Source organism: Pedobacter mendelii (genome assembly GCF_014635725.1).
In the GTDB taxonomy this organism is placed as follows: Bacteria; Bacteroidota; Bacteroidia; order Sphingobacteriales; family Sphingobacteriaceae; genus Pedobacter; species Pedobacter mendelii.
On record NZ_BMDJ01000012.1, the window covers coordinates 1 to 57,671 of the forward strand.

Genomic DNA, 57,671 nt, shown 5'->3' on the forward strand with positions numbered 1-57,671 from the left:
TCAAGGGGGTCAATTTGGATTGGCGCAAAGGGGTCTTTTTCCTTTGGCGAACCTTATCAAATTAACTCGGCTAAGGGGAACTTTTTAGATTGGCGAAGAGGGGTCAATTTGAAGCGGTTTATCCACTAAGGGCTAACAAAATATATATCTTTTTCATAACACATAAAAAAAGCCTTAAACTTATCTTATAGCATTTTTTATCTACTGCCCATAGCAAAATCTCGCAATTTTTCGCAATAGATGGTAGGCTAATAGTTGCTCTTCTGGATTCACGACGGTTTGATCCTTTAGTTATTTAAGGTGTTGATATTAAAATGTTAACGGTTGAGGCATTTTGACAACAGCAACGCTATGAACTAATTGAATAAGCTGTTGTGCATTTATGATAAATTAATTTTGAATTTCTTTAAACTTCGGGTGAAAACAAAGAAATTAAGGTATTGTATCATTGGATGCAGTAATTATAGATAGGATTCTCAGGCCTAGGCCTTGAAAGTATTTTGCCAAATTGATGTTGATTTAAAATTGACCTTTAAGCTATGGAATATTGGTTTTAATCCTCTTTCTAATTTTAGATTATAAAATATTTCTGCCCTAATATTGATTAAAATTTATTATTAGGTGACTATAGGTTATCGCAATAATGAAACAAACCCACGATTTAACTACATTATTGATTGATTCAGCTACACTGAAAATTTTGTATCAGGCCATATTTGTGTTATCAGTTTAAACAAATAAAATTAAAAAAAATGGACACAAAAAAAGTATGGTTTGTTACAGGAGCTTCCAGAGGGTTAGGGCTTACTTTAGTGAAAAAACTTTTAGCAAATGGTTACCGTGTAGCAGCGACATCCCGCAACCAACAATCATTAGTGCAAGAAGTAGGTAAAACATCTGATTTATTCCTTCCGCTTAAAATGGATTTAACAAACAATGAAAATGTAAAGGCAACAATTGATAAGTGTATACAGCATTTCGGCAAAATTGATGTTGTTGTGAATAATGCAGGCTTCGGATTAATTGGTACTTTGGAAGAATTGAGCGATAGTGAAGTAAGAGATAACTTTGAAGTAAATGTCTTTGGCTCACTCAATGTCATAAGAAATGCTGCTACATACTTACGTCAGCAGAAATCTGGATATATTTTCAACATCGCATCTATTGGTGGATATTCAGCAGGTTTTGCCGGTTTTGGAATATACTGTTCAACTAAATTTGCTGTGGCTGGATTCACAGAAGGACTAGCAGAGGAAATGAAAGAGTTCGGAGTTAATGTTTCTGTAGTTTATCCTGGATATTTCAGGACAAATTTCCTTTCAAGTGGATCAGTTAAAACTGCAGCTAAGCCAATAGCTTATTATAAAAGTGCAAGAGCTTCTGAGCAAGCACATCTTAAAGATATTGACGGTAACCAGCCAAATGATCCTGAGCGTGCTGCGGAAATTTTAATGGAGGTTAGTGAACTCTATGCCCCTCCTGTACATCTTTTTTTGGGAAAAGACGCCTATGCAGTAGCCAATCAAAAAATAGAACTTATACAACAAACCATGGCTGAATATAAGAATTTAGGTACTTCAACTGATATTAAATAAATAATTATAGAAAATGGAAATACAAAATCAATTAACAGTTCTCATCACAGGAGCTGGATCTGGAATGGGTTTGCATACAGCACAAACATTAGTACTAGCAGGCCATAAGGTTTATGCGGGAATACGTGATCCGAAGGGAAGAAATATCCATAAATCTACCAAACTACATGAATATGTAGAAAATTATGGTAAACATGTAGATATAGTAGACCTTGATATTCACCTCCAAGACTCTTGTGAAAAAGCTGCGCAAAAAATAATTGAAAATGAAGGGACAATAGATGTTGTTATTCATAATGCTGCCCATTTGTTTATAGGGTATTCTGAAGCTTTTACACCAGAGCAGATTGCGAGTTCAGTGAATACAAATGTTCTTGGTGCCCACAGACTTAACCGAGCCGTTTTGCCCTATATGAGAAAGCAAGCAGGTGGATTAATTTTATATGTGGGAAGTGGAATTACCAATGTTACCGCTCCATTTATGACTCCTTATGTTATTGGAAAAGCAGCTTTGGATGCTTTAGCAGAAAACACCGCTTATGAAATAAGTCAGTTTGGAGTAGAAACAACGATCTTGATGCCAGGGGTTTTCATGGATGGTACATCCCACTTTGAGACAGCAGAATTTCCAAAAGATCAATCTGTATTGAATGAGTATAATAGGTTGAAGGAAGATTATGAAAATTATGATGAAGGGTTAAAAAAATTGTTCAGATTCGGAGATGCGCCTATTCAAGGAGTTGCAGATAAAATCGTTGAGATTTTAGCAATGCCCAAAGGAATGCGTCCTTTAAGAGATACGATCGATTATTCAGACTGGTTGGCAGAACCAGGAAATGCCGTGAGAGAAACCTTAACAGAAAGAGCTTTCAAAATTATGGGTTATAGCCATCTTTTGACAGTTAAATAGCATCTATCTATTCGGGGTTGAAAATTATCAACTCCGAATATTCTGGTATTAATGAGAAAAATATGAGACTATTTATTATAACATCCATGATATTAATTGTCTGCTTTTGCCATCTTAATCAGATTAAGATAGACGAAGATATTGTAAAAAATGATGCGTTATGGATAGTACCAACAATGAGTCAATTACAAGAAAATAAAAGAAAAATGATCATGAAATTAACTATCGAAGAATCAAAAGAATATATCGGCATGTGGGTAACTAAAGACGGTTATATACGTCACGAATTATTGCCAAATAACAGATATGACGAAGCAAGAGGAAGTAAGATGAGTGCTTATCAAGGTAAATACAATGTAAGAGCAAACCACATTAATTATAAAGACGACACGGGATTCAATGCAGACGGTGAATTTAAGGACGGCATTTTGTATCATGCAGGTATGATATTATATAAAGAAAAGAATTAATTTAGTAACTATGAAACATACTTTTCGTTTTAATTCGATAGCAGAATTTCACGACTTTTGCAATCTTCCACATCCAGAACATCCTTTAATTAGCTTAATAGATTATAGTGAAGTTTCTTATCCTATTGATGATACTGAAATGAAGTGGATACAAGAATTTTATTCTGTTGGTTTAAAGCGGAATGTAAACGCCAAATTTAATTACGGACAACAGCAGTATGATTTTGACTCTGGCGTATTAACATTTGTATCTCCGCTTCAATTTTTGAGACTGGAAATAGACCCAGATGTAGTAGTAGAGCCTACTGGCTGGCTTTTATTGGTTCATCCTGATTTTTTATGGAATTCAGCTTTGGCTAAAAAAATAAAATCTTATGATTTTTTTCAATATTCTGCAAATGAGGCGCTATTTCTATCTGATCGAGAAGAACAAATTATTGTAAATATTCTTCAAAATATACAAAAAGAATATCAATCCAATATCGATAAATTTAGTCAGGAGATTATTATTGCCCAATTGGAGATGTTGCTTATTTATTCAGAAAGATTTTATGAACGTCAGTTTATTACCCGAAAAAAATCTAATTATGAATTGTTTGAACGTTTTGAAAAAATACTTTCAGACTATTTTTATGCTGGAAAATTATTGGAAAATGGAATTCCAACAGTATCTGGTATTGCCGAAAATCTAAATATCTCCCCTAACTATTTAGGAACACTTTTAAGGAGGCACACACAGCAGAATACCCAACAGCACATTCAACACAAAATAGTTGATTTTGCTAAAGAAAAGCTTAGTACAACGCAGCTATCCGTCAGTGAGATCGCCTACCTGTTAGGGTTTGAGCATCCGCAGTCGTTTGGTAAATTATTTAAACAGAAGACAGGTCAAACGCCTGTACAATTCAGGCAGTTGTTTAACTGACCTAGCACGTCAAATCATGAAATAGGATTTTATGTAGTTGGGTTCTCATTTTAAATTCAACAGTTTCGATTATCATTAAAAGAGAAAATATTAATCAGTTTATTGGATAGAACAAAATCATCTTTCTTATAAAACGCTCTCAACTATATCCTAAAACGCATTTAAATAATCGAACTCAAATTTTAAGCGTTTTAATCCATTGAATAGCGAAGTTAACCGGTTCTGGTGATTCTGCAGACGCTGTATTGTGCCCCAATTCAGGAAACAATTTGAATTCATAATACTTATTTTTTGCTTGAAGCACCCGAAGGCGTTCTATTGATAAACTTACAGGTGCCTGGATATCTTTAGCACCGAAAAGCCAAAGGCCGGGAATAGAAAGCTTAGAGAGGGCATCACGAGGATCGGTAGCCTTAAACGGATAGCGATCAGGATCATTATTAATGTGTTCCCGTACCTCAGCTTCAGTATGCATTTCCCAAAATTTAGCATTCCCCGCGGTATAAAATTGAAATCGTAACTGTTCGAGCGTATTCACCATTGGGCCGCTAAACAAAACTATAAAGTTAACTTTAGCATTTTTCTTCGCAGCCAACGGAATTACCCAGCCGGCCTGACTAAAACCCAATAAACCCAAAGGAACATGTTTGGTGGGCAAATGCACCGATAAGGCATTAAGTGCGGCGCTGGCATCTGAAGCCAATAGGTCGAGGTTAGCCGCATCAATATTATTGGTGCCAACTTCTGGTCCGGCATACACCCCTCCCGATTTTCCTACGCCACGTTTATCGTAAGTAAATACTGTGATGCCATTGCTCGCCAAAAGCGATGCCACGCCCACCATCCTGTTTTCCTGACCTGAGCCATGCACCAAAACAACAATTGCGTTGGAATGCCCCGGTTTAAAGAGGGTGCCTTCCAGCTCGGCTCCGGCACTCTTAAATTTAATATTTTCGGTGGTGAAGCGCTGCTGAGCGGTAAAATCGGGTGCATTTTGTGCATACAGCACGGTGCTGAAGCAACAGCATAAAATAAGTAAACAAGATTTCATTTTTTTTGATTTAAAGGATCTTAGCATGCCAGTTATAATTGTTTAATGGTAGGGCAAGATACTTTTACGGGAAAGGGTAAAAGGATAAATGTGATGGAATGATGGATAAATGTGATTAAAGCCGGGTTATGTGATGTATTTGCCAGCTGCTGGCTCGTTTTTCTTTTTTTTGCCAGAGAAATGAATAGCTGCCGGGCAACCACATTAAAAACGGGCAATTGCATTTCGTTAGGGATTATTGTTTATGAAATAGGCTGTTCAGTTTTTGGTGACCAGACTATTTAATGGCTGGCCACTTTCAACCTGCCTTTTATTACCCCGGGGCTACATTTAGCTAGCCCGAAGCTAGCTTTTACACCCTAAAAGCTACATCTTTCTACCTTTGAGCTACCTTTTGGTACCTTAAGGCTACATCTTTATACCTTTAAGCACCATCTTTCTAGTCCTGAGCTTATTCTTTCTACCTCAGAGCTACCTTTTAGTACCTCATAGGTACTAAAAGGTAGCTCTGAGGTACTTTTAAATAGCAATGGAGGCCGATTTTGTAAATTCGGTCTCCATGCCTAATCAATAGAAAACAATCTGAAATTTTAGAATTTTAAGGAATCCTTTCCTTTAAACTTTCGATTTTATTAAGGCGTAATGGGCTGTTTGGCACGTCCTGGAAAACGCTTTTTCAAATCATCATGCATTACCTGTGTGCCTGGGATATTTGAACGACTTGCGCCTTTTATGGAATGATAAATTACTAAAGACGCTTCGTAGGCTTCGCCACCGGCAACCATACTCATGTCTTCTAAGGCCCTCGAAATGGTATTTAACTGTTGAAAAAGGGCATAAACCTCGGCGGCTAATTTGTAATCTTTCCTGGCTTCGTTTAAGTCGATGTAATTCGGAACCAGCGCAGGGTTTTGTGTGGCATACTCTAATGTTTTGTTCACAAATGCCAGTGTTTTATCGCCCATCTTTAAGGTCGACATCCGCTCTTCTGCCGTTAAATTAATTTTAGAAATGGGCAGTAAAACGGTTTTTAACTTTTCAATTGCTGCTGAAATGGAAGCAGATTCTTCCGGGCTAATCTCAATAGAGATTTGGTTGCTTAAACTCATAATTTTGGTTTTTAATTGAAATATTTAGGTTAATTATCTTTTATATTTTTTATCAAAAAAACAAAACCATAGAACCTTTGCCGATAAGGGCAATGGATAAGGCTTTACGCTTTATTTTTTTTCAGCAAAATTTGGGATGATTAACCATAATAACCAAAGGGAAGGGCTGGCTAGGGCATGGTTTTTTATAGGGATAACTGGGGCTTAAATATATAAAAAATGATTGTAATTTAAATTTTTATAAGAAAGATTTTAAGCGGTGTGTCTTTTGCTATTCTGCTAATAACATCAGGTAGGTTTCTGTAAAAGTAAATCGCTGCGGACGCTAATAGCAAGAACAAGCCTCACCAGGTATGTTCATTCCAGATTCGCCGGGGTTATTTAATTACTATCATCATTTCATATTCTTATAATCTTTCGACAAATGAGAAATTTAAAACTTAGGTGCATTTGACATGATGGCATACAGGTCTATTTATGTTTTTGATAATTGAATGTGGCTAATTTCCTTATCCAGTCTGTGTATTTCACTAAAAGTGGTTCTTCATCACTTTTAGTGAAAGTATATTAAATAATTACACTTTGTATACTAAGCCGACTTTCTCCAGCAAATTATAGACCTGCGCTTTCTGATATTCCAGTCCGTAATCCATTTTGATCCATTGTACTAGTAAAGGTCCCGTCCATTTCTCTGATTTAAAACCATATTTTTCGGGTCTCTCTTTTAGTACCAATGTTTTGATCCTTGGCAGCTATTCATTTGATAACGCACTACGCCTTCCACGCCTTTTGCATTTGTATGCTGCTTATTTTGGACCTATTCCTGCCAAAATCATTTTGAAATTAAACGCTTCAAAGATGAAGTAAGAAATGAAATTATTTTAAATAAAAAAGATACCCAAACTGTGATGAAGGATTAAGCAGGAAAATTCAAACAATTTTTTCTAAGGGATTCACCTTCAAACTCAATACGGTATGAGTAAAAAACTATCCGGTCGAGAATAGCGATTACAATAAACGCAACTATTCACTTCCCAATAAATAAATATTAAATTGTAATAGTATTGCACCGCAATTTAGTTTGGCGGTAATGAAATCAAAAAACTACAGATATTTATTTGTAAGCTTACAGAGTCTCCCTAATAACATTAACTAATAAAATATTTTTTATGATTTATAACTGTATCTTGGCAAGCTAATAAGTAATAATTTAAACAATGAAAAACAAAATTAATCTCTCTTTTGCTTTTCTTCTTGTGCTGCTGTCGGGTTGTGCAAAAGAAATAGTAAAGCAGAACCCCAACTACTAGATCAAATCATTATCGATGGAGATTCCATAAAGAAAGATTAGGACAATGGTTTTTGCGGAGTACAGAATTGGGCAAACATAAATTAGTTAATGGGTAGTGGATTTGGGAATCTTTAGAGCATGTTGATAAATCAGAAGAGCTTAGAGGAACTGTGATCGGCGGCACCCTTGAAATCAAATTGCAAGCCTATGCCTCAAAAGGGAAATTGGTAGCGGGGATTTATCTGGATTATTATCTTAATATGTATGTCGTATGCAAATATGTACCTATTGGTCCTTTACAAACTCAGGATTTTACGAATGTGGCATTTTGGACTGTTGATAATTAGTTTAAATTGAAAATCTATGAAAACTGCGTTTATCTATTTTGTCTTCATCGTAGGGATATGCCCATTATTCTTTTCTTTAATTGCCCCCAGAAAAGAGAGTATAATAGTTGTCGATATTAAGAGCAAAATTGAATTGGTGCGTATGCCCGATGGAGAATTAATGAATTTTGATACACAGTACCAACTTTTGTTCCTTGACAGCTTAAATATTGTTAAGGAAGTTGTTACCAGAAATACACTACAAAATAAAATACAAGGAAGAGCTGATTTGCAAGGAGATACTGCGCTTAAAACGGACACTCTTTACAAATACTTCCTTTTTAAAAGATTTAAAAAGTCTGGAATTTTAATTGATTCGTTACGCACAAAAACTAGCCAAATATTTTCAGTAGACTCGTTAATAAAATTAAAAGGCTGGGACAGGGCGGAGACTTATAATGTGGACAACCTCAAGTTGAATGAAGTCGTGAAAAATAATCATTTGGGCTGGACCGTCTCAGAAAAATACAGTAATCCAAGTAAGAATTTAAAAGATGAAAATGAGCCTGATTCGGTTTACCTATTTTTTGACAGAACATTAAATAATGTACCTTTCTCATTTTCACACAAGATTGATAAAGATAAGAAGGCTAAACTTTCAAAAATTATATTGGTCTTTAATCCCAAGAAGACTGAGGGATTTGATAGAACTATCCCTAGAAGAGAATTTTCTTTTGAAATTGTTAAAGTCCAACTAAAAGATCGTAGACAGGTTATTGATCTGTTCGAAATTCTTAGAGGAAGTAAACTGAAATAATGCTATTGTTGCGAAAAAATTGTCTCGCCTATCTTTAATTTAATTAAATATAGGATGAGACAATTTGAAATACGCAGAATCTCCTGCAAAGAAGGCTAGATTAATCCTAGTTTTTCTTTCAGTTATTATTCCTGTATTTTTCTTAAGCAATTAACATTTTACCAATAAAATCTTAAGGTGTTTGATAGTAATAGCATTGATTAACAGCATCTGGTGGTGATGAATTATTAATGTTGATAAGTACGGGATTTCTTTCAATTCTTGTAACCAATTGATAAACATACTTTTAGAAATGGGTGGTTTCCGCCTGTTAATCAGAGAAGTGGCTGGTTCGAACTTAGTATAATGTGTATGATAATCAATTAGTTATACCCAATCATTCCGAGGGAGGCTTTTTATTTGCGCAAAATTTTCACGTTTGAAGTTTTACTTATTTTCTTTCAGGCAAATGGCTTTAATTTAGAAAGTCACAAGAGTTATTTAGATTTTAACTTTTAATTGTTGCAAAGAAATTAATAAGCAATTTGCACGGATTTTATTGACGGTTATACCTGCAAAAGCACTAACGTTCCTAAATTAGAATATGAATGATACAGTTGATTATAGACCATACTTTTTAGAACAAAGCATCAGGGGATACATTTATTATTGCCTTCTCAAAGTTTCTTTAAAAAGAATGGCGAGAAAGTTTTCTCGGCTTAATGAACTCGGTAAAAATAAAGTTGATGCATTTCGTTAATCATATAAGTTATTCCACATCTGAAATATATTTAATCAGATTGCCACTACGCATTATCGTTAATTTTGCTGAAAACGATTCATCAATTTCAATAAAATTTCGTAATATTCGTCCACCTTCATTTTCAAAAGGTTGCATTTCTATCACTTTGCCATCCCTTTTCAGCCATAACTTTAACCTCAAGGCTATTTCATCATTTATAAAGATGGCTAAGTTATTATCATTAATTAGTTCAATTCTTAGGTTGGAAATGCCATCGAAACGCTCAGCAAAAGTGACTAATGATTTAGTAGAATCATAGTTCTCTGTGAGTGAATGACCAATTACCTCAAAAATTTTTTCTGTGTATATAGAATCGATATTAACTTTAACCTTACCGTAATTGCCCTTCATGGATATGATAATTATCGCTGGATCTTGCTCGTTCCTATGAATAAATATTTCGTTATCGATCGAGCAGTATAGTTCGGGGAAAGCATTTTTAATAATTTCACAGAGCTGCTCGCCTGAAAGATTTCTGGAATTTATAAATGTTTTCATAAGTATATGAAATTATCTAGTAATATACCTTAAAAAAACTGCTTAAATAGCATCAATTCAATTAATTTTTAAAGCATTCGAATTTAATGAAGATATAGTTTGGGATGAATTCCCCCCCCCCAAAAAAATCGTTACACACAAAATTTAATTTTAGATACCGTTCACATTGTTTAAGGTGGAAATCGGTGCATATCTCCAAACATCAAAAGCAGCACACTTGAAAAATAAAGCTACTTCTTGTGCGTATTTTAAATTTATGGGTTCTTTGATAAAATACATTAATGCTGATATAATGATTCTGCACGTTAATGAGAATAGCGTAGATGAAATATTTAGAAAGCAAATCAGGCTTTTCTATATTATTAATGTACGAAATTTTGCCTGAATTAACTTTAAAACCCTCGAAAAATTATTTTAAATCAAATTTTTGAATTTAACGGTGATCGGATAGCTCTATTGACAGTTAAGAGAAATTTTGAAAAATCTAGTGGCTTCAGTAAAAAACTATCACCTTCGACACTAAAAGCAGCTAGTGCATGTTCAGAATATCCGGTTACGAAGAATATAAAATTTACATGAGCCCTAAGAGCCACAGCTACATCTAATCCAGATATTTCCATTTTAATGTCAAGAAAAAGAAAATCTATTTTTTCTTGCTTTTTAATCTCATGAACAGCAACCAATGGGTTCAGGTAACTTTCAGTGAGTTTCAACTTTGGTATCATTGCGATATAATCACTCAATATCTCAATTGAAATGGGATCATTATCTACAATTGCACACCTATATTTTTTTTCTGACAATTTCATCTTTTACAACACTAGAACAATAAAAATAGTTTGAGTTAAAACATCTAGGAGTGTCTTAAAGCCAATGAATGGAGATAAGATAGAAATGAATTTACTAAATAAATCGTTTCTATTTTATCTCCCCCTTGGAAACTTAACGGGTAAATTGACCAGAAAACAATGATGGATATCCCAGCACGTCTTCGATGTTATATCAGAAAAGCTTAAATCAATACTTTGGGATTGACTTAATAATTCTTTGCAGAAACTGTGTCACGATAGGATATCAGCAAAGAAATAAGAATGCATCAAAAGCGAATATTTACTAAATTGAATCTGCCATGTATTAATCAGTAAAAAGGAATTAATAACTTAATAAGATTACATTTGATAGAAATCCATTAGGTATTTCAAATACGGAAAGTCATGGCTAAAATTAATGAAAAACAGTACATTATAGCCATTGGTGCGTCTGCCGGTGGGTTGGAAGCAATTTCGGCTTTTTTTGATTATACGCCGCTTGATGCGGTATCTTACATCATCATACAGCATCTGTCGTCAGATTTTAAAAGCCACATGGCCAACATATTAGCGCCCCATAGTAAGTTGCGGGTAATAGAGGCCGTCGAAAATGTGACGATAAAACCCAATACAGTTTATCTTATTCCAAGTTCTAAATTTATGACCGTGGAAGATGGACGACTATTATTATCGGATAAAGCAGATCAGTCCCGGCCTTATATGACCATTGATTATTTTTTTGCCTCCCTTGCTAAGGAGCGTGGGGATAAGGCGATAGGCATAATTCTCTCCGGAACCGGCAATGATGGCTCGAAAGGTATTTTAAATATTAAGGAAGCTGGAGGTATAGTTCTCGTTCAAGATCCAGATACGGCGAGCTTTAATGGAATGCCAATGGCTGCGCTAGCTACGGGTTGCTCAGATTTGATTCTATCTCCACAGGCTATGCCACAGGTGATAGAAGATTACGTAAAAGACGGAATGCTCGAATTGCTTGCTGATGGAAGGCCAGATGTTATCAGTGAGGCTGAACTCTCAAAGATATTTGATTTGATCAAAGGAAATTTGCCGCTTGATTTTTCAGACTACAAAAGGCCCACTATTATCAGAAGAATCAAAAGGAGGATGGTTGAACATAACTTTAGCAAGATTGATCTATACCTTGATTTTCTAAAAAGCCACGCTAATGAGGTAAAGATACTAGCCAATGATTTTCTAATTAGTGTAACCGCCTTTTTCCGGGATCCGGAAGCATTTAAGATGATTGAGGAAAAGATAATTCCCGATATGATAAACAGCAACAATACAAATGTGCTAAAAATATGGGTGGCTGGATGCGCTACCGGGGAAGAGGCATATACCCTTGCAATGTTGACAAAAGAATACTCGGTTGAGCACTCCAGCGATATTGAAATTAAGATATTCGCAACGGATATTAATAAAGCTGCTCTGGATACTGCATCTAAGGGTATTTATGATGTCACTATTGAGCAAACTGTTTCAAAGAAAAGACTAGAACGATTTTTCACATGGGATGGTAAGAACTACAGAATAAAATCGGATATCAGAAAAATGCTAATCTTTGCGCAGCACGATCTTGTTAAAAACCCTCCATATTGTAATATAGATCTGATCAGCTGCCGGAACCTGCTCATTTATTTGAATGTCAGCTTACAAAAAAAGGTATTAGGCATGATGCACTTCGGGTTAAAAAAAGGTGGATACTTATTTCTAGGGCCGAGTGAAAATGCAGCAATCCTAAGAGAAGACTTTGATGAGATTAGTGCAAAATGGAATGTTCTGCAAAGCAATAAGGCCGGGCGGGCGGTTAAGTTCGATACCTTTTCATCTCATGTCATTGAGGGCGCGAAAACAACAACAATTGAGGTAAGTAAAAAAAGTGTTGTTCCAATTTCCAAATCAGCACTTGCTGATCAGATAAACAACGCTGTCTTTAAGGCATCAGGTTTTAACGGTGTTTGCACGGATGAAGATCTAACGGTCATTCAATCCTTTGGAGATACAACACCCTACCTCAAGAGCATAAATTTTAACCACAATCTTAACCAGCTGTTGCCCGAAACGATTTCTATTGCATTTAGAGCCGCTGCCCATAAGGCTTTAAAAATGGATGAAAAAGTGGTATTGAACAAAATCATTATCCCAAGCAAGGGCAGGTTTAAAGCTAAAACTGTCAATATTTTTATAACTCCATTTTTTATTGAAAAGTCTGAGGCAAGGTTACTTATAGTTGAGTTTAGCGAAAAGATATCAAAAATGGAAGAAAAAAATATCATCAATGTAGATGATATCAATGAGGTAACAAAGGAACACGTGATCAGTCTGGAACATGAAAACGCGGAATTAAAACAAAATCTCTCTGTTGCACATGAAAGCATAGCTTCTTCAAACGAAAATATGCAGTCATATAATGAAGAGTTGCAGTCTGCGAATGAAGAAATGCAGTCTGCGAATGAAGAAATGCAAAGTACGAACGAAGAGCTTCAATCTGTAAACGAGGAGCTCCAAACGATCAATAAAGACCATCATATGACCATTGATGAGCTAACGGATCTGAATGATGATTTAAACAACTATTTTCGAAGTAATACTAATGGACAGTTATTCGTTGACCAGGACCTGTTGCTCAAAAGATATTCCCCAGGCGCGGTAAAGCATATCAATATCCGCGAGGGCGATATCGGACGCCCGTTGAGCAATATAACCACGAACATAAAGCTTGAGACATTGATCCAAGATATCAAGGATGTTATAAATGATGAAAAGCCAGTTACCAGGGAAGTGGAATCCAGAGATGGAAAAATTTATCAGGTGATGACGATGCCCTATCTTAAAAGAAACAGCAAGAAGGCCAATGGCGCAATCGTGAGTTTTTACGATATAACCGCATTAAAGATACTAGTCGATGAGCTGGACAAGAGCAATCAGAGTTTCCGAAGGATAAATGAAGACCTAAACAATTTCGTATATGGTGCTTCGCATGACCTCAATGCGCCCATATTGAATATTGAAACGCTAATGGGGATGCTGAATAAGAAAATTGGTATTGATAACCCTGATGTAGTTAAGCTTTCGGGAATGATGAACCATTCATTAAACAATTTTAAAGAAGTAATCAAAGAGTTAGGTAAGGTTGGCACGCTTGAATCTGAGTCGATGGATGAGACTGGGAAAGAAGATTTTATCAGTATATTTAAGGGTATTGAGGATGCAATCTCTGAGCGGATCAAAAAAGCCGAGGCGACCATTACAACGGATTTTCAGGAAGATAGTATCCGGTTTCCAAAAAAGAATTTGCGAAGTATATTGCTTAACCTGATTACTAATGCCATAAAATTTAGCTTCCCGAACCGAAAGCCAATTATACATATTGAAACAAAAAAAGTTGACGGTTTTATTTTGTTGATAGTAACAGATAATGGAATTGGCATCAAACGAGAGCGGCTAAACTTTGTTTTTAAAATGTACCATAGAATAAATGAAGATATAGAAGGTCAGGGTATTGGCCTGTTTTTGTTACAAAAAATCATAAACGCATCAGGCGGCAAGATAGAGGTTGAAAGCGAGGTAGATAAGGGAAGCACCTTTAAGATATATTTTAAAGCTTAAAACAGATGGATAAAGTGAAACGGATACTAATTTTTGATGATGACCAGAGCATATCAGACATCATGAAACTCGTGATGGAGGAAAAGGGTTGGGAGGTTCTAAGTCTTAGTCAATGCAATGACGCGGTTTTTCAAATTAGGGCTTATCAGCCAAAAATCATTATGATGGACAATAACATACCGGACTATGGTGGGGTCTTTGCCGCTAAGGATATTAAACAGCAGATTGACCTTAGGCATATCCCCCTTATCTATTTTACTGGGCATTATGACATTAAAATGCTTTCAGAAGAGGCTGGTGCTGATGCCTATCTTTCCAAGCCCTTTGACCTGGATCAACTCGATGAGTTGATAGAGTCTTTAAGTCCCCAAGACAGAAAAGGGATCTAATTTAAGCTTGGTTTCTTAAATTTAATGAAAAGATAGTTGGACAAACCAATCTAATTGACCTCTTTCCGCCGAATTAATAACAATCAGACAATCAAAAATTTACAATAATTTATGGGGGTCAATCTCCTTTGGTTTATCCAATTTGCTGGCTTTGTGGTCAGCATCGCACTGACCAGTTTGTTCATTTTATCGAATTCTGTTTTCATATCCAGCTCGTCTGCAATCTGTTTTGCTTTATCCCGAAAGCTGTTAAGACCTTCCTCTCCCTTATTGCTTGTTTTGCTCATCAACACATTAACCCCTAAGTTTCATAATTAGTATTTATATAAACAATTTGCCCTATCTGATGTTAAAATATTAAGTAATTTTAAGAATCGTTAGAATATTAGGTTCATTTATCGCTCAGCTATCAATAGCACACCTATTATTATGCATAAAAAACTTACCCAATTACAGTCCAAGGCCATCTGCCAAAATGATATTTCCTCTTCCTGGCTTTGCCTATCTGATTTAACAATTGTATATGCTGGACAGTATGCTTTGATATCATTGTTTATCTTCAGCAGGGAATTATTGAACAACCATTACAATGGTGCAATATTCCTGAGCGTTTTATGTTTATGGGTGCTACGGATGGCCGATTTCCCCTATAGAATTTCTGAACTTGGAGGTGTACGCCTGATCGTGCAGATGGGAAAACACACTAAAATTTTAACAAAAAAAAATAAAAAAATATGGATATTGACTTAAATAAAGCTTACAACCTCATTAGTTCTAAACTAACCTTGTGGCTCAGGGAATTCATCAGATTGTTACCAAACATTGCCCTTGCCGCCTTCATATTAGTGGTTGGCTTTTTTATAGCAAAATACATCAGAAAATTTATTCATAAAATGATTAAGCGAGTAATTCATAATGAAACGCTCGACAGTCTCTTTAGCTCACTTATCTATATCTTTCTTTTAGGTATCATCATCTTTATCGCCTTGAGTGTTCTTCAACTGGATAAGGCAGTAACTTCAATTTTGGCAGGCGCAGGGATCTTAGGATTAGCCCTGGCATTCGCTTTTCAGGATATAGCGGCAAATTTCATGTCTGGTATTTTCTTGTCTATCAGGAAACCATTAAAGCTTGGAGATGTGGTTAAAATTAAGGAATACATGGGTACTGTCGAAGAAATTAACTTAAGGGATACTGTGATAAAAACATATCAGGGGCAAATGGTTATCATGCCCAATAAGGATGTTTTCCAGAATCCTATAGAAAATTACACTTTACTTGGTAAGAGACGCGTTGACCTGGTTGTTGGCGTATCTTATGGAGACGATTTGGATAAGGTTAAGTTAATTACATTGGAAGCAGTTAAGGATATCCCCGGATTAGCTGAAGATGAATCCATAACAATGTTCTATACCGATTTTGCAGACAGTTCGATCAATTATGTTATTCGCTTATGGATAAATATATCTGAAAAAGTTAATTTTCTTGAAGTTAAAAGTCAGGCTATTATGAAAATAAAAAAGGCATATGATGCGAATGATATCATGATACCGTTCCCAATCCGAACGATGGATTTTGGTATAAAAGGAGGGATACCCTTTTCTGAGGCTTATAGTTCGCAGGTAAAAAAACCCATAATCCCTGATGAAAAGACATTAGATTAGAAAGTTCTTGCTCAAATAGTGTTTTGTAGTTTTTTCAATATCAAACTTCTGTTTGTTGCGTACTTGTTGCCGGATATGCTATCGGCTTTTTTATCATTGCCGCCTCTGGTCTTTCACGTTTACCTATAATTAAACCTATGTTATTTGTTAATTCTTAATCTGGATGTGAAACCAATTCGCCTGGATGCCCAAAAAGTATATGCTATGAGTAGCAGGAGTAATAAAAGCAGTGTAAGTATAACGGCTGTATAAAAGAGGAGCAATAAATGGAATGACTTTACCCTCCTGCGCAGGTTATCATTCTCTTTTTTTTGATGATGCTAATGGTTTGTTTCATACCCTTAATTTTGAATCATATAGCCAAAACCATTCCTGTAAAGTTATAATTATGTAAGGTTTTGATAATCAATTTATTGTTTGTGTTTTTTTTAGCAACTGAAAATTTTTTATTATGGAGTGGTTATTTTCAAGATGACTGTATTCATTATGTTGGACTTATATTGAACTTACGGTTGATAATCTAAGAAAGGATAAAAAGATGAAGCAATCCCAATGCCATTAAGTTAAGGGATTTGAAAGATACTCACAGTTAAAGAACCGGGATAATTCCGGTTCTTTAAGCCTTCGAAAACTAAAAACTGTGGGATGAATGCAAACTTAGAAATCATTTCAGATTTAAAGACCTTTATTACATTGTCGGCTACACAGCCGGATTTAAAAGGGCAAAAGGTTGCTACCATTATGCAGGATTTCTATATCACATTCTTTCCGTCTAACCTACAGGAAATCATAGCCAAACAATGCGAAAATCAACTGATCAGTATTAATAAAAATAGAAAGCATAATTATAAAATCAATCGTAATATCGCCTTTGGAATGATGAAAAACAGAATTGTAGAAGTGTTCATGGTCTGCAATCCTGAAAAGATTTTACAGCACTTGGAAGATTTATTTATACAACATATTGAACCTGTCAGGCTCGGACGGAAATATGCTCATCAGCGAGTAACTGTCAAAGCAAGAAGCAAATACCAAGCGCTAACTAATTATAAAAGGGCTTTATAGTGGTTAGAATTGACGCTAAACAACTGTTGGTTAAAGATTATTTTATGATAAAACTTTAATCTATCGAGATCCTTGCGCCCGGTTCAAATGCAAGCCTCCGTCTATTATTTGAGTTGTGCCCGTAATGTAACTGGCATCATCCGAAGCAAAAAAAACAGCGGCTTTTGCAACATCTAATGGCGTTCCTGATATTTTTGCAGGAATACGTTGCTCTAAATCCTTGCGATAGTCGGTATCGTCAACTGCCTTTTGGTTCATTCTGGTAAGAATCATGCCCGGAGCTATGTTATTGACCGTTATTTGCTTATCGGCGAGCTCCATTGCTAATGAACGACTAAGTCCTCGAACGCCTGATTTAGAGGCACAATAATCTGTTTTTCCGGGACTTACAACATCTTCATGAATGGATGTGATATTAATAATGCGCCCATGGCCGCCCTGTTGAAGCCTATGTAAAACAAACTTTTTACAGCAAAGAAAAGTGCCGAATAGATTTATTCTCACAGTATTCTCAAATTCTTCAAAACTAAGTTGATGAATATATTTGTCGACACTTCTAACACCGGCACTATTCACCAATATATCTATATTCGGAAAATGCTCAAGGGCTGTATTGTACAAACTCTCAACAGATTCAGGATTACTTACATCGGATTGAACAATAATGCCCTTGCGTCCGGTTTGTTTGACCTTGGCTAAGGTAGCTTGAGCTGCCGCTTCGTCATTCAAATAAGTAATAATAATGTCGGCACCGTTAAGGGCAAATTCAGCAGCAATACTCTGTCCTATTCCAGATTCGCCTCCAGTAACCAAAGCGGTTTTATTAATAAGTGTTGTCATATAACGAATATAAGTTTACGCGACTAATATAACGTTATCAATAATAACGGCACTCAACAAGTAGCAGTTTCGGCAATAAACGGCTACTTGAAAATGTTATTTAGCTTAACTTAATGACATTGGAGGCAATCCCCCTTTGCATATTCATGGGCTAGGAGCGGCTAAGCTCTCAGGCTACTTATCAGTTAAGTTATATCTTCCAAGCTGATTAAAATGAATAACAGGATAGCCAAGTTTTCCAGTGCAAGTACCTGTTTTATTACTTGGTTTGGGAAGATTAATCAGGGTTAAATAGTATTTTTGTAGCTTTAATAATTGAAGAAAAATCCTTTAAATGAATAGCCTTCCAAAAAGCCCGATAGAAAAAATAATAGCCCCAGTTAGTCGTTTTGTTCATCTGGAATATACTAGTGGAATCGTTTTACTCATTAGCGTGGTCATAGCGATTATATGGGCAAATTCAGATTTTGGGGAATCTTATCATCATTTATGGGAAATGCATTTTAAAGTTGGTATCGGTGAGCATCTGCTTGATAAACCTTTGCACACCTGGATCAATGATGGGCTGATGGCACTCTTTTTTTTCGTCATTGGTCTAGAGCTCAAACGCGAATTTATGGAAGGCGAGCTTTCGACTTTTTCAAAGGCCCTGCTGCCTATGACTGCGGCACTCGGTGGAATGCTTGTTCCTGCAGGAATCTATTACTTCATTAACCAGGGTACGGGCGCTGAACACGGCTGGGGTATTCCGATGGCTACTGATATTGCATTTGCATTAGCCCTGCTATCAATGGCAGGCAAACACATTCCGGGCAGCATCAAGGTTTTCCTATCGGCACTGGCTGTAGCTGATGACCTGGGTGCAGTACTGGTAATTGCCTTTTTTTATACCGGGCAGGTAAACTTTGTCGCTCTTGGCATTGCCGGACTATTTTTGCTGATTCTAATCGTTGGTAATGCAATGGGAATAAGAAACAGCGCATTTTACCTCATTGTAGGTATTGCCGTGTGGATTGGGTTTATGCTTTCTGGTGTTCACGCCACCCTCGCTGGGGTACTGGTGGCCTTTACCATACCGGCAAGGACACGTATAGATGAAGAGGTCTATTCCAATTCCCTTCGTAAGTTGACTGATGATTTCGATCGTGAGATACCAAGCAACAGTACCCTTACCACGCCAGACCAGCACCTGACCATACAAAAAGTGAAACATTTAAGCCTCGCGGCGGAAACTCCCCTTCAAAAGATTGAGCATGCCCTGCATCCCTATGTGGCCTTTCTCATCATGCCACTATTTGCACTAGCCAACTCCGGGATCATCATTGGTGCTGATTTTTTCTCTGCTATTGTAAATCCAGTTTCAATAGGAGTAGCAGCAGGTTTGGTTGTGGGCAAATTTACAGGCATATTGCTGTTTTGTTTTGTGATGGTCAAACTGGGTATTGCCAAATTGCCTGATGGTGGAACCTGGATGCATATGACAGGGGTCGCATTGCTTGCAGGGATAGGCTTTACCATGTCCCTCTTTATTAGCGGACTTGCTTTTTCTAATCCTGAATATGTGGAACAGGCCAAGTATGGGATATTAATTGCCTCTGTAATAGCAGGCATATTTGGAATACTGGTGCTAAGAGGAACCGGCTCAAATCAAATTAACTCAAAGAAATAACGGTATGAGAGATAAAGAATCAGGACTAAGCAGTTATATTAGATTATTTTTTCAGCACAGGTTTAACCTGCACCTGGACAAGGCCAACGAGGAAGAGGTTGTGGCGGCCATCAAAACCAATACGATCTTTGTTGGGTCAAGTCTCTGGACCCTGATATTTGCCATATTCATTGCCTCCATTGGACTAAACGTAAACTCTACCGCGGTAATAATCGGTGCCATGCTTATCTCCCCCTTGATGGGGCCAATCATTGGCGTTGGGCTGGGTATAGGAACCAACGATCTGGCTTTGGTAAGGAAGGGCGGACGAAACCTATTGATTGCCGCAATAATCAGTATTGCCACCTCCACTTTGTATTTTTATATTACGCCCCTGCATGATGCCCAGAGTGAACTTCTGGCAAGGACAACTCCCTCAATATGGGATGTGTTTATCGCATTTTTCGGCGGCCTGGCAGGCGCAATAGCGGTGACGAGAAAAGAGAAAAGCAATGTAATTCCAGGGGTTGCCATTGCTACCGCACTAATGCCCCCATTGTGTACTGCTGGCTTTGGACTTGCCGCGGGTAACCTATTGTTTTTTGCCGGCGCAATGTATCTATTTTTTATCAACAGCCTGTTCATTTGTATTTCCACCTATCTGATCGTTCGTTTCCTGAAATTTAACAAAAAACATTTTGAGGACAAAAATACAGAGAAAAGGGTGTCAAAGTATATCCTCATTACCGTATTGCTAACCATTCTACCCAGCATTTATCTCGCTTACGGCATTGTGCAGAAAAGTATCTTTGAGAACAGTGCACAGCGCTTTGTTCGTGAGGAATTTAATTTTAGCAATACTCAGGTTGTTAATAAAAGTTTCAGGTACTCCAGGAAATCCAAAGAGATAGACTTACTTCTGATCGGTGCAGAGCTGACGAAAACGGCCATTGATAGCATACAATCCAAATTGTCTGCATACAAACTGCAGGGTACCCGACTGATCATTCGCCAGGGACTGGATGCCCGGGCAAATGTAGATTTCTCGCAAATCAAGGCCAGTATCATGGAGGATGTTTTTAACCGGGATTCCCTGGCAATAAAAAAAATAGCTGGGACTAAGAATGAAAGCGGATTTCCTGAAATCCGCGAAGAAATCAAGAGCCTGTTTCCGGCCATAAAGAGCTATAGTGTCGCCAAGACTATTTTTATGAATACCGATACCCTTAAAAAGGATACCGTTCTTCAGTTTACCGCTATCCTCAATAGTAAAATGCCGTCATCGGAGAAAAGCAGAATGGAAAAATGGCTTAGGGCAAGGCTAAGCGCTGATAAGCTTAAAATCGTTTTGGAATAGTGGGAAAACCAGAACAGATTGTCCCCTCTTACCAGAAATAAATATGCTATAAAGTTTTGCTTTTCATTGTATTAGCAATTTGGTTGGTAGGCATCAAATGCATTTAGAGCATGTTTAACTTATATTGTGAAAATGTTTATCGTTTATTTTTTGAGCGGAATAAGGCAAATGTTGCAGAGATAACCAGCATATCTCGAAATATTTAACGATTTTGCAGCCGAAAAGTAGCATATACAAATTATTAGATAAATTTTAAACAGGCTCTTATCCTTTAAAATTATAATATGAATAATATAAGATTGATTCTAGTGGTGTTTTTAGGATTACAAATTAGTAACCTGTCTGCGCAAGACTTTAGGCCAAAATTTCATTTTTCGCCTAAAGCACATTGGATGAACGATCCTAATGGAATGATTTACCACAATGGTGTTTATCATTTATTCTATCAGTATTATCCAAACAGCACAAAGTGGGGGCCAATGCATTGGGGTCATGCTACAAGCAAGGATTTATTTCAATGGCAGGAAAAATCAATAGCGCTTTATCCTGATAGTTTGGGAATGATTTTCTCTGGAAGTGCAGTGCTCGATGAAAATAATACCGCCGGCTTTGGAAAAAATGCAATGGTAGCAATTTTCACACATCATAACTCAGAAATTGAAAAAGCTAAAACGGGCTTACATGAATACCAAAGCATTGCCTATAGTACTGATGAAGGTGAAAGCTGGAAAAAATATAAAGGAAATCCAGTGCTGCCAAACCCTGGAATTACAGATTTTAGAGATCCTAAAGTAATGTGGTTTGAAAAAGGAAAGAAGTGGGTTATGACCCTTGCCACTAAAGATAGGGTTACCTTTTATTCTTCGCCTGATTTGAAAGATTGGAAAAAAGAAAGTGACTTTGGGAACAATCTTGGCGCTCATGGTGGTGTTTGGGAATGTCCTGATCTTTTTCCTTTAACTTACAATGGCGAAACCAAGTGGATACTTATGGTTAGTATAAATCCGGGTGGTCCAAATGGAGGCTCAGCAACTCAATATTTTACCGGAAGTTTTGATGGAACAACTTTTTTGCCAGATTCTAAAAAAGAAAAATGGGTTGATTACGGAACCGATAACTATGCGGGTGTAACGTGGTCTAATACCGGCAAGCGAAAAATTTTTATCGGCTGGATGAACAACTGGCAATATGCAGATCTGGTTCCTACAAAGGAGTGGAGGGGAGCGACTACATTGCCTCGCGAACTGGGTTTAAATAAAATTAACAATGAATTCTATTTAACATCTATTCCTGTAAAAGAAATTACACCTTTACTTACGCCTATCGGAAAGAAAAAATCTTTATCTTTTGATAAAAAAATTAATCTGTCAGAAACGGTTAAACAACTGAATGGATGTTTTAAACTCAGTTTAACTTTTGATGCTTCTGAAAGCTTCTCTATTAACCTCGGAAACAATAAAGGTGAAAAACTGATGGTTGGTTATGATAGCAAATTAAATAGCTACTATATCGATAGAACTGAAGCAGGTATTTCAAATTTTGAAAAAGGCTTCGCTAAAAAGCACTCTGCGCCACGAATTTCCAATTCGCAAACTGGTAAATTGGATTTAATATTAGATGCCGCATCAATAGAAGTTTTTGCAGATGAAGGAATAACCAGCATCACAGATACATTCTTCCCTACATCGCCAATAAATAAATTAGAAATTAGTAAAAGCGGTATTAAGCCGATAACAGATATCGCATTATCAAGCATATCATTACGTAAGTGATAAAAATTTAAATTGGTTTAATACTTTTCATCGGCTTTCAAAATGTATAGCTAATCAGCTGCATAAACCGCTGTAAATTTTGAAAGCCCTACACTTAAATAACTTAAGTACTCTAAAGAGAGAATTAAAGCGCCAGAAAGGTAAGGCTCGTAACTTTTTGGTTTTACAATTTGAAGGATATTTCTTTTTTTAAAGTAGTGATCTTCGCAAAAAAGATTGAACAGATCGAATCGGCTTTCGAGGTTGTTCATCGCTAAAATAAATGCTGCAGTTTCGCCAGTAGGTATAAAACAATTGCATTTTGTATCACAAACACCTCCAAATTCAGTGAAATTCTTATCTAAATTTTTATTTTTTATTAAGAAAACATCAAGCATTTGTGGTCTGATGTGTGGTGCCAAACTTAATAATAAAACAATCCTTTCGGCAATACTGGTTTGGTCTCGCTTAATTACTTCTGCATAAAAAGATTCATCTTTAGTGATATCAGGAGGTGGAATATCGTAAATGCTTTGGTAGGGAGCTTCCTGCTCAAAATACAATTTTATGCTGGTATCAATAACTTTTGAAAGCCAGTCTAACTCACGAGTTAAAGCATGAGCATTTTTTTTAATGATGCCTTTCATGAAAACTTATTTTAATTCTTAAATTAAGTTAAGAACTTTTAATCATTTAAACTATACTTAAATTTCAGTATATTCCTAAATAGACTATTAATAAGTTTTTTTTTGCAATAAAGTCATCCTGTATTTAAAATTCAAACTCCAATTGATTGTTATCTTCCTTTTCTAATGGCAAATCCTCATAAAACCTAGATAATGTAATGCCAAGTAACCTCACTTTCATTAAACCTATATCTGCTTCATTAAGCAGTTTAATGGCTTCACAGTAAATTATATCCGATTTATTTATTGGGTTTGAAAAGGAACGACTTCGGGTAATTTGTTTAAAATCCTCGAATTTAATTTTCAATGTAATGGTTTTACCTTTTAATTGATGTTTTTCTAAACGATTAGCCACTGTAACGCTAATTTGTTGCAATAAACTATGCATTACCGAATCTTCATCAGTATCTTCAGCAAAAGTATCTTCGGCACCGACGGATTTTGTTTCGCGATGCGATTGCACAGGACGATCATCAATTCCCCTAACAACTTTATAATAAAACTTTCCTGATTTTCCGAATTGGGCAAGGAGCTGATCTTCTGTTAACTTTTTTAAATCAGCCCCAGTATTAATCTGCATAGCTTTCATTCGGGCGGCAGTAACTTTACCAACACCGAAAAATTTTTCTACAGGGAGCTTTTCCATAAACCCTTTAATTTTTGATGGCCCGATAAAAGTTAAGCCATCGGGTTTATTCATATCAGATGCAATTTTTGCTACAAACTTATTAACCGAAACGCCTGCAGAAGCAGTAAGGTTTAATTCGTTTTTAATTGCATTTTTTATTGATTGGGCAATATCAATTGCAGAACCAATACCTAATTTATCTTCTGTAACATCCAGATAGGCTTCATCTAAAGAGAGTGGTTCGATAATATCTGTATATCTGCTAAAAATTTCTCTAATGCTTTTTGATGCAGATGTATATGCATCAAACCTTGGGTAAACGAAAATTGCCGTAGGGCAGAGTTGGTAGGCTTTACTGCATGACATCGCCGATCGAATTCCATATTGCCTGGCTTCGTAACTGGCTGTTGCCACAACGCCTCTGCTATCAGGTTTTCCGCCTACAACTAAAGGTTTGCCGCGGTATTCTGGAAAATCCCTTTGTTCTACAGATGCATAAAATGCATCCATATCAATATGAATTATCTTTCTTAAAACCGATGCACTTTGTTCAGACATTTAATCTTCTAAATTCCTAATTTTTATTTTCAAAATTTAAAAAGATTTTTTTCTTTACAAAGGAAAGGATGAAGCATTAAAGTAGTGAATATAAAACCTTGAATAAGGAACCATTTTGTGAACAGTTAAAGTCAAATAAAAACTAAATTGCTAGCTAATTTGTAGAATAGAGGAGGCTTTCTCATAAATCAATTTATCTTTGAATCTAGTCACGTTGAGCTTGTCGAAACGCCTAAATGGGCAATTTTGCAAGTCCTTCGACAGGCTTAGGATGACATTTCGTATTTTTGAGACAGGCCTTTATTAGTTTAATAAATGCGTAACCTTATTTAGCAGAGAATCCATTTCAAATGGTTTCTCCATAAAATCATTAGCTCCTGCATCAAGTGCAGATTGCTTGATATCACGGCTAGCAGAAATCATTAAAATTGGTATTTCTTTAAAAATAGGATCGTTTTTGAGCTGTTTGCAAATATCTCTGCTATCGTGACCGCTCATCCAAATATCAAGAAGAATTAAATCTGGTTTATTTTTAACTGCATCTATAACAGCACCTCCATCATATGTAAAATCAACTTCATAACCCATTACTTGCAATATCATTGTAACCGCGTCAACTATTCCTTCATCATCATCTGCAATAAGTATTCGTTTATTTTCCATCCATTTGTTACTATTACGAAGTTTACCGGTATAGCGCGGTATTGTATTATAATTATTTTTGTTTATTACTAATAGTTTAAATCAGTGTTTTGTTTTGTAAAAATAAATTATTTTTTTTCTTATCACCTAAAGTAAAACAGTGCATTCACTTATACATAAATTGATAGCATTCTAATAGTAATTATAGTAAGGGCCTGTTTAAAATTCATCTAATAATTTGTTTATGCTTCTTTTCGGCTTCAACATCGTTAAATATTTCGAGATAGGATAACTATCTCTGCAACGTTTCCCTTGTTTTGCTCAAAAAATAAGTGATAAACATTTTCAATATAAATTAAACAGGCTATAAGATGGGGACATTGATTTAAAAAATTATCACTGCATTTAGAATTTTAATATTTTATATTTACGGCATAGTTTTTCTAACAATTAGGTTTTAAAACCAAAAATGGATAGTATTAATATAAAGAAATTAGCTGAAGCCCTAAATTTATCTACTTCTACAATTTCCAGAGCCTTTAGAGATAACAGTGATATTAATGCCGCTACTAAAACACTTATTTTAGAAAAGGCAAAAGAATTAAACTATCAACCAAATCATTATGCAAGCAACTTACGCGAACAAAAGAGCAAAACAATAGCGGTAATTGTTCCGGAGTTGGCGAATAATTACTTCTCACAAGCTATTCATGGTATTGAAAGGGTTGCCCGTGAAAATGGCTATCATATTTTAATTTATGTAACAGATGATGATTATTCAAAAGAAGTGAACTTTATAAATCATTTGCATAATGGCCGTGCCGATGGAATTATTATGTCGGTTTCGGGTGAAGCTAATGATCATAATTACCTTAATAAATTTGGTGCAAATCGATTACCATTGGTTTTCTTTGATAGAGTTTATGAAGATATTGAAACACCAAGAATAATTACGAATGATTACAAAAGTAGTTTTTTAGCAACTGAGCATTTAATAGAACAAGGTTGTAAGCGCATTAGTTACCTGGTTGTTAATAAGAGCTTATCGATTGGTAAAACACGTATGCAGGGTTATATAGATGCCTTGGCTAAGCATAACTTACCCTTCGAAGAACAATTAATTGTTGATTGTAGTAACAGTTACGAAGAAAACAGTGTGATTATAAAAAACGCATTAACTCAATTAAAGCCAGATGGTTTTTTTGCATCGGTTGAACGTTTGGCATTTGCCACTTATTATGCCTGTTATAATCTGAATATTTCTATTCCTGAGGATTTAAAGATTATTAGTTTTTCAAGTTTAGAGATTGCGCCTTTACTTAATCCATCGTTAACTACAATTACACAGCCAGCAACGGAAATTGGTACTGAAGCAGCTAAAATGTTATTCAAAATTTTAGATGCTAACGGTCTCAAAAATCTACCATCAGAAGTGGTTTTAGAATCGAAAATAATCATGCGAAATTCAACCTCAAATTCGCCCGAAAAACCATAAAATTTCTCTTCTTTTTTGATGGTGATTTTCATCAAAAAAAGTCATCACTTAGTGTATTTTAGGCAGAATTTTGCAGAATCTTCGGGAACGTTCCCGAAAAATATTCCCGAATGCGCTGAAAATCTTCGGGAACGTTCCCGAAAAACAGTCTAAAAAGTACTTAGTGTAAAAATTACACCTTAAATTTAAATTTAACATTTTTATTTATCTGTTAATCAGTTATTTATGTTTATAATTCTTAAGAGATGTAAAAATTAAAATATAAAAAAGTGCCAATTTTTTCATTAAAAAATAAGTTCAATTGTTAACTGAAAATATATTTTTTAAATAAGTTTTGAAATATCATTATGTGCTGTAAATTAGGCCTATGTGTAAATCACTATAATATTTAACCAAATTTTTATACTTAAACGAGCTTCGAATATGAAAGTATTTTACCTGTTAAAGCAGGGGCTTTTGGTGCTGTTAGTTTTTTCAGCATTAATCGTAAAGGCACAAACCGGGTCTGTATCCGGTACGGTGCTTGATGAAACCGGCCAACCATTACCTGGTGCTTCCATTTTAGTAAAAGGAACAACCAGAAGTACATCTACAGATGGAAACGGTAACTTTAAATTGTCAGGATTAACAAATGGTTCCCTAACCTTATCTGCCAGTTTCATCGGTTATCAAACTTTAGAAAAATCAGTAAATGTAACTGCTAATGCAACAGCCAATTTCCAATTGGTGCCTGATGCACAAAAATTAAATGAAGTTGTGGTTATCGGTTACGGTACTGCAGAAAAGAAAAACCTAACAGGCTCGATTACAACAGTAAATTCAAAGGATTTCCAAAAAGGGGCTATTACAACGCCAGAACAATTAATCCAAGGTAAAATAGCTGGTGTAAATGTAATTTCAAATAGTGGTCAGCCTGGTGTAGGTAGTACAATTCGTATTCGTGGTGGTGCTTCGCTTAATGCTAGCAACGATCCATTGATTGTAATTGATGGAGTTCCTTTTAGCGGAAATACTATTGATAATGCGCCAAGCCCGTTATCATTAATTAACCCGAACGATATTGAAACGTTTACCGTTTTAAAGGATGCAAACGCAACAGCGATTTACGGTTCTAGGGCATCAAATGGGGTAATTTTAATTACAACCAAAAAAGGTGGTTCTGGTGCACCTGTAATTAACTTTAGCACCAACAATTCTATTGCAACCGTTATTAAAAAAGTTGATGTTTTATCTGCAGACCAGGTTCGTACTTATGTAAATGCAAATGGTAGTGCAAATCAAAAAGCATTATTAGGAACAGCAAGTACAGATTGGCAAGATGAAATTTACCAAAACGCATTTACAACGGATAATAATTTAAGCATTGCGGGTTCATTTAAAGGTGTTCCTTACCGCGTTTCTGCTGGTTATTTGGATCAGGATGGTTTATTGATTACTGATAAACTTAAACGTGGAACAGGGTCAATCACTTTATCGCCAAGATTATTTAAAGATCATTTAAAAATCGATTTAAATTTAAAAGGTACATTAACAGATTCGCATTTTGCAAACTCAGGCGCTATCAGCAATGCTATCCAATTTGATCCAACTCAACCAGTTAATGTTGCGAATAAATATGGCAACTATTATGAGTGGACTCAAGGAACGGGTGCTGATATGGTTCCAAATCCAAATGCACCACGTAATCCGGTTGGCTTAATTAGATTACAAGATAACAATGGTAATGCGGCTAGAAGTGTTGGTAATGCAAAATTTGATTATTCTTTCCACTTTTTACCAGAATTGCATGCCAATTTAAATGTTGGTTATGATGTATCTAAAGGTTATGGTGCTATTAGTGTGCCTACGTTTGCAGCGCAAAGTGACTCTACTCAAGGGTCGTTTTCTCGTGCCCTTAGAACAGGCAATGATAAATTTTCTGAATTTTATTTAAATTATGCACATAATGTAGAAAGTATCCGAAGCAGATTTGATGTAACTGCTGGTTACGGTTATTATGATAACTCTACAACTTTGTACAATTTTACCAATTATACAGGTACGGGTGTCGCTCTGGTAACTCCAGTTTTCCCTTTTTCGGTTGAACGTAATAAATTGCTTTCTTATTATGGAAGATTTGTATACACGTTAGCTGATAAATATATTTTATCTGGTACAATGCGTGCCGATGCTTCTTCAAAATTTGCTGAAAACAATCGCTGGGGTTATTTTCCTTCAGTTGGTTTTACATGGAAAATTATCGGCGAAAATTTCTTGAAGGATAGCAAAGTGGTATCAGACTTAAAACTAAGATTAAGTTATGGTGAAACCGGTAATAAAGATGGTATTGGTAACTACGATTACTTATCTAAATATTATGCTAATACTAATACTGGTCAATACCAAATTGGTAATACTTTCTATAACTATTATGCACCTGCGGGGTATGATCCAGATTTAAAATGGGAATCGACAACCACCTACAATGCTGGTTTAGATTACGGTTTTTTACAAGGAAGATTGTACGGTAGTGTAGATGTTTATTACAAAAAAACCAAAGACTTATTGAGTACGGTTACCATTCCAGTGGGAACAAACTTTAGCAACGTATTAACAACAAATGTTGGTAATATGGACGTAAGAGGTGCTGAGGCTAGTTTAAACTTTGTAGCAATCAAATCTGATAACATCACTTGGGATTTTGGAATTAATGCTGCCTACAATAGAAGAAAGGTAACTAACCTAACTTTGAACCCAAATTCTGGTTTTAAAATTGATGCTGGTGACATTACCGGTGGCACTGGTGTGCATTTAAAATACAACGCAGTTAACCAAATTCCAGGTTCATATTTTGTTTACAAACAAGTATATAACAGCGAAGGTAAACCACTTGAAGGTGTTTATGCAGATTTGAATGGAGACGGCGCAATTACACCGGATGATCAGTATTTTTATAAATCGCCTAATCCAGATTTCACTTTTGGTTTCAACACTTCCTTTAGTTATAAAAAATGGACAATCAATACTGTTTTAAGAGCTAATATTGGTAACTACATTTATGATAATGTTGCATCAAACTATGGCATTAAATCAAATATTTTAACTTCAGTAGGGGTATTGAACAATGCCAGTAGCGACTTATTAAATACAGGTTTTACAGGTACGCAATATTTAAGCGATTATTATATTAAAAATGCATCGTTTCTTAAGATGGATAATTTAGGGCTGGCATATAATGTTGGCAAATTATCTAAAAATGGAAATACAACGATGCGTATTTCAGCAAACTGCCAAAATGTTTTTGTCGTATCTAAGTACAAAGGGCTTGATCCTGAGTCAGTGACAGGTATTGATTACAATCTTTATCCTAGACCAAGAACATATACTTTAGGCTTAAACGTTGGTTTTTAATTAAAATATAGAAATGAAAAATTCATTTAAAACAATATTAACCTCAGCAGTTTTATTGCTGTCGTTAAACTCTTGTAAAAAAGAGTCATTAAACGTACTTCCAACTAATGATGTTACAGAAAGCGTAGTATATGCTACTCCTGCTGGATACAAACAAGAGTTGGTTAGGTTGTACGCCAATTATGCATTAACTAGTCCATCAGGATCTGATAACAGTGATGTAGGTGGTTTAAACGCAGGATTTGCAGATTTTTTAAGGTTATTTTGGACAAGTCAGGAATTAACTACTGATGAGGCAATTTGTAATTGGGGAGATACTGGTATTCCAGAATTAGATAATTCTACTTGGTCTACCGATAACCAATTTTTAAGAGGATTATACTCAAGAAGTATTTCTCAAATCACTTTGGTTAACGAATATCTACGTCAAAGTACTCCAGAACAATTGGCTAGTCGTAACATTACCGGTGCCGATGCAACCAATGTTCTACGTTACCGTGCCGAAGCTCGTTTTTTGCGTGCTTATCAATACTGGGTATTGTTAGATGCCTTTGGTAACCCACCTTTCATAACTGAAAATGATTTAATTGGGAAAGTAAATCCTAAACAAATTCAAAGAGCGGCATTATTTGCTTATGTAGAATCTGAATTGAAAGCAATTGAGCCAGATTTGGCAGATGCTCGTACAAACGATTATGGTCGTGCTGATAAAGGTGCAGATTGGGCATTATTAGCAAGATTATATTTAAATGCACAGGTTTATACTGGTACTGCAAAATATACTGAAGCCATTACTTACTCTAGTAAAGTAATTGCAGCAAGCTATATTTTAAAAACAAACTACAAAGATTTGTTCTTAGCCGATAACGACGTAAATAATACAGAGAATATTTTAACCATTAATTATGATGGTGTAAAAGGAACCAATTATGGTGGTACAACATTCTTAATCAATGCAGCTGTTTACACTGCAGCAGATGCTGCTGGTATGGTTTCTACTGCTTATGGTGTGCCTAACGGCGGATGGGCTGGTAATCGTACGCGTCAAAACCTTCCAGCTTTGTTTCCTGATGCTAACGGCACTTTAGATAAACGTGGAATTTTTGCAGGTTCAAAAGCTAATATTGATGCAATCGATGCACCAAATGATGGTTTAAAAGTAACCAAATTTAGAAATGTTACTTCTACAGGAACAACTCCTGCATCATTAAATGGAACATTTAGTTCACTAGATTTTGCATTATTTCGTTTAGCAGAACAATATTTAATCTATGGAGAAGCGGTGGCAAGAGGCGGTTCGGGCGGTAATGCTGCTCAGGCATTAACCTACGTTAATGCATTACGTTTTAGAGCTTATGGAAATACATCTGGAAATGTAACAGCCGCGGCTTTAACAACAGATTTCTATTTAGATGAACGTGGTAGAGAATTATATTGGGAAGGTCACCGTCGTACAGATTTAGTACGTTATGGCAAGTTTACCGGTTCTACTTATTTATGGCCATTTAAAGGTGGTGTAAAAGCTGGAACAAGCGTACCTGCTTATCGCAATCTTTATCCAATTCCAAATGCGGATTTAATTGCAAATCCAAATTTGGTTCAAAATACAGGTTATTAATTTCAACAAAATAAGATATGAAATCAATATTTTTAAAATCATTAGCATTAGGTTTGATTACCCTATCGCTTTGGTCTTGTAAAAAAGACGAAACTCAAATTGTATCTAATGTGGGTTCTGCTGGTAATTTAACAGCTTCGGCAACAACATTAAGTTTAGTTCAAGCAGACGCAGCAAAACCTGCTTTAACATTAACTTATCCACTCGCTACCTCAACAGGGTATGTAGTGCCTGTTGCAACAAGTTTGCAGTTTGATATGAAAGGAAACAATTTTGCTGCTGCTAGAGAATTTGTTGTTAGTAACACTACATATTCTCCAACAGTAAGCGACTTTAATACAATGTTGCTGGCTTTAGGAGCAAAGGTAGGGACGGCTGCGCAGATAGAAGTTAGACTAAAATCGGGAGCAGCAGCAAATGCAATGACTTTTTCTAATGTATTAACGCTAACCGCAACTCCTTATTTAGCATCTGCTTGGATTTATGTACCTGGTGCATATCAAGGTTGGAATCCATCAACAGCGGATAGTTTGGTATCGTTATCAAGTAATGGAATATATACAGGTATGATCGCATTCACACCTAACAATTTAGAATTTAAAATTACACCTGCAAAAAAATGGGATGTTGCATACGGTGATGCAGGTTCTGGAACTATAAGTTCAAGTGCTGGTGATAATCTAAAATCTCCTGAAGCTATTATTAAACAAGTTACTGTCGATTTAAAAAAGAATACTATTGTTTTTGGTATTCCGAATGAATGGTCTATGATAGGCGACGCTACACCAGGTGGTTGGAATGCTGATACTGATATGAAAGTAACAAACGATGGAAAAGCATTGGTATATACACTTAAAACCAATTTGACTGTTGGAGAATTTAAGTTTCGTTTCGGGCATGCCTGGGATATTAACTTAGGTGGCGGCGCAACCCTAGCCTTAGGTGGCGACAATATTAAGGTTACCACAGCTGGAACTTATACCATTACATTAACTTTAGTAAAATCTGGTGACAAAGTAACTGGTGGTTCATATACCATTGTTAAAAACTAATTATTATTATATATCGCCCTGAAGAACATCAGTTCTTCAGGGCGATTTACTTTTAGAGTTTCAGCATGATCAGTTCTCTGTCAATTAATGTACTTACAAGGTCTCAACTTTATGCTGGGATAAAAACATTTTTCATCTCTTTCCTTTTCCTTCTGTCTAGCATTAATCTATCTGCCCAAAAGTTAGAGCGTATCGAACCAATGTTCTGGTTCACTGGGATGCACAATCCAAAATTACAATTGCTTGTTCATGGTGAAAACATCGCTAAAAGTGCGGTCTCATTATCTTACCCAGGTGTAAAACTCGTTAAGGCAAGCAAAGTTGAAAACCCAAATTATTTATTTTTAGATTTAGAAATTTCTGTGAAAGCAAAACCGGGAACGTTCCCGATTAACTTCACTGCTAATGGAAAAAAAATATTTAGTTATGCATATGAATTAAAGAACCGTGATAAAAGCACTAACAGAATTCAAGGTGTAACCGCCAAAGATTTTATTTACCTTTTAATGCCCGACAGGTTTTCTAACGGTGATAAAAGTAATGACATTGTTCAGGGTTTAACTGAGACATCCTTAAATCGTGATAGTATGTACTATCGCCATGGTGGCGATATTCAGGGTGTAATCAATCATTTAGATTATCTGAAAGATTTAGGCGTAACTACCGTTTGGATGACTCCAGAAGTGGAGAACGATATGGCAAACGCCTCTTATCATGGTTATGCAGTAACTGATCATTACAAAATAGATCCTCGCTACGGAACAAACGAACTATATAAAAAATATGTAGAAACTGCTCATGCAAAAGGCATGAAGGTGATTAAAGATATTGTACACAACCATGTTGGTACCAACCATTGGTTTTACAAAGATTTACCAATGAAAAGCTGGTTAAATCAATGGCCAAAATTTACCCAAACCAGTTACAGAGATCAAACGGTGATGGATATACATGCGTCGGCGGCAGATCGTAAGCAAATGCTTGATGGTTGGTTTGTTTCATCAATGCCCGATTTAAATCAACGTAATCCATTCGTTCAAAACTATTTAACCCAAAACCACATCTGGTGGATTGAATATGCCGGAATTGATGGTTTGCGTTTAGATACGTACGGTTACAATGATCCTGTTTACATGGCAGATTGGGCACTGAAGGTACAGGCAGAGTTTCCCCGTCTTTCAGTTTTTGGGGAAACGTTAGTAACTGCAGTTCCAAATCAAGCATTCTTTACTGGTGGAAATACTGTAAATCGTGGTTTTGATACACACTTGCAAGGAATAACCGATGCTACATTGAAAGATGCAATTTACGAAGGTATTAATGGTAAAAATGGCTGGGTAGATGGTATTAATAGATTATACGCAACTTTGTCGCACGATTTTCTATATAAGAACCCAAATACGAATTGTATCTTTTTGGATAATCATGACATGAGCCGCTTCTATTCGATGGTTGGCGAAGATTTTGATAAATATAAAATGGGCATGTCCATTCTATTAACCATGCGTGGTATCCCCGAAATGTATTATGGAACAGAAATTTTAATGAAAAACTTTTCTAATCCTGATGGATTAATACGTTCAGATTTTCCTGGTGGATGGGATGGTGATAAAAAGGATAAGTTCATCGCCGATGGCAGAACAAATAAAGAAAACGAAGCATTTAACTTTGTTAAAACTTTAGCCAATTACCGTAAAAACAGTCCTGCTTTACAAACTGGCAAGCTAATGCAGTTTGTGCCTCAGGATGATCTCTATGTTTATTTCCGTTACAACGATTCGGCAAAAGGAACAGTTATGGTAATTGTAAACAATACCGATAAAGATAAAAACTTAAACACAGATAGATTTTCTGAACGTACCAGCGGAATAGCTGCCGCAAAAAATGTAATTTCAGGAGATAATTTATCATTCAAAGAGATTAAAGTATCTGCTAAAACAACTCTAGTTTTAGAGTTAAATTAAGATAAAGCTGAAAGACTAAATCAGAAAGCAATTATAAGCACTACATCCTGATACTTAATACCAACTACTTGATACTAAAATACACACTATGCAAGAAAATAAACATCCAGAACCCTCAACCTCTAACCTTAAACCTTCAGCCTCAACTAAGGCTTGTCTCTTTGATTTGGATGGTGTATTAGTAGATACCGCAGTTTACCATTACCAGGCCTGGAAACGTTTAGCGAATATGATGGGCTTCGATTTTACGGAAGAACAAAATGAGCAGTTGAAAGGCGTAAGTCGTGTAGAAAGCTTAAATAAAATTTTGGATTGGGGCGAGGTAGAAAAAACGGATGCAGAAAAGCAAGAATTAGCCACCTTGAAAAACAGTTGGTATGTAGATATGATTACCAAAATGACACCAGCAGAGGTTTTACCAGGAACGGTTGATTTCTTAGCAGCGATTCATCAGGCTGGTTATAAACTTGCTTTAGGTTCGGCAAGTAAAAATTCAGGCCTTATTTTAGAAAAAACAAATCTTGCACATTTTTTTGATGAAATAGTTGACGGAAATATGGTTACAAAATCAAAACCAGATCCTGAAGTATTTCTTAAGGGTGCTGAGCTTTTAGGTTTTCAGCCAGATGAATGTGTGGTTTTTGAAGATGCGGTTGCGGGTGTAGAAGCGGCAAAAAGAGGCGGAATGAAAGCCATCGGCATTGGTGAAAAAAGTATACTTACCGAAGCCGATTTGGTGGTAAGCGGATTAGATAAATTAACAGTTAAAGATTTAGAGGCGTTATAAAGGAGTAAAAAGTAGTTAGTATCAAGCTAAGTGCCATTTTAATTATGCCCAGCCTTGCTACCTGATACATGTACTACAACTGATCCAGAAATAGAATATACAATATGTTTAGGTCAAGTCTTGATACTTGATACTAATTACCTGATACTATATCATGAAGAATTACATTAAAGCAGATGAGTGGAACATTATTGAAGAAGGCTTTGATCCACATTTAAATAAAATTTCAGAAAGTATTTTCAGTTTGGGTAACGGCCGAATGGGGCAACGTGCCAATTTTGAAGAAACTTATACTGGAGAAACTTTACCTGGTAACTATGTTGCCGGTGTATATTATCCGGATAAAACCCGCGTGGGATGGTGGAAAAATGGCTATCCTGAATATTTTGCTAAAGTTTTAAACGCAGCAAATTGGGTGGGTATCGAAGTGAAAATTGATGATGAGGTTTTAGATTTAGCAACGGCTGATGTAAGCGATTTCAAAAGGGTATTGAATATGCATGCCGGTATTTTGGAACGTACTTTTACTGCAAAACTAAAAAGTGGTAAAATTGTAAAAGTTAAGGCAATTCGTTTTTGCAGCATCGCCGATGATGAAGTTGGTGTAATTAGTTATAGCATCACGCCTTTAAACTTCGGAGGTAAATTAACTTTAATGCCTTTTATTGATGGTGATGTTAAAAATCAGGATAGCAATTATGATGAAAAATTCTGGGATATGGTTGCTGATGAAATTACAGGAACAGAAGCTTACATCAAATTAAGAACCAAGAAAACTGAATTTGAGGTTTGTACAGGAAGCAATATTAAACTGTATAAAAATAACGAAAAGCTGAATATTAACCCTGAGGCTGTTCGTAAAGAGAAATTCGTTGGACAAACTTTCTCTTTGGACGTAAAAGCAAAAGAAGAAATCACCTTGATTAAAATTGTAGCTAATTTATCTTCAGAAAATTATCCTAAAGACGAACTTTTAAAAAAAACTAAATCAGTAATTGCTAAAACAACATCAAAAGGATTCGATGTTTTATTAAAAGAGCAAACTGAAGCCTGGGCAACCAAATGGGAAGAAAGCGATATCATCATTGAAGGCGATGTTTCTGCCCAACAGGCTATTCGTTTCAACATTTTTCAACTTTTCCAAACCTACACAGGTAAAGATGATAGGCTAAACATTGGTCCGAAAGGATTTACCGGCGAAAAATACGGCGGCTCTACTTACTGGGATACTGAAGCTTATTGTGTTCCTTTCTATTTGGCAACTGCACCACAGGAGGTAAGTAAAAATCTATTAATATATCGCTACAAACAATTAGGCAAAGCAATAGAAAACGCGGCAAAACTAGGATTTAAAGATGGTGCCGCATTGTACCCGATGGTAACCATGAATGGTGAAGAATGCCATAACGAATGGGAAATTACTTTCGAGGAAATTCATCGTAATGGAGCCATTGCCTTTGCGATTTACAACTATATCCGTTATACAGGGGATGAAAGTTATTTATCCGATTTCGGTTTAGAAGTATTAATCGGCATTGCCCGTTTCTGGAAACAACGTGTGAACTGGAGCAGCGATAAACAAAAATATGTAATGCTTGGTGTAACTGGTCCGAATGAGTACGAAAACAACGTAAACAACAACTGGTATACTAATTTATTGGCTACCTGGTGTATGAGATATGCCACCGAAGCTGCTGAAATTGTTCAAAATCAATCACCAGAAAAATCTGCGAGCTTATTAAAAAGCTTAAATTTTGATGCTAAAGAATTTGCAGATTGGGCAGATATCATCGAAAAAATGTACTATCCCGAAGATACTGAAACAGGAATTTTCTTGCAGCAAGATGGTTATCTAGATAAAGAACAAACCTTAGTTAAAGATTTGCCGGCAAGTGAGCGACCAATTAATCAAAAATGGAGTTGGGATAGAATTTTACGTTCTCCATTCATCAAACAGGCCGATGTTTTACAGGGATTGTATTTCTTCGAAGAGGATTACGATTTAGAAACCATCAGAAGAAACTTCGATTTTTATGAGCCACGTACCGTTCACGAAAGTTCTTTATCGCCTTGCGTACACAGTATTTTAGCGGCAAAATTAAATGATGAGGCTCGTGCTTACGAATTCTATTTGCGTACGGCCCGTTTAGATTTAGACGATTACAATAACGATACCGAAGATGGTTTGCACATCACGTCAATGGCTGGAACCTGGATGAGCGTTGTTGAAGGATTTGCGGGTATGCGTGTTCGAGATGGCAAATTACAATTCAATCCTTTCTTGCCAACACAATGGAAATCATTTTCGTTTACGATTGGTTTTAGAGGCGTAACCTTGAAAGTGACCATTACTGAAAATGGCATCAACATTAAAAATAATAATGATGTTGATGTAGAAGTTGCTATTAAAAATCAGTTTTATAAACTTAAAGGAAACGCTGAAATTGAAGTTAATAACGCGGAACTGGTATGAAAAAGGTAGAGGGTATAAAGGTTGAAGGTATAGGGTTAAGACCTATAGCAACAATAAACCGAAGTGTTTTTTCTGCATCCTGCTTATCCCACTTTGGAGGGATCAGATGGAGAAATTTGACCCTTTTCATTATCTTTTTACTTTTATCTTTATCATCATTCGCACAAAAAAAGAGTACAAGTATGAACGATAAACAAATCGTTATCTACCAATTATTACCCCGTTTATTCGGAAATAAAAACACAAGAAACATACCTTACGGAACCATTGAGCAAAATGGTTCGGGTAAGTTTAATGATATTACCGATCAAGCCTTAGATGGCATCAAAGAATTACATGTAAACTACGTTTGGTACACGGGCGCTATTGCTCACGCCAGTTTAACCGATTATTCTAGATATGGAATTAAGGTTGATGATGCGGATGTGGTTAAAGGCAGAGCAGGTTCACCCTATGCCATTCGTGATTATTATGATGTAAATCCGGACTTAGCAGTTGATGTTAAAAACAGGATGAAAGAATTTGAAGCTTTGGTAAAAAGAACACATGCTAAAGATTTAAAATTGATTATCGATTTCGTTCCAAACCATGTTGCAAGGAGTTATCATTCTTATGCCAAGCCGAAAAATGTGGTTGATTTTGGTTCTAAAGATGATATTAAAAAAGGTTTTAGTCCTGCGAATGATTTCTATTACATCCCTGGTCAAAAGTTTTTAGTTCCTCAACACGAACCTAAGCAAACGCCAATTTCCGGGTTACAAGATGGTCGGTTTGATGAATATCCTGCAAAGGCAACAGGAAATAATGCATTTGTTGCACAGCCAAAATATGATGATTGGTTTGAAACCATCAAACTTAACTACGGTATAGACTACTTAAATGGTGAAAAGAATTATTTCGATCCAATACCTCCGGTTTGGGTTAAAATGCGTGATATTTTAATTTTTTGGACAAAAAAAGGTATTGATGGTTTTCGTTGTGATATGGCCGAGATGGTGCCAATTGCTTTCTGGAACTGGGTTATTCCGCAAGTAAAACAAGTTAATCCAGATTTGATTTTTATTGGAGAAGCTTATAATCCGAAAGTTTATAAAAAATACTTGGATGAAGGAAAATTCGATTACCTATACGATAAAGTTGGGCTTTATGATGGTTTAAAGAAATTAATCAGAAATGAACCGAATGCAGATGTTTCCGTTATTCGCCAGGTTTGGCAAGCAGAAAGCGCAGGTTTTGGCAACCACATGTTGCGTTTTTTAGAAAATCATGACGAAGAGCGAATTGCATCAGCTGGCTTTGCGGGGAATGCCGAACTTGCCTTACCGGCAATGGTTGTTTCTGCAACATTAGGTTCGGGTCCGGTAATGCTTTATTTCGGGCAAGAAGTTGGAGAGCCTGGTAAGGGTGTGGAAGGTTTTGGTGATGATGATAATCGTACTACAATTTTTGATTATTGGGGTGTACCTAATCATCAAAAATGGATGAATAATGGGGCTTTCGATGGCAAAAAACTTAATGAAAACCAAAAGAAATTGAGGGCTTATTATCAGCAATTGTTAAAAGTAACCACACAAAGTGATGCGGTAATTCATGGTGATATATACGAGGTTCCTCAAGTAGGGAATATGAACAATCGTATGTATGCATTCATTCGCTATTCGGGTAAACAACGTTTATTGGTCGTTGTAAATTTCGACCGCTCTCAAAGTTTGGAAGCAAACATCGAAATTCCCGACCATGTTTTAAAAGTTAAATCTTCATCGCCAGTTACCGATTTGTTGACAGATAAAAAATTAAATATCCCGGCAGGTACAAATATTCCTGTAAAACTTGCACCGGTTTCGGCGCAAGTAATAGAATTTTAAACTAATGTTTCAACCGCAAAGCACACAAAGATTTTCGCAAAGGATACAAAGTATAGATAAATAGCTTTGCGGTCTCTGCGTTATAACTTTGTGACCTTTTCGGTTACCAAAACCAAATATAATGAGCTTAAAAACAGCATTTGAAAACCCAAAATTAACACTCGCACAAATTATTAATATGAGTGTCGGGTTTTTCGGAATCCAGTTCGGATGGGATTTGCAACGTGCCAACATGGGGCGTATTTACGAAAACCTTGGTGCCAATCCAGACCAAATACCCTTGCTGTTTTTGGCAGCTCCATTAACAGGATTGTTGGTTCAACCCATTATTGGCTATTTAAGCGATAGAACCTGGCATCCAAAATGGGGCAGAAGAAGGCCTTATTTCTTAGTGGGTGCTATTGTAAGTAGTATTGCCTTAATTTTTATGCCGCACAGTAGCGTACTTTGGATGGCTGCAGGATTACTATATATCTTAGATGTTTTCGGTAATATCGCAATGGAACCTTTCCGTGCTTTTGTTACTGATAAATTACCCGATAGCCAGGTAAACAGAGGGTTTATCATGCAAAGTATGATGATTGGTTTGGGTGGAAGCATAGCCTCATCTTTGCCATGGGTGATGAATAATGTATTTCATTTAACCAATACTGCAGCACAAGGCAGCATCCCTGAAAACGTGAAGTTTTCATTCTACATTGGTGCATTTTTCTTTTTAGCATCGGTATTATGGACTGTTTTTACTACGAAAGAATATCCACCTCAAGATGTTGATTTTAAAGAAAAAGTTATCGAAAGCAATAAAGGTTTTGGTGGTGGAGCACGTGAAATTTTACATGCGCTAAGAAACATGCCAAAACGAATGCAAATTGTTTCTTTGGTTCAGTTTTTCACCTGGCCAGGTTTATTTTTAATGTGGTTTTACTATACAACAGCAGTTGCGGTAAACGTTTTCGGTGGTAAAGATGCTGCAGACCCCATTTATGCGCAAGGTGCAGATTTCGGAAGTTTAACCTTGGCCTATTATAGCGTTATCACCTTCCTTTTCGCTTTGGTTTTGCCAAAAATTGCCGATGCTTTAGGTCGCAAAACGACGCATGCTTTGTGTTTAATTTACGGTGCAATTGGTTTGATAAGTGTGGCTTGGGTTCATGATAAAAATATGTTGTATTTGTGTATGACGGGTGTTGGTATTGCCTGGGCTAGTATTTTATCCATGCCTTATGCCATGCTAAGTGGCTCACTACCAAAAGATAAGATTGGTATTTACATGGGAATTTTTAATTTCTTTATTGTATTGCCAGAAATTATGGCTTCACTCGGTTTCGGTTGGTTGATGCGCAACGTATTAAATAATGATAGGTTATTAGCCGTTCAAATTGGCGGTGGATTGATGATTTTAGCGGCGATAATCTGCTTTGTATTTATCAAAGAACCAAAGAAAACGGATGAAGTATTAGCTGCTGAGCTAAGTATTGAAGAAAACAGATCGGTTTAATCAAATCTCTGCTTCGAAGCACTAATCTTGTCGGCAGGCAGGATTGGTGGTTCGCAGTGACCAAATCCCTAATAAATCTAACCAGATGAAAAAAATCATTTACCTATTACTGCTGGTAACAGTATTTAATACATCCTGCAAAAAAGCCTCTTCAGAAGGACCTGGGATTGATCCTCCAGTATTACCTACAACTGATTTGCCTGCGGGTGCAAAGGATGGTGTTGCTTTTATTAACGGGGGTAAATCTGCAATCGTAACCCTTTACGCACCTAATAAAACATCGGTTTCGCTTATTGGCGAATTTAATAACTGGTCAACTACCGCATCGGCTATGAAAAAAACAGCAGATGGAAATACGTGGTGGATTCAAATTGATAATTTAGATCCAAATACCGAATATGCTTATCAATTTTTGGTTGATGGTACTTTAAAAGTTGCAGATCCGTATTGCGAGAAAATTTTAGATCCTGCAAACGACAGTTTTATTTCTGCTGCAACTTACCCAAACTTAAAAGCTTATCCAATGGGTAAAACCACGGGTATCGTAAGTGTTATGCAGGCTAACCAGCCAATTTATGCCTGGAAGAATACTGGCTTTGTACGGCCAGAAAAAAATAATCTCGTAATTTATGAATTGCTTATTCGCGATTTTACTGCAGAGCATAACTATGTATCAACTTTAGCTAAATTGGATTACCTGGTAAACATGGGTGTTAATGCAATTGAACTAATGCCTGTAAACGAATTTGAAGGGAATTTGAGTTGGGGTTATAATCCATCATTCTATTTTGCTCCTGATAAATACTATGGAACAAAAACGGCCTTGCAAAATTTTATTGATGAATGTCATGGTAGGGGAATCGCGGTAATTATGGATATGGTTTTAAATCATTCCTTTGGCCAGTCGCCAATGGTACAATTGTATTTTGATGGCTCGAAACCAGCATCAAATAGCCCTTGGTTTAATGTTGATCCGAAACATCCTTTTAATGTTGGGTATGATTTTAATCATGAAAGTGCTGCAACCAAATACTTTGCAAAAAATGTGATGAAATTTTGGATGCAACAGTATAAAATTGATGGTTTCCGTTTTGATTTATCAAAAGGATTTACGCAAAAAGTATCAACAGATGATGCAGGATTTAGACTTTATGATGCAGGAAGAGTTGCGATATGGAAAGAATACAATAGCTTTATCAAAGGTGTTGATGCCAACAATTTTTATGTGATTTTAGAACATTTTGCAGAAGAATCAGAAGAGAAGGTTTTGGCTGATGATGGCATGATGCTTTGGAATAATTTAAATTATAACATGAACGAAGCTACAATGGGCTGGTTGGGGAGTTCCGATTTCTCCTATGGTTTTTTTGCAAAACATGGCTTCAGTAAATCGGATGGTTTAATTACGTATGGCGAAAGTCACGATGAAGAGCGTTTAAACTATAAGAATATTTCTTTCGGAAACATGTCAGGCACTTATCTTATTAAAGGGAATCTGCCAACTTCCTTAAAACGCGAAGAAATGGCTGCTGCTTTTCTTTTCAGCATTCCTGGACCAAAAATGGTTTGGCAATTTGGAGAATTGGGTTATGATATCAGTATAGATTTTAATGGTAGAACCGGAGAAAAACCTATTAAATGGGAATATTTTTCTGACTCAAATAGAAAGGCCTTGTACGACGCGTATGCTAAATTTATTAAGTTAAAAAAGAACAATACCATTTTTAATACCACCAACACAACTTATAATTTAACTGGGGGTGTGAAATATATTAAACTTACTGATGCCTCAAATACGGTAGTTGTGGTTGGGAATTTCGATGTGAATAACCAAACTGCAAATGTAGATTTTGGCGCATCAGGAAATTGGGTAGATGCCGTTGGTAATGCAATTAATCTTAATTCAAATACTTATTCGGCAACAATGGCGCCGGGCGAATACCATATATTTAGTAAAACTGTATTAAAATAGTTTGATGCAATAATTTATGTAGCCAATTAAGCTATCAATATAATAATGGTAACATTTCTAATGCGATTATTGATTAACAAACCTTTAGTTTGATATTTATAATCCAAAATAAATTACATGAAATTTAAACTTTTATTCAGCGCCTTATTTTTTATGGGGGCCGTTACTTTTGCACAACAAACCCCAAGAAAAACACCAGTTAAAGAAACAACTACAACATCTCAGGTAACCATTAAAGAAGAACCTAAACCAGCTGGAAATGAGCGCACAATTAAGGTAGAAAGTTCGGTTATTACCAACCACAATGTTACCATTAATGGTAAAGTCGTTCCCTATAAAGCAACTACAGGCACTTTACCCGTTTGGGATGAAGATGGAAAACCAATTGCAGGTCTGTTTTATACGTACTACGAAAGAAGTGATATCCAAAATCGAGATAAAAGACCGTTAGTAATTTCGTTTAATGGTGGTCCGGGTTCTGCTTCTGTTTGGATGCATATTGCTTACACAGGTCCTGTAATTTTAAATATTGATGATGAAGGTTACCCGGTTCAGCCGTATGGATATAAAGAAAATCCATATTCAATTTTAGATGTTGCTGATATCGTTTACATCGATCCGGTTAATACAGGTTATTCTAGACCAGTTAGTAAAGATATCCCAACAAATAAATTCTTCGGGGTAAAGGCCGATATTAAATATTTAGCCGAATGGATTAATACCTTCGTTACCAGAAATAATCGCTGGGCATCGCCTAAATTCTTAATCGGTGAAAGTTATGGAACAACACGTGTTTCGGGCCTGGCATTAGAACTGCAGAACAGCCAGTGGATGTATTTAAATGGTGTTGTTTTAGTTTCTCCAACAGAGCTTGGAATAGAAAGAAGTGGTCCGGTGGATGCTGCTTTGCGGTTACCTTATTTTGCGGCTACAGCTTGGTACCATAAAACTTTGCCGGCAGATTTACAATCGAAAGATTTAACGGCAATATTACCCGAAGTAGAAAGTTTTACTATAAATGAGGTTATCCCAGCCATTGCTCAGGGTGGCATGTTAAGCGCCGAAAAGAAAAAAGCAATTGCTACTAAAATGGCTCGCTATTCAGGCATCTCAGAGAAAGTATTTTTAGATTATAACTTAAATGTTCCAACAGATTTTTTCTGGAAAGAATTATTAAGAGATAAAGGTTTTACAGTTGGTCGCTTAGATTCACGCTATAAAGGAATCGATAAAATGGGTGCAGGCGAAACACCAGATTATAATGCTGAATTAACTTCATGGTTGCACTCGTTTACCCCGGCAATTAATATGTACATCAGAAATGAACTGAATTATAAAACTGATTTAAAATACAATATGTTCGGTTCTGTTTACCCTTGGGATAACTCTGGCGATAAAACAGGCGATAATTTAAGGCAGGCAATGGCGCAAAATCCTTATTTGCATTTACTAGTTCAATCTGGTTACTATGATGGTGCATGCGACTATTTCAATGCAAAATACAGCATGTGGCAATTAGATGCAGCAGGAAAACTTCAGGACAGGATGACCTGGGAAGGCTATAGAAGTGGGCATATGATGTATTTACGTAAGGATGATTTAAAAACGGCAAATAATCACATCAGAGAATTTATTAAAAAAGCATTGCCTAAAAATGGCGAAGCAGCTAAGTTCTAAACTTTATTTTTTGATATTACTGGCATTTAAAATTAAATTAATGCTGAAAATTTTTTGTTGGCCTTTTTAATTATTCGGCTTAAAAAGTATTTAGCATTATACTTTTCATGATAAATTGGATAGGATTTTTAACTAAAAACTGTTAACCGCAAACTAAAAATAAATACTTATTTTTGTAACCCAATTATGCAGCAAATAAAAACATCATTCGATTTTGAAAAACCTATTGCAGATTTAGTTCAGCAGATAGAAAAGGTTAAACAAGTTGCCGAAAAAACTAAGGTAGATATGTCTGCCACGCTAGATGAACTAGATGGTAAATTAAATGAAACCACAAATAACTTATATAAAAACTTAACGGGCTGGAATAAGGTTCAAATGAGCCGTCATCCAGACAGACCGCAAACACTTGATTATATAAGTATGATTTGCGATGATTTTATTGAGTTACATGGTGATAGAACGGTTAACGATGATAAAGCGATTATTGGTGGTTTCGCAACCATTAATGGCCAAACGGTAATGGTTATCGGTCATCAAAAAGGAAAAAATACGAAAGAGCGTCAATTTCGCAATTTTGGTATGGCAAACCCTGAAGGTTACCGTAAGGCTTTACGATTGATGCGTTTGGCCGAAAAATTTAATAAACCTGTAGTTTCATTTATTGATACAATGGGTGCTTACCCAGGTTTGGAAGCAGAAGAGCGTGGTCAAGGAGAGGCAATTGCCAGAAATTTACTGGAAATGTCAATTCTTCGGGTGCCAATTATATGCATTGTAGTAGGTGAGGGTGCTTCAGGTGGCGCTTTAGGTATTGGTATTGGCGATAAAGTTTATATGTTAGAACATACATGGTATTCAGTTATCTCTCCCGAATCTTGTTCATCAATTTTATGGAGAAGCTGGGACTTTAAAGAGAAGGCCGCAGAATGCTTAAAATTAACTTCTGATGATATGTTTGGGAATAAATTAATTGATGGAATTATACCAGAACCATTAGGTGGTGCTCATCAAAATCCTGAACTAATGGGTCAGACATTAAAAGATTATATTATCAAAGATTTAGCATCATTAGGTAAATTGAAAACAGATAAGATGATTGAACAGCGAATTGAAAAATTCTGTGCAATGGGTGTTGTTAACGAATAATTATATATCTAAAATATTTGAAATCCTGTTTGTTAACTCAAACGGGATTTTTTTTGCCTCGACTTTCGAAACTTTAGATGAGGGCGCAGAAGGCTTACTAAGTTTAGATATGATTGTGTGCTGGCCACAACTTCGCCATTCTATCGAGGACATCCTGCTTAGGGTGTAAAATAAACTTGCGAAGTCTTCCTTCGCTCTGGCCTTTTAGACTTTGAAAGTTTTTGGGCAGAAAAAAGCAGCTACAAATTAATGCAACTGCTTTTTTAAGAAATTTGTTTTATTTATGGCGTTGGTTGCTGCCCAAAGTAACCTGAAAATCTTGATTCCAATCCTGAGAATTGTTTTTCAAGTTGAGCGCTAACTTTTGTTTGTCCCATAGACTTAGCTGTTTTTATCATTCTGTCTAAATAGTATAAGCCTGTTTGTACGTTTTGAGTACCAGTTAAACTCCCCTTCGATGCAGAAATATCACCGAGGTAAGTAAGCTCTTTCTGTATGTAATCTCCAGATTTTGTTAAGATATCATTAGCTCTGGCGGTTTCTCCAAGTTTGTATAAGTTTTCTGCCATGTAATATTTAACAACTACGGTACGAATACCGAAGAATCTATCCGGCATAACTTCAAAATATTTATCGGCAACTTTTTTAGCTTCCTCAATTTTACCTTCCTTAATTAAACTGCCTGTAAGACTGCTTAATATATTGGTAAATATAAAAGTATCATCGGAGGATTGCGGATCTAAGTATTTTGCCGTTTTGATGTTGCCCCATTTAAATTTATCCATTATGTTTTTATACAAAACAGGTGTATTTAAAAGCTCTTCCCTTTCTTCAGAAGCAGTTGTATCCGCTTTCAGAGGTAATAAACGTAATGCTAATCCTTCATTGTATAAATACTTATCTAAACCATTATATTGCTCTGAGGGAACTGTAGAAGCAAAATAAATAGGACGCTTCCAGTTGTTATGCGCTAGAATATCCAACATGGCTAACGTTCCTTTAGTTACATAGCCTTTGTTAAACTTCCATTCCATTTCAGGTGTTATCTTAGCTGCATCAGCGGCAGCAACAGTTCCTGTGCTAATAACCTCCTGAGGATTAATGGTTAACTTAAAGTTTTTAGTTGGTAAGAAATTTGATTTTGTACCATCTTGCATGGCTACTTTATCATCTGCATTATCAGATAGTAATAAATCAACAACATTCTTAAGCTCAACGTTGCCTGCAATTTTGTAATCATCATAAGGCATTACATCACGTTCGCCCTGTACAAACTGCGACTCTTTCATCGAAATTGGTAATGGTTCTGAATCATTTTGTTTCTGCTTCATTCCGTTGATATACCAATCCGTATCAAATAAACTTAAGTTTACAATACGAACATCCGGACGAACTTTTTCTACTTCCTGAATGTACCAAAGTGGATAAGTATCGTTATCTCCATACGTAAATAAGATAGCATTAGGTGCGCAAGACTGGAGGTAATCCAGTGCAATATCATGAGCAACTAATTTCGTTGAACGATCGTGATCATCCCATCCCTGTTGAGCCATAATAACCGGCGCTGCAAATAAACCAATCACTGTTGCCGCAACCGCACCTGTAACTGGTGTGAGTTTTTTAAATAGCCATTCCTTTATGGCTAAAACCCCGAGTCCTATCCAAATGGAGAATGCGTAAAAGGAACCCACATAGGCGTAATCGCGCTCGCGTGGCTCAAGTGGTTTCTGATTTAGGTATAAAACAATTGCGATACCAGTAAAAAAGAATAATAGGCCAACAACACCAGCATCTTTCTGGTTACGGCCAAAGTGCCATATTGCACCCAATAAACCAATAATTAATGGTAAGAAGAAAAATCTGTTGTATGCTTTATTGTCAACAGTTGATGGTGGCAAATGACTTTGATCACCATGCCAGATGGCATCAATAGGTTTAATACCACTAAGTGATGTACCTTCAAATCCGCTGCCTTGTCCCTGCTCATCATTTTGGCGACCCACAAAATTCCATCCGAAATAACGCATGTACATATAACCAATTTGATAACTGAATAAGAAGCCGACGTTATCTACCGTGTTGGGTTTTTTACTGTCATCAAGATGCATCCATTCTTTATAAAAATCGGCATGTTTCTGATCATCACTGTACATACGTGGTAAAAATGTGTTATCAGCATATTCGTAATCATTTTTTTTACCTGCAATTTCATACTTCTTATCACCTTTTCTCCAGATTGTTTTTCCTTCAGTAACACCTGTTCTTTCTGAGTTATAATTCGGGCCGAATAATAATGGTCTGTCGCCATATTGCTCACGGTTAAGGTAGCTTAAAAATGAAAAAGCATCTTTAGGTGCGCTGTTATTTAGGTTCGGATCTGCCTTCGCCCTGATAATTATCATAGCAAATGATGCATAACCAAAAATGATTAATACAGTAGATATTAAACCTAAGTTTAATAATTTCTTTTGGTGTTTTATTGAATAACGGATTGCCCAAACAAAGGCACCTATAATTAAAATTGCGAAGAATAAAACGCCCGTTCCGAAGCCTAAACCTAAAGTATTAACAAAGAATAAATCGAAGTATGCGCCGAATGAAACTAAATACTGGATAATCCCGTACTGGATAACCCCAAGTATTAGTATACCAACTAAAAGTGTTTTAAATATACCTGAAGTTGTTGCCTTTCCTGTTTTTCTGAAATAGTATATAAATGCAATTGCAGGAATGGTTAATAAGTTTAAAAGGTGAATACCGATAGATAAGCCCATTATATAGGCAATGAACAATAACCATCTATCGGCTCTTGGTTCATCAGCTTGTGCTTCCCATTTTAAAATTCCCCAAAAAACAATTGCGGTAAATAATGATGATTGTGCATAAACCTCAGATTCTACAGCTGAAAACCAGAAGCTATCCGAAAATGCATAAGCCAGTGCACCAACAGCTCCAGCACCCATTATGCTTATTAATTGGCCGTTAGTTAACGTTTCGCCAGCTTTTACTAGTGTTTTTTTAGCTAAAGCTGTGATTGTCCAGAATAAAAATAGAATCGTCGCTGCGCTTGATAATGCAGAACCGATGTTCATCCAATAGGCAACTTTGGTTACATCTCCAAATGCAAATACAGAAAAAAATCTTTGCAGCATTAAAAATAAAGGTGCACCTGGTTGGTGAACGACTTGCATTTTAAGTGCCGAAGCGATAAATTCACCACAATCCCAAAAACTAACCGAAGGTTCTAAGGTTAAAACGTAAGTTATTGTGGCAATTAAAAAGCAGATCCAGCCTGTTATATTATTAACTTTTGAATAATTCATTGGTTTTTGATAATGATAATTAAATGTTATTGCGCTTAAAAATGCTGCCGAAATTAATTAATATAGTCGATAAATCAGGAAAATATCCCATTGTTTTTACAATTTTAACGGTTTAAGGTATTCTAGTGGTATTTAAAAAATGCCAGATTAAATTGTTAATATGCTTTAAAACCCGTAAAGTGATGCGATAAGTGCACTTTACGGGTTTTGATTAGGAATGCATTATAAACTTAACTCCCAAAAAAGGGTGTGAATCTGTTTACGAACTGATTGTATTGTTTTTCAAGCTTATTGCTTAAATCATACTGTTTATGTGCTTGTGTTAGTTTAACCATTTGGCCAAGATATGTCATGTAAACCTGAACTTCTCTTTCTGATGAAAGGCTGTTTTTGCTTTCAGAAACATCTGCTAAGTGTGTTAACTCTTTATTCATGTAATCAGCTGATTTATTTATAAAAGCATTTGCCCTGTTTAGATCATTTAAACGATAAAGATTTTCAGTAAAGTAAAATGAACTCATGACTTGGCGCATACTATAAAATTTAAGCGGCATAACCTGGTAGTATTTGTTAACCACAGCCTTACTTTCTGTAATTTTTCCCTCACTAATCAATCCGCCTATTAAACCATTAAACATATTCGAGAACATAGTTATATCATCAGCCGATTGCCTATCTAAATGATTTGCATATTTAATGTTACCCCATTTAAACGTATTCATCATATTATTATAAAAAGGTTTAACATTAACTCTTTCATACATTTCAGTTTTAGCGGTATCGGGTTTTAAAGGAAGTAGCCTTAATGTTAAGCCTTCAGTATATAAATATTTATCTAAACCCACATATTGCTCATCAGGCATCGCACCTGAAAAATATATTGGTCTCTTCCAATTGTTATGGGTTAAAATATCAAGCAAAGCCAAAGTGCCTTTACTAACATAATCTGAATTATAAGTCCATTCCATGCTATTCGCAATTTTTCCGGCATCTTCAATAGGAACTGTTCCTGTATCAATTACTTCCTTGGAGTTAATGCTTAGTTTAAAATTTTTTGTTGGCAGGATATTAGATTTTGAACCATCTTGTAGTGTAATTTTATCTTCATCATTATCAGATAGCAATACCTCCATAATTTGTTTTAGCTCAATGCTTTGGGCAATTTTAAAATCTTGGTAATACATTACATCTCTTGTGCCTTCGGCATATTGGGCTGGTTTCATGGAAATTGGAAGCGGAGGTGATTGATTTTGTTTCCTTCTCATACCATCGATATACCAATCGGCCGTAAATAAACTTAAATTTACAACCCTTACATCGGGACGAATATTTTCCACTTCCTGAGCATACCAAACCGGAAAAGTATCATTATCGCCGTAGGTAAATAGAATTGCATTGGGCGCACAAGATTTTAGGTAGTTAACAGAAATATCTCTCGCTAAATGACTTTCTGAGCGGTTATGATCATCCCATCCCTGGCTAGCCATTAATATTGGAGCTGCAAATAAGGCAATTGAGGATGCGAAAATTGCTGACTTAGCCGGCGTAAATTTTTTAAATACCCATTCTTTCAAACCAATTACACTTAATCCTATCCAGATGGCAAAAGCATAAAAGGAACCAACGTATGCATAATCTCTTTCACGCGGCTCTATCGGTACTGAATTTAAGTAGAGTACAATCGCAACGCCTGTAAAAAAGAAAAGTAAAGCGATAACTGCGGCTTGGTTTTTACTTCTTTTGAAATGCCAAACCGCACCAATTAAACCCAAAATTAGAGGTAAGAAGAAAAAGCGATTATAAGCTTTATTATCTACTATCGAAGGAGGTAGGTTTTTCTGATCGCCGAGGCGGATAGCATCTATTGGCTTTATGCCGCTTAACCAGCCGCCGCCGTTTTCGCCTAATTGTCCATCCTGATTATTTTGCCTACCCACAAAATTCCACATAAAATACCTCATGTACATATGCCCTGCCTGGTAGGAAAACATGTATTTTATATTATCGAGCAAAGTTGGCTTGTGGCTGTCATCAAAACCCATCCAATCTTTATAAAACTTAATATGCTCGGGTTTATCGCTGTACATTCTCGGTAAAAGCGTTTTCTTGTCGTATATATAATCCGATTTAGTACCAGCTGATTCATATTTTACATCGCCCTTTCTGTAAAGATTTCCTGTTTGCTTGATATCTATTTTATCAGCATTATAGTTTTGCCCATAAAGCAATGGCCTTTCACCATATTGCGCCCTGTTAACATAATTTAAAAACGTAAAGGCATTTTCGGGGTTTGTATTATTTAAATTGGGTTTTGCCTTTGCTCTGATGATCAGCATCGAAAAAGAACCGTAGCCGAACATAATTAGCATGGTAGAAACTAAAGCAAGATTTAAGGTTTGCTTCTTCTGAAGGATAGAATATCTTATTGCCCAGGTTAAGCCACTAATTAGTGTAACAGTAAAGAATAAAACACCGGTTCCAAAGCCAAAACCTAAAGTATTTACAAAGAAATAATCGAACCATGCTGCGGTTGATACCATATATTGAATAATGCAAAATTGAACAAATGCTAAAATCAGTATAGAAATAAAAAAAGTTTTTATAATCCCTTTATTGGTTGGTTCTGGCGTTTTGCGGAAGTAATAGACAAAAACAACGGCAGGAATAACCAAGAGGTTTAGTAAATGTACCCCGATTGATAAGCCAATAATATATGCTACAAAAGCAAGCCATCGGTCAGCCCTTGGCTCATCAGCCTGGGCTTCCCATTTTAAAATGCCCCACAAGGCAATTGCTGTGCATAAAGATGACATGGCGTAAACCTCGGCCTCTACCGCCGAAAACCAAAAACTATCAGAAAATGCATATGCTAAAGCACCAACAAGGCCTGCGCCGATTATGGTAATGTTTTTCGCATAAGTAATTTCTTCATTCTTCTTTATAATTGCTCTTTTTGCCAGTGCTGTGATGGTCCAAAATAAAAACAAAATTGTAGCTGCACTTGCCAGGGCAGAAGCAATATTCATGAAATATGCAACTTTGGTTTTATCGCCGAATGCAAAAGAAGAAAATACCCGTTGAATCATTGAAACCAATGGTGCTCCGGGTTGATGAACAACTTCCAAACGGAAAGCAGAAGCTATAAATTCACCGCAATCCCAAAAACTTGCAGATTGATCTAATGTTAAAATATAGGTTACGGCTGCAATTAAAAAACACAGCCAACCGGTTAAGTTGTTGATTTTTGAATAGGTCATAGTTAGTTTAGTAATTGATATTAAAAGGGTTATAGGTTTTAACCTATAAAGTCGTATTTTAAAGCTAAACGTTGCATGTATACGCAAACTTTTTTCGATCTTTTTAAAGAGAAAGAAATTTTAATTTTTTTTAAAATCGCTCTTGCATATTTAAAATATGCTGCCTACATTTGCATTCCCTTTCGGGGATATATCCTCGATAAGTAGTTTGTCCGATAGTATAAGGGTAGTACGACAGTTTTTGGTACTGTTTGTCTTGGTTCGAATCCAGGTCGGACAACAAAATTTAGCATCGGATTGTGTATTTTAAAAATGCATGATCCGATTTTTTTTTAAATGTAAACTACACACGGATCATGCCATTGCAGTTTAATCAGGTAAAGCTATTTTCTGGAACAGGTTCCAGAGGATTATCACTTAAAATTGCCGAAAGTTACGGTAAAGCATTAGGTGATGTAACCATTCACAAATTTAGTGATGGTGAGTTTCAGCCCTCATTTGATGAATCTATCCGTGGATGCGATGTTTTTTTAATCCAGTCTACTTATCAGCCCAGCGATAATTTAATGGAACTTTTGCTAATGGTTGATGCTGCAAAAAGAGCATCTGCACATTATATTACTGCAGTAGTTCCTTATTATGGCTTAGCCCGTCAGGATAGAAAAGATAAGCCGCGTGTAGCGATAGGTGCTAAGTTGGTAGCTAATTTATTAAAGTCTGCAGGTATTCACCGTATTATGACGATGGATTTGCATGCAGCACAGATACAGGGATTTTTTGATATTCCGGTAGATCACTTAGATGGATCGGTAATATTTGTTCCTTATATTAAAAGTTTAGGCTTAAAAAATTTAACAATAGCATCGCCTGATATGGGTGGTTCTTACAGGGCTCGTACCTTTGCTAAATTTTTTAATGCAGAAGTTATTATTTGCGATAAACGCCGTAAACGTGCTAACGAAATCGAATCAATGTCGATTATTGGTGATGTAACCGGTCAGGATGTTGTGCTAATTGACGATATTTGCGATACAGCAGGAACCTTATCAAAAGCAGCGGCTTTGATTATGGAGAACGGCGCAGCAAGCGTAAGAGCAGTTTGTACACACGCAGTTTTATCAGGTAAAGCAATAGAAACAGTTGAGAATTCTGTTTTATCTGAATTAATCGTTACGGATACTATTCCTTTGAAAATGGAAAGTCCGAAAATTAGGCAGCTGAGTACAGCAAGTTTGTTTGCAAGAGCCATTGCTAATGTAAATGAACATGGCTCAATCAGCGACCTATTTAAAGTTTAAATTAAGATTGAAGTTAATAGGATTTAAAGCAAAAGGTCTTGATTCTTAATACTAAATACTTGTTATTAATAAATAAATTTAAGGTATAAGGTAGATGGTTTAAGGCAAAAGGTCTTGATTCTTGATACTAAATACTTGTTATTAATAAGGTATAAGGTAGATGGTTTAAGTCGAAAGGTCTTGATTCTTGATACTAAATACTTGTACTAATAAATAAATTTAAGGTATAAGGTAGATGGTTTAAGGCAAAAGGTCTTGATTCTTGATACTAAATACTTGTTACTAATAAATAAATTTAAAGTGTAAGGTAGATGGTTTAAGGCAAAAGGTCTTGATTCTTGATACTAAATACTTGTTACTAATAAATAAATATAAAAATGAAAACAATCGCAATTAGCGGTTCTCCAAGAGAGAACGTAGGGAAACGCGATGCCAAGGAACTTCGTTACGAAGGTAAAGTTCCTGCGGTATTGTACGGTGGCAAAGAACAACATCATTTAGCTGTGGTTATTGCCGATTTAAAAGATGTTATTTATACTGCAGAAGCAAACTTCGTAGAAATAAATGTAAACGGTGCTAAAACTAAAGCTATCGTTAAAGACACTCAATTTCATCCATTAACTGACATTTTAATGCACATCGATTTTCTTCAATTATTTGATGAAAAAGAAATCGTTATGGAAATCCCTGTTAAATTAACAGGAACTTCTCCAGGTGTTAAAATGGGTGGTAAAATGGTTCAAAAATTACGTAAACTTCGTGTTAAAGCTTTGCCTGCTGCTATGCCTCAATCGGTAGAAGTAAGCATTGAAAAATTAGAAGTTGGCGGTTTAGTTCGCGTTCGTGATATTAAAGCAGACAAATTTGCTATTACTAATACTCCTGAAGATACAATCGTATCAGTAGGTATGAGTAGAGCATTAAAACAAGCAGAAACTGAAGCTGCTAAAGGTAAAAAATAATCAGAATTTTTAGATTTCCTTGATTTACAGGATTGAGCGGTGCAAATATTTGCACCGCTTTTTTTTATTCTAAGATTTAAGGATTACAGGCTTTTTAAGATGATGGTGTAAAATGAAGAAATCTCATTTCCTAATCTCTCAATCTATCCTAAACCTAGCTATCATACCAAATCTCATAATCAACCTCGAGCTTAACCTCAACCTCAACCTTAATCTCAGCCTCAACCTTTCTACATTTATCTTTTTTCTTTCCGCTTTAAGCTTTTATCTTTACACCCATGAAATATCTTATAGTTGGCTTAGGGAATATCGGGCCTGATTATGCACACACAAGGCATAATATTGGTTTTGATATAGCTGATGAATTGGTTAAAAATTTAAATGGAAGTTTCGAAAATATCCGGTTGGCCTATTATTCTGAAGTAAGTTTTAAAGGAAAAAAACTTCATGTAATTAAACCAACTACTTTCATGAACCTTAGCGGTAAAGCTGTTAACTACTGGATGAAAGAGTTAAAAATTGCATCCGAAAACGTTTTGGTCATCGTAGACGATTTAGCACTTCCATTAGGCAAACTTCGCTTAAAATTGCAAGGTAGTAGCGCAGGCCATAACGGTTTAAAAAGCATTGAAGAAGTTTGTGGCGGACAAAACTATGCTCGTTTGCGTTTTGGTATAGGCAGTGATTACCCAAAAGGGAGGCAAGTTGATTTTGTTTTAGGTTTATTCGATAAGAAAGAGCAATTAGAGCTTCCTGTTTTAATCGATAAAAGTGTTGAGCTTGTAAAAAGTTTTGTTACGGTTGGTCCGGCGCACACTATGACAGCTTTTAATAAGTAATTTTAATTCATAAAGTATTCATTTCAAGGTGATGATTATAAACAAAAAAAGACCATCTCTCGATGATCTTTTTATGATATAGTTAGTTAATGATTATTTAACTTGTTCCTGTGCTCTTGCAATATAAGCATCAGCTAATTGTGCCTCTTGGCTTTCAGGATATTGAGTTTTAATTTTAGTGTAAGCATCAACTGCACCTTTAAAATCTTTTAGGTTTTCGTTTACCAAGCCTAGTTTCTTCAAAAACATAGGTGAAGTAAACTTGCTTGCTTTATCTGCAGCTTTCTTGTAATAAGTAGAGGCTTGTTTGTAATCTTTCAATTCGCTATAAGCATCACCCAATAAACCTAAAGCCAAAGGATCTGCAACCGGACTACCCGTAGCACTATATTTGCTTAAAGCGTCAATAGCTTGTTTATATTCGCCTTTACGTAAGTAAATACCACCTAAATAAAGATTAGCTAAATTTGCTGATTTGGTATTATCATAATCTTTGGCAATCTGCTCTAAACCAGGGTATCCACCTTCGCCTTTAATTGCTCTGTTGGATAGAGAATCTACACCGATTAATTGCTCTGCTTTAAACATTTTGCTTGCAGCTTCCTGAGCACGATCTTTTAAGTAAACATTTTGGTACCAAAAGTACACGCCGATTAAAACGATTACTGCACCTGCTATAAATAGCAAGCTTTTATTGTTTTCCTGTAAAAAAGAACCTTTTCTTATAGGTTGAGTTGTCTGGTTATCTGTTGTAGACATGTTTGTTTAAAAAATTTAAGATTGCAAAAATACGTTTTTCAATCAAAGTATCAATCTTTATTTTTAAGTATTTAATTAAACTGTAGATAATTAGCGGCATGAAAGTTAGGATGTTAACTTTTGCCTATCGAAGTAAACTAATTAAGGTATTAAACCAGGTTTTGTTATCACTAAAAATACCAGTATAGTTAATTACCAGATAAACGGTTTGGCTTTCAGAATGGCTGATAACTGATTTAATCCTGATAGGCTGCCAAAATGCACCGAAATTTTTTATCGAAGAGGCTGGAAATAAATCATCAAAGCCCATATATACTTCTTCAATATGCGATAAAGGAAGTTCTAATTGTTCATCGCCAGTAATAAATATACCATTTGAAGCCAACAAAATATTGCCCTCATGATTATGGAGAGGCTTTAAAAATGAAAACAGACCTGCTATTTTTTTTATCCAACCAGAATTTTTTCCTTCTGTAAGTTCATGATCGTAAGACCAAAGGACATTTCCTTCTAACATTTTTTGAGCAACCATATAATTTTCCTTGAGATGAATGTAAGCTTTATTTTTAACATTGAACATTTGAAGGGTAAAAAATCGGTAAATTGCGCAATATTTATGTGGTTAAAAAACATTACTCTTCTTAATTTCAAAAACTATAGCGATGCCGGAATCAGTTTTTCTGAAACTGTAAATGTTTTTACCGGTAATAACGGATCAGGAAAAACAAATATGCTCGATGCAATCCACTATTTGTGCCTTTGCAAAAGTTATTTCAATCCAATAGATAGTCAGCAGATTAAAACCAGTGAAGATGTTTTTATGATTCAGGGTGATTTTGAACGGAATTTAAAA

At 35.9% G+C, this 57,671-nt stretch carries 41 protein-coding genes (1 of these 41 running past the window's edge); 28 read left to right on the top strand and 13 right to left on the bottom strand.

The window, feature by feature from the left end:
* Nucleotides 1-752 precede the first annotated feature (752 nt).
* The 4 genes from IEV50_RS17230 to IEV50_RS17245 all read left to right on the top strand — a co-directional run bounded on the left by IEV50_RS17230 (nt 753) and on the right by IEV50_RS17245 (nt 3,900).
* The gene (locus IEV50_RS17230; protein WP_188416730.1) at nt 753-1,595 is read left to right on the top strand and encodes an SDR family oxidoreductase; all 843 of its coding nucleotides are present in this window, start codon (nt 753-755) and stop codon (nt 1,593-1,595) included.
* Nucleotides 1,596-1,608: 13 nt separating this feature from the next.
* Nucleotides 1,609-2,505: an SDR family NAD(P)-dependent oxidoreductase gene (locus IEV50_RS17235; protein WP_188416732.1), complete on the top strand. Its 897-nt coding sequence runs from the start codon at nt 1,609-1,611 to the stop codon at nt 2,503-2,505.
* An 86-nt stretch (nt 2,506-2,591) separates the two neighbouring features.
* Nucleotides 2,592-2,975, top strand: a complete 384-nt coding sequence (locus IEV50_RS17240) for an Atu4866 domain-containing protein (RefSeq protein ID WP_229746781.1) — start codon at nt 2,592-2,594, stop codon at nt 2,973-2,975.
* Between the two features lie 10 nt (nt 2,976-2,985).
* Nucleotides 2,986-3,900, top strand: a complete 915-nt coding sequence (locus IEV50_RS17245) for a helix-turn-helix domain-containing protein (protein ID WP_188416734.1) — start codon at nt 2,986-2,988, stop codon at nt 3,898-3,900.
* A gap of 175 nt (nt 3,901-4,075) precedes the next feature.
* Here the strand turns inward: IEV50_RS17245 and IEV50_RS17250 are convergent, their stop codons facing one another.
* From IEV50_RS17250 to IEV50_RS19965, 3 genes are all read right to left on the bottom strand, one after another.
* The gene (locus tag IEV50_RS17250; protein WP_229746782.1) at nt 4,076-4,951 is read right to left on the bottom strand and encodes an alpha/beta hydrolase family protein; all 876 of its coding nucleotides are present in this window, start codon (nt 4,949-4,951) and stop codon (nt 4,076-4,078) included.
* 632 nt (nt 4,952-5,583) lie between these two features.
* Entirely contained in the window at nt 5,584-6,060 is a 477-nt protein-coding gene (locus tag IEV50_RS17255) for a hypothetical protein (RefSeq protein WP_188416738.1), read from the bottom strand.
* Nucleotides 6,061-6,635: 575 nt separating this feature from the next.
* Nucleotides 6,636-6,794 carry a winged helix-turn-helix domain-containing protein gene (locus IEV50_RS19965; protein WP_188416740.1) on the bottom strand — a complete coding sequence of 53 codons (159 nt, stop codon included), beginning with the start codon at nt 6,792-6,794 and terminating at the stop codon, nt 6,636-6,638.
* Nucleotides 6,795-7,714: 920 nt separating this feature from the next.
* Here IEV50_RS19965 and IEV50_RS17265 point away from each other — a divergent pair.
* Entirely contained in the window at nt 7,715-8,494 is a 780-nt protein-coding gene (locus IEV50_RS17265; protein ID WP_188416743.1) for a hypothetical protein, read from the top strand.
* 748 nt (nt 8,495-9,242) lie between these two features.
* Here IEV50_RS17265 and IEV50_RS17270 read toward each other — a convergent pair.
* Entirely contained in the window at nt 9,243-9,773 is a 531-nt protein-coding gene (locus IEV50_RS17270) for a hypothetical protein (RefSeq protein ID WP_188416745.1), read from the bottom strand.
* A gap of 419 nt (nt 9,774-10,192) precedes the next feature.
* The gene (locus IEV50_RS17275) at nt 10,193-10,582 is read right to left on the bottom strand and encodes a LytR/AlgR family response regulator transcription factor (protein ID WP_188416747.1); all 390 of its coding nucleotides are present in this window, start codon (nt 10,580-10,582) and stop codon (nt 10,193-10,195) included.
* Nucleotides 10,583-10,987: 405 nt separating this feature from the next.
* On the opposite strand from IEV50_RS17275, the gene IEV50_RS17280 reads away from it, so the two are divergent.
* The 4 genes from IEV50_RS17280 to IEV50_RS17295 all read left to right on the top strand — a co-directional run bounded on the left by IEV50_RS17280 (nt 10,988) and on the right by IEV50_RS17295 (nt 17,330).
* On the top strand, nt 10,988-14,212 hold the full coding sequence (locus tag IEV50_RS17280) for a chemotaxis protein CheB (RefSeq protein ID WP_188416749.1): 3,225 nt from the start codon (nt 10,988-10,990) through the stop codon (nt 14,210-14,212).
* Between the two features lie 5 nt (nt 14,213-14,217).
* Complete coding sequence (locus tag IEV50_RS17285) at nt 14,218-14,601, top strand: response regulator (protein ID WP_188416751.1); 384 nt, start codon at nt 14,218-14,220, stop codon at nt 14,599-14,601.
* A gap of 734 nt (nt 14,602-15,335) precedes the next feature.
* Complete coding sequence (locus IEV50_RS17290) at nt 15,336-16,265, top strand: mechanosensitive ion channel family protein (RefSeq protein ID WP_229746783.1); 930 nt, start codon at nt 15,336-15,338, stop codon at nt 16,263-16,265.
* 645 nt (nt 16,266-16,910) lie between these two features.
* On the top strand, nt 16,911-17,330 hold the full coding sequence (locus IEV50_RS17295) for a hypothetical protein (protein ID WP_188416753.1): 420 nt from the start codon (nt 16,911-16,913) through the stop codon (nt 17,328-17,330).
* Between the two features lie 60 nt (nt 17,331-17,390).
* Here the strand turns inward: IEV50_RS17295 and IEV50_RS17300 are convergent, their stop codons facing one another.
* Nucleotides 17,391-18,170 (bottom strand): SDR family NAD(P)-dependent oxidoreductase, encoded by a 780-nt coding sequence (locus IEV50_RS17300; RefSeq protein ID WP_188416756.1) that lies wholly within the window; start codon nt 18,168-18,170, stop codon nt 17,391-17,393.
* A gap of 334 nt (nt 18,171-18,504) precedes the next feature.
* On the opposite strand from IEV50_RS17300, the gene nhaA reads away from it, so the two are divergent.
* From nhaA to IEV50_RS17315, 3 genes are all read left to right on the top strand, one after another.
* Nucleotides 18,505-19,839 (top strand): Na+/H+ antiporter NhaA, encoded by a 1,335-nt coding sequence (gene nhaA, locus IEV50_RS17305; RefSeq protein ID WP_188416758.1) that lies wholly within the window; start codon nt 18,505-18,507, stop codon nt 19,837-19,839.
* A gap of 4 nt (nt 19,840-19,843) precedes the next feature.
* A complete protein-coding gene (locus IEV50_RS17310; RefSeq protein WP_188416759.1) occupies nt 19,844-21,175 on the top strand; it encodes a TIGR00341 family protein in 1,332 nt (443 codons plus the stop codon).
* Between the two features lie 284 nt (nt 21,176-21,459).
* Nucleotides 21,460-22,947, top strand: coding sequence for a glycoside hydrolase family 32 protein (locus IEV50_RS17315; protein ID WP_188416761.1), 1,488 nt, complete (start codon nt 21,460-21,462; stop codon nt 22,945-22,947).
* A gap of 50 nt (nt 22,948-22,997) precedes the next feature.
* Here IEV50_RS17315 and IEV50_RS17320 read toward each other — a convergent pair whose 3' ends face one another.
* The 3 genes from IEV50_RS17320 to IEV50_RS17330 all read right to left on the bottom strand — a co-directional run bounded on the left by IEV50_RS17320 (nt 22,998) and on the right by IEV50_RS17330 (nt 25,461).
* On the bottom strand, nt 22,998-23,573 hold the full coding sequence (locus IEV50_RS17320) for a hypothetical protein (RefSeq protein WP_188416763.1): 576 nt from the start codon (nt 23,571-23,573) through the stop codon (nt 22,998-23,000).
* A 124-nt stretch (nt 23,574-23,697) separates the two neighbouring features.
* Nucleotides 23,698-24,798: a DNA polymerase IV gene (gene dinB, locus IEV50_RS17325; protein ID WP_188416769.1), complete on the bottom strand. Its 1,101-nt coding sequence runs from the start codon at nt 24,796-24,798 to the stop codon at nt 23,698-23,700.
* Nucleotides 24,799-25,101: 303 nt separating this feature from the next.
* Nucleotides 25,102-25,461 (bottom strand): response regulator, encoded by a 360-nt coding sequence (locus tag IEV50_RS17330; protein WP_188416771.1) that lies wholly within the window; start codon nt 25,459-25,461, stop codon nt 25,102-25,104.
* A gap of 448 nt (nt 25,462-25,909) precedes the next feature.
* Here IEV50_RS17330 and IEV50_RS17335 point away from each other — a divergent pair, with 448 nt between their 5' ends.
* The 12 genes from IEV50_RS17335 (at nt 25,910) to IEV50_RS17390 (ending at nt 46,380) form a co-directional block, all read left to right on the top strand.
* A complete protein-coding gene (locus IEV50_RS17335; RefSeq protein WP_188416773.1) occupies nt 25,910-26,935 on the top strand; it encodes a LacI family DNA-binding transcriptional regulator in 1,026 nt (341 codons plus the stop codon).
* Nucleotides 26,936-27,358: 423 nt separating this feature from the next.
* On the top strand, nt 27,359-30,325 hold the full coding sequence (locus tag IEV50_RS17340) for a SusC/RagA family TonB-linked outer membrane protein (protein ID WP_188416775.1): 2,967 nt from the start codon (nt 27,359-27,361) through the stop codon (nt 30,323-30,325).
* A gap of 13 nt (nt 30,326-30,338) precedes the next feature.
* A complete protein-coding gene (locus IEV50_RS17345; RefSeq protein ID WP_188416777.1) occupies nt 30,339-31,943 on the top strand; it encodes a RagB/SusD family nutrient uptake outer membrane protein in 1,605 nt (534 codons plus the stop codon).
* Nucleotides 31,944-31,960: 17 nt separating this feature from the next.
* A complete protein-coding gene (locus IEV50_RS17350; protein ID WP_188416779.1) occupies nt 31,961-32,995 on the top strand; it encodes a SusE domain-containing protein in 1,035 nt (344 codons plus the stop codon).
* A gap of 200 nt (nt 32,996-33,195) precedes the next feature.
* Nucleotides 33,196-34,959 carry a glycoside hydrolase family 13 protein gene (locus tag IEV50_RS17355; protein WP_229746784.1) on the top strand — a complete coding sequence of 588 codons (1,764 nt, stop codon included), beginning with the start codon at nt 33,196-33,198 and terminating at the stop codon, nt 34,957-34,959.
* An 88-nt stretch (nt 34,960-35,047) separates the two neighbouring features.
* Nucleotides 35,048-35,746: a beta-phosphoglucomutase gene (pgmB, locus tag IEV50_RS17360; protein WP_188416784.1), complete on the top strand. Its 699-nt coding sequence runs from the start codon at nt 35,048-35,050 to the stop codon at nt 35,744-35,746.
* Between the two features lie 154 nt (nt 35,747-35,900).
* Nucleotides 35,901-38,219, top strand: a complete 2,319-nt coding sequence (locus IEV50_RS17365; protein ID WP_188416786.1) for a glycoside hydrolase family 65 protein — start codon at nt 35,901-35,903, stop codon at nt 38,217-38,219.
* Between the two features lie 182 nt (nt 38,220-38,401).
* The gene (locus tag IEV50_RS17370; RefSeq protein WP_188416788.1) at nt 38,402-40,084 is read left to right on the top strand and encodes an alpha-amylase family protein; all 1,683 of its coding nucleotides are present in this window, start codon (nt 38,402-38,404) and stop codon (nt 40,082-40,084) included.
* Nucleotides 40,085-40,205: 121 nt separating this feature from the next.
* Nucleotides 40,206-41,582 (top strand): MFS transporter, encoded by a 1,377-nt coding sequence (locus IEV50_RS17375; RefSeq protein ID WP_188416790.1) that lies wholly within the window; start codon nt 40,206-40,208, stop codon nt 41,580-41,582.
* Between the two features lie 85 nt (nt 41,583-41,667).
* Nucleotides 41,668-43,554 (top strand): alpha-amylase family glycosyl hydrolase, encoded by a 1,887-nt coding sequence (locus IEV50_RS17380; RefSeq protein ID WP_188416791.1) that lies wholly within the window; start codon nt 41,668-41,670, stop codon nt 43,552-43,554.
* 117 nt (nt 43,555-43,671) lie between these two features.
* Nucleotides 43,672-45,231, top strand: coding sequence for a S10 family peptidase (locus IEV50_RS17385; RefSeq protein ID WP_188416793.1), 1,560 nt, complete (start codon nt 43,672-43,674; stop codon nt 45,229-45,231).
* A 186-nt stretch (nt 45,232-45,417) separates the two neighbouring features.
* Nucleotides 45,418-46,380, top strand: a complete 963-nt coding sequence (locus tag IEV50_RS17390; RefSeq protein ID WP_188416796.1) for an acetyl-CoA carboxylase carboxyltransferase subunit alpha — start codon at nt 45,418-45,420, stop codon at nt 46,378-46,380.
* Between the two features lie 281 nt (nt 46,381-46,661).
* Here IEV50_RS17390 and IEV50_RS17395 read toward each other — a convergent pair whose 3' ends face one another.
* Both IEV50_RS17395 and IEV50_RS17400 read right to left on the bottom strand, forming a co-directional pair.
* A complete protein-coding gene (locus IEV50_RS17395) occupies nt 46,662-49,703 on the bottom strand; it encodes a glycosyltransferase family 117 protein (RefSeq protein WP_188416798.1) in 3,042 nt (1,013 codons plus the stop codon).
* 230 nt (nt 49,704-49,933) lie between these two features.
* The gene (locus tag IEV50_RS17400) at nt 49,934-52,960 is read right to left on the bottom strand and encodes a glycosyltransferase family 117 protein (RefSeq protein WP_188416800.1); all 3,027 of its coding nucleotides are present in this window, start codon (nt 52,958-52,960) and stop codon (nt 49,934-49,936) included.
* Nucleotides 52,961-53,316: 356 nt separating this feature from the next.
* Here IEV50_RS17400 and IEV50_RS17405 point away from each other — a divergent pair, with 356 nt between their 5' ends.
* From IEV50_RS17405 to pth, 3 genes are all read left to right on the top strand, one after another.
* Complete coding sequence (locus tag IEV50_RS17405; RefSeq protein WP_188416802.1) at nt 53,317-54,258, top strand: ribose-phosphate pyrophosphokinase; 942 nt, start codon at nt 53,317-53,319, stop codon at nt 54,256-54,258.
* Between the two features lie 377 nt (nt 54,259-54,635).
* Nucleotides 54,636-55,220: a 50S ribosomal protein L25/general stress protein Ctc gene (locus IEV50_RS17410; RefSeq protein WP_188416804.1), complete on the top strand. Its 585-nt coding sequence runs from the start codon at nt 54,636-54,638 to the stop codon at nt 55,218-55,220.
* Nucleotides 55,221-55,498: 278 nt separating this feature from the next.
* Complete coding sequence (pth, locus tag IEV50_RS17415; protein WP_188416806.1) at nt 55,499-56,059, top strand: aminoacyl-tRNA hydrolase; 561 nt, start codon at nt 55,499-55,501, stop codon at nt 56,057-56,059.
* 93 nt (nt 56,060-56,152) lie between these two features.
* On the opposite strand, the gene IEV50_RS17420 is transcribed toward pth, so the two are convergent.
* Nucleotides 56,153-56,818: a tetratricopeptide repeat protein gene (locus tag IEV50_RS17420; RefSeq protein WP_188416808.1), complete on the bottom strand. Its 666-nt coding sequence runs from the start codon at nt 56,816-56,818 to the stop codon at nt 56,153-56,155.
* A 124-nt stretch (nt 56,819-56,942) separates the two neighbouring features.
* Entirely contained in the window at nt 56,943-57,335 is a 393-nt protein-coding gene (locus IEV50_RS17425) for a hypothetical protein (protein ID WP_188416810.1), read from the bottom strand.
* A gap of 99 nt (nt 57,336-57,434) precedes the next feature.
* Here IEV50_RS17425 and recF point away from each other — a divergent pair, with 99 nt between their 5' ends.
* Nucleotides 57,435-57,671: the 5' portion of a DNA replication/repair protein RecF gene (recF, locus tag IEV50_RS17430; protein WP_188416812.1), read on the top strand. 867 nt of this gene lie beyond the right edge of the window; only the first 237 of its 1,104 coding nucleotides appear in the window; its start codon is at nt 57,435-57,437; its stop codon lies beyond the right edge, outside the window.

Bases quoted from the DNA above. Each gene is read 5' to 3' on its own strand.
- IEV50_RS17280 (WP_188416749.1), top strand. From the start codon at position 10,988: ATGGCTAAAATTAATGAAAAACAGTACATTATAGCCATTGGTGCGTCT.
- IEV50_RS17335 (WP_188416773.1), top strand. From the start codon at position 25,910: ATGGATAGTATTAATATAAAGAAATTAGCTGAAGCCCTAAATTTATCT.
- IEV50_RS17400 (WP_188416800.1), bottom strand. From the start codon at position 52,960: ATGACCTATTCAAAAATCAACAACTTAACCGGTTGGCTGTGTTTTTTA.
- IEV50_RS17275 (WP_188416747.1), bottom strand. From the start codon at position 10,582: ATGAAATTGTCAGAAAAAAAATATAGGTGTGCAATTGTAGATAATGAT.
- IEV50_RS17295 (WP_188416753.1), top strand. From the start codon at position 16,911: ATGAATGCAAACTTAGAAATCATTTCAGATTTAAAGACCTTTATTACA.
- nhaA (WP_188416758.1), top strand. From the start codon at position 18,505: ATGAATAGCCTTCCAAAAAGCCCGATAGAAAAAATAATAGCCCCAGTT.
- IEV50_RS17250 (WP_229746782.1), bottom strand. From the start codon at position 4,951: ATGAAATCTTGTTTACTTATTTTATGCTGTTGCTTCAGCACCGTGCTG.
- IEV50_RS17230 (WP_188416730.1), top strand. From the start codon at position 753: ATGGACACAAAAAAAGTATGGTTTGTTACAGGAGCTTCCAGAGGGTTA.
- IEV50_RS17285 (WP_188416751.1), top strand. From the start codon at position 14,218: ATGGATAAAGTGAAACGGATACTAATTTTTGATGATGACCAGAGCATA.
- IEV50_RS17370 (WP_188416788.1), top strand. From the start codon at position 38,402: ATGAACGATAAACAAATCGTTATCTACCAATTATTACCCCGTTTATTC.
- IEV50_RS17255 (WP_188416738.1), bottom strand. From the start codon at position 6,060: ATGAGTTTAAGCAACCAAATCTCTATTGAGATTAGCCCGGAAGAATCT.
- IEV50_RS17420 (WP_188416808.1), bottom strand. From the start codon at position 56,818: ATGTCTACAACAGATAACCAGACAACTCAACCTATAAGAAAAGGTTCT.
- IEV50_RS17290 (WP_229746783.1), top strand. From the start codon at position 15,336: ATGGATATTGACTTAAATAAAGCTTACAACCTCATTAGTTCTAAACTA.
- IEV50_RS17355 (WP_229746784.1), top strand. From the start codon at position 33,196: ATGTTCTGGTTCACTGGGATGCACAATCCAAAATTACAATTGCTTGTT.
- IEV50_RS17385 (WP_188416793.1), top strand. From the start codon at position 43,672: ATGAAATTTAAACTTTTATTCAGCGCCTTATTTTTTATGGGGGCCGTT.
- IEV50_RS17300 (WP_188416756.1), bottom strand. From the start codon at position 18,170: ATGACAACACTTATTAATAAAACCGCTTTGGTTACTGGAGGCGAATCT.
- IEV50_RS17410 (WP_188416804.1), top strand. From the start codon at position 54,636: ATGAAAACAATCGCAATTAGCGGTTCTCCAAGAGAGAACGTAGGGAAA.
- IEV50_RS17340 (WP_188416775.1), top strand. From the start codon at position 27,359: ATGAAAGTATTTTACCTGTTAAAGCAGGGGCTTTTGGTGCTGTTAGTT.
- pth (WP_188416806.1), top strand. From the start codon at position 55,499: ATGAAATATCTTATAGTTGGCTTAGGGAATATCGGGCCTGATTATGCA.
- IEV50_RS17245 (WP_188416734.1), top strand. From the start codon at position 2,986: ATGAAACATACTTTTCGTTTTAATTCGATAGCAGAATTTCACGACTTT.
- IEV50_RS17265 (WP_188416743.1), top strand. From the start codon at position 7,715: ATGAAAACTGCGTTTATCTATTTTGTCTTCATCGTAGGGATATGCCCA.
- IEV50_RS17405 (WP_188416802.1), top strand. From the start codon at position 53,317: ATGCCATTGCAGTTTAATCAGGTAAAGCTATTTTCTGGAACAGGTTCC.
- IEV50_RS17395 (WP_188416798.1), bottom strand. From the start codon at position 49,703: ATGAATTATTCAAAAGTTAATAATATAACAGGCTGGATCTGCTTTTTA.
- IEV50_RS17235 (WP_188416732.1), top strand. From the start codon at position 1,609: ATGGAAATACAAAATCAATTAACAGTTCTCATCACAGGAGCTGGATCT.
- IEV50_RS17330 (WP_188416771.1), bottom strand. From the start codon at position 25,461: ATGGAAAATAAACGAATACTTATTGCAGATGATGATGAAGGAATAGTT.
- IEV50_RS17315 (WP_188416761.1), top strand. From the start codon at position 21,460: ATGAATAATATAAGATTGATTCTAGTGGTGTTTTTAGGATTACAAATT.
- IEV50_RS17240 (WP_229746781.1), top strand. From the start codon at position 2,592: ATGATATTAATTGTCTGCTTTTGCCATCTTAATCAGATTAAGATAGAC.
- IEV50_RS17310 (WP_188416759.1), top strand. From the start codon at position 19,844: ATGAGAGATAAAGAATCAGGACTAAGCAGTTATATTAGATTATTTTTT.
- IEV50_RS17425 (WP_188416810.1), bottom strand. From the start codon at position 57,335: ATGTTAGAAGGAAATGTCCTTTGGTCTTACGATCATGAACTTACAGAA.
- dinB (WP_188416769.1), bottom strand. From the start codon at position 24,798: ATGTCTGAACAAAGTGCATCGGTTTTAAGAAAGATAATTCATATTGAT.
- IEV50_RS17380 (WP_188416791.1), top strand. From the start codon at position 41,668: ATGAAAAAAATCATTTACCTATTACTGCTGGTAACAGTATTTAATACA.
- IEV50_RS17270 (WP_188416745.1), bottom strand. From the start codon at position 9,773: ATGAAAACATTTATAAATTCCAGAAATCTTTCAGGCGAGCAGCTCTGT.
- IEV50_RS17365 (WP_188416786.1), top strand. From the start codon at position 35,901: ATGAAGAATTACATTAAAGCAGATGAGTGGAACATTATTGAAGAAGGC.
- IEV50_RS17345 (WP_188416777.1), top strand. From the start codon at position 30,339: ATGAAAAATTCATTTAAAACAATATTAACCTCAGCAGTTTTATTGCTG.
- IEV50_RS17390 (WP_188416796.1), top strand. From the start codon at position 45,418: ATGCAGCAAATAAAAACATCATTCGATTTTGAAAAACCTATTGCAGAT.
- IEV50_RS17350 (WP_188416779.1), top strand. From the start codon at position 31,961: ATGAAATCAATATTTTTAAAATCATTAGCATTAGGTTTGATTACCCTA.
- pgmB (WP_188416784.1), top strand. From the start codon at position 35,048: ATGCAAGAAAATAAACATCCAGAACCCTCAACCTCTAACCTTAAACCT.
- IEV50_RS17320 (WP_188416763.1), bottom strand. From the start codon at position 23,573: ATGAAAGGCATCATTAAAAAAAATGCTCATGCTTTAACTCGTGAGTTA.
- IEV50_RS17375 (WP_188416790.1), top strand. From the start codon at position 40,206: ATGAGCTTAAAAACAGCATTTGAAAACCCAAAATTAACACTCGCACAA.